The organism is Acidovorax sp. NB1 (genome assembly GCF_005405905.1).
GTDB lineage: Bacteria > Pseudomonadota > Gammaproteobacteria > Burkholderiales > Burkholderiaceae_C > Acidovorax.
Window position 1 is genome coordinate 282,082 of the sequence record NZ_BJHU01000005.1, and the last position, 51,785, is coordinate 333,866.

The 51,785-nt window shown below is 66.7% G+C and carries 43 protein-coding genes and 1 tRNA gene (1 of these 44 running past the window's edge); 26 read left to right on the forward strand and 18 right to left on the reverse strand.

The features are described from left to right. The 3 genes from AvAM_RS02590 to AvAM_RS02600 form a co-directional block, all read left to right on the forward strand. A protein-coding gene (locus AvAM_RS02590) for a GGDEF domain-containing protein (protein ID WP_137745593.1) crosses the window boundary here: on the forward strand, positions 1–66 show its end. The gene continues 708 nt to the left of window position 1, outside the view; only the last 66 of its 774 coding nucleotides appear in the window; its start codon lies beyond the left edge, outside the window; it ends in the stop codon at positions 64–66. Between the two features lie 10 nt (positions 67–76). Next, entirely contained in the window at positions 77–931 is an 855-nt protein-coding gene (locus AvAM_RS02595; RefSeq protein WP_137745594.1) for a MinD/ParA family protein, read from the forward strand. An 84-nt stretch (positions 932–1,015) separates the two neighbouring features. Continuing rightward, on the forward strand, positions 1,016–1,765 hold the full coding sequence (locus AvAM_RS02600; protein ID WP_137745595.1) for a sulfurtransferase: 750 nt from the start codon (positions 1,016–1,018) through the stop codon (positions 1,763–1,765). Positions 1,766–1,841: 76 nt separating this feature from the next. On the opposite strand, the gene AvAM_RS02605 is transcribed toward AvAM_RS02600, so the two are convergent. Further along, positions 1,842–2,630, reverse strand: coding sequence for an ABC transporter substrate-binding protein (locus tag AvAM_RS02605; RefSeq protein ID WP_171012112.1), 789 nt, complete (start codon positions 2,628–2,630; stop codon positions 1,842–1,844). A gap of 177 nt (positions 2,631–2,807) precedes the next feature. Here AvAM_RS02605 and AvAM_RS02610 point away from each other — a divergent pair, with 177 nt between their 5' ends. Beyond that, positions 2,808–5,222, forward strand: coding sequence for a bifunctional diguanylate cyclase/phosphodiesterase (locus AvAM_RS02610; protein ID WP_137745597.1), 2,415 nt, complete (start codon positions 2,808–2,810; stop codon positions 5,220–5,222). Between the two features lie 22 nt (positions 5,223–5,244). Here AvAM_RS02610 and AvAM_RS02615 read toward each other — a convergent pair whose 3' ends face one another. From AvAM_RS02615 to AvAM_RS02635, 5 genes are all read right to left on the reverse strand, one after another. Beyond that, positions 5,245–6,162, reverse strand: coding sequence for a pirin family protein (locus tag AvAM_RS02615; RefSeq protein WP_137745598.1), 918 nt, complete (start codon positions 6,160–6,162; stop codon positions 5,245–5,247). Beyond that, complete coding sequence (locus AvAM_RS02620; RefSeq protein WP_137745599.1) at positions 6,159–6,566, reverse strand: OsmC family protein; 408 nt, start codon at positions 6,564–6,566, stop codon at positions 6,159–6,161. The genes AvAM_RS02615 and AvAM_RS02620 overlap by 4 nt, the downstream gene beginning before the upstream one ends. A 59-nt stretch (positions 6,567–6,625) precedes the next feature. Beyond that, on the reverse strand, positions 6,626–7,180 hold the full coding sequence (locus tag AvAM_RS02625; protein ID WP_099730381.1) for a flavodoxin family protein: 555 nt from the start codon (positions 7,178–7,180) through the stop codon (positions 6,626–6,628). 143 nt (positions 7,181–7,323) lie between these two features. After that, positions 7,324–7,737: a DoxX family protein gene (locus AvAM_RS02630; RefSeq protein ID WP_137745600.1), complete on the reverse strand. Its 414-nt coding sequence runs from the start codon at positions 7,735–7,737 to the stop codon at positions 7,324–7,326. Positions 7,738–7,777: 40 nt separating this feature from the next. Next, on the reverse strand, positions 7,778–8,479 hold the full coding sequence (locus tag AvAM_RS02635) for a pirin family protein (protein ID WP_137745601.1): 702 nt from the start codon (positions 8,477–8,479) through the stop codon (positions 7,778–7,780). A gap of 104 nt (positions 8,480–8,583) precedes the next feature. Between AvAM_RS02635 and AvAM_RS02640 the strand changes: the two genes are divergently transcribed. The 5 genes from AvAM_RS02640 (at position 8,584) to AvAM_RS02660 (ending at position 13,591) form a co-directional block, all read left to right on the forward strand. Continuing rightward, positions 8,584–9,522, forward strand: a complete 939-nt coding sequence (locus tag AvAM_RS02640; RefSeq protein WP_137745602.1) for a LysR family transcriptional regulator — start codon at positions 8,584–8,586, stop codon at positions 9,520–9,522. 235 nt (positions 9,523–9,757) lie between these two features. Further along, positions 9,758–10,762: an NAD(P)/FAD-dependent oxidoreductase gene (locus AvAM_RS02645; RefSeq protein ID WP_375708133.1), complete on the forward strand. Its 1,005-nt coding sequence runs from the start codon at positions 9,758–9,760 to the stop codon at positions 10,760–10,762. Then, positions 10,759–11,736 (forward strand): tRNA glutamyl-Q(34) synthetase GluQRS, encoded by a 978-nt coding sequence (gene gluQRS, locus AvAM_RS02650; RefSeq protein ID WP_137745604.1) that lies wholly within the window; start codon positions 10,759–10,761, stop codon positions 11,734–11,736. Before AvAM_RS02645 ends, gluQRS begins: the two co-directional genes overlap by 4 nt. Beyond that, on the forward strand, positions 11,736–12,491 hold the full coding sequence (gene trmB, locus AvAM_RS02655) for a tRNA (guanosine(46)-N7)-methyltransferase TrmB (RefSeq protein ID WP_375708134.1): 756 nt from the start codon (positions 11,736–11,738) through the stop codon (positions 12,489–12,491). Before gluQRS ends, trmB begins: the two co-directional genes overlap by 1 nt. Positions 12,492–12,535: 44 nt before the next feature. Continuing rightward, on the forward strand, positions 12,536–13,591 hold the full coding sequence (locus AvAM_RS02660; RefSeq protein ID WP_137745606.1) for a GGDEF domain-containing protein: 1,056 nt from the start codon (positions 12,536–12,538) through the stop codon (positions 13,589–13,591). 51 nt (positions 13,592–13,642) lie between these two features. On the opposite strand, the gene AvAM_RS02665 is transcribed toward AvAM_RS02660, so the two are convergent. Both AvAM_RS02665 and alaS read right to left on the reverse strand, forming a co-directional pair. Continuing rightward, the gene (locus AvAM_RS02665; RefSeq protein ID WP_249367895.1) at positions 13,643–16,627 is read right to left on the reverse strand and encodes an HD domain-containing phosphohydrolase; all 2,985 of its coding nucleotides are present in this window, start codon (positions 16,625–16,627) and stop codon (positions 13,643–13,645) included. 92 nt (positions 16,628–16,719) lie between these two features. Continuing rightward, positions 16,720–19,347 (reverse strand): alanine--tRNA ligase, encoded by a 2,628-nt coding sequence (gene alaS / locus AvAM_RS02670; RefSeq protein ID WP_137745607.1) that lies wholly within the window; start codon positions 19,345–19,347, stop codon positions 16,720–16,722. 309 nt (positions 19,348–19,656) lie between these two features. Here alaS and AvAM_RS02675 point away from each other — a divergent pair, with 309 nt between their 5' ends. From AvAM_RS02675 to AvAM_RS02720, 10 genes are all read left to right on the forward strand, one after another. Next, the gene (locus AvAM_RS02675) at positions 19,657–20,574 is read left to right on the forward strand and encodes a dihydrodipicolinate synthase family protein (protein ID WP_137745608.1); all 918 of its coding nucleotides are present in this window, start codon (positions 19,657–19,659) and stop codon (positions 20,572–20,574) included. Positions 20,575–20,649: 75 nt separating this feature from the next. Continuing rightward, positions 20,650–21,801 (forward strand): branched-chain amino acid ABC transporter substrate-binding protein, encoded by a 1,152-nt coding sequence (locus AvAM_RS02680; protein ID WP_137745609.1) that lies wholly within the window; start codon positions 20,650–20,652, stop codon positions 21,799–21,801. Positions 21,802–21,960: 159 nt separating this feature from the next. After that, entirely contained in the window at positions 21,961–22,920 is a 960-nt protein-coding gene (locus AvAM_RS02685; RefSeq protein ID WP_137745610.1) for a 4-hydroxyproline epimerase, read from the forward strand. 27 nt (positions 22,921–22,947) lie between these two features. Beyond that, positions 22,948–24,063: an FAD-binding oxidoreductase gene (locus tag AvAM_RS02690; protein ID WP_137745611.1), complete on the forward strand. Its 1,116-nt coding sequence runs from the start codon at positions 22,948–22,950 to the stop codon at positions 24,061–24,063. Further along, positions 24,060–24,356 (forward strand): 2Fe-2S iron-sulfur cluster-binding protein, encoded by a 297-nt coding sequence (locus AvAM_RS02695; protein WP_137745612.1) that lies wholly within the window; start codon positions 24,060–24,062, stop codon positions 24,354–24,356. The genes AvAM_RS02690 and AvAM_RS02695 overlap by 4 nt, the downstream gene beginning before the upstream one ends. After that, positions 24,347–25,708, forward strand: a complete 1,362-nt coding sequence (locus AvAM_RS02700; RefSeq protein ID WP_137745613.1) for an FAD-dependent oxidoreductase — start codon at positions 24,347–24,349, stop codon at positions 25,706–25,708. The genes AvAM_RS02695 and AvAM_RS02700 overlap by 10 nt, the downstream gene beginning before the upstream one ends. A 144-nt stretch (positions 25,709–25,852) precedes the next feature. Further along, entirely contained in the window at positions 25,853–26,488 is a 636-nt protein-coding gene (locus AvAM_RS02705; RefSeq protein ID WP_137745614.1) for a TRAP transporter small permease, read from the forward strand. 32 nt (positions 26,489–26,520) lie between these two features. Continuing rightward, positions 26,521–27,786 (forward strand): TRAP transporter large permease, encoded by a 1,266-nt coding sequence (locus AvAM_RS02710; RefSeq protein ID WP_060985884.1) that lies wholly within the window; start codon positions 26,521–26,523, stop codon positions 27,784–27,786. A 60-nt stretch (positions 27,787–27,846) separates the two neighbouring features. Further along, positions 27,847–28,869 carry a TRAP transporter substrate-binding protein gene (locus AvAM_RS02715; protein WP_137745615.1) on the forward strand — a complete coding sequence of 341 codons (1,023 nt, stop codon included), beginning with the start codon at positions 27,847–27,849 and terminating at the stop codon, positions 28,867–28,869. 70 nt (positions 28,870–28,939) lie between these two features. Then, positions 28,940–29,614 carry a GntR family transcriptional regulator gene (locus AvAM_RS02720; protein ID WP_137745616.1) on the forward strand — a complete coding sequence of 225 codons (675 nt, stop codon included), beginning with the start codon at positions 28,940–28,942 and terminating at the stop codon, positions 29,612–29,614. A gap of 118 nt (positions 29,615–29,732) precedes the next feature. On the opposite strand, the gene AvAM_RS02725 is transcribed toward AvAM_RS02720, so the two are convergent. Beyond that, complete coding sequence (locus AvAM_RS02725) at positions 29,733–31,151, reverse strand: PLP-dependent aminotransferase family protein (protein WP_137745617.1); 1,419 nt, start codon at positions 31,149–31,151, stop codon at positions 29,733–29,735. A gap of 190 nt (positions 31,152–31,341) precedes the next feature. Between AvAM_RS02725 and gabT the strand changes: the two genes are divergently transcribed. From gabT to AvAM_RS02755, 6 genes are all read left to right on the forward strand, one after another. Next, positions 31,342–32,646 (forward strand): 4-aminobutyrate--2-oxoglutarate transaminase, encoded by a 1,305-nt coding sequence (gene gabT / locus AvAM_RS02730; RefSeq protein ID WP_137745618.1) that lies wholly within the window; start codon positions 31,342–31,344, stop codon positions 32,644–32,646. A gap of 43 nt (positions 32,647–32,689) precedes the next feature. Beyond that, positions 32,690–33,787, forward strand: coding sequence for an ABC transporter ATP-binding protein (locus tag AvAM_RS02735; protein WP_137745652.1), 1,098 nt, complete (start codon positions 32,690–32,692; stop codon positions 33,785–33,787). Positions 33,788–33,893: 106 nt separating this feature from the next. Further along, the gene (locus tag AvAM_RS02740; protein ID WP_137745619.1) at positions 33,894–34,928 is read left to right on the forward strand and encodes an ABC transporter substrate-binding protein; all 1,035 of its coding nucleotides are present in this window, start codon (positions 33,894–33,896) and stop codon (positions 34,926–34,928) included. 59 nt (positions 34,929–34,987) lie between these two features. After that, on the forward strand, positions 34,988–36,250 hold the full coding sequence (locus AvAM_RS02745; protein ID WP_137745620.1) for an ABC transporter permease: 1,263 nt from the start codon (positions 34,988–34,990) through the stop codon (positions 36,248–36,250). Between the two features lie 41 nt (positions 36,251–36,291). Continuing rightward, positions 36,292–37,110, forward strand: a complete 819-nt coding sequence (locus AvAM_RS02750; protein WP_137745621.1) for an ABC transporter permease — start codon at positions 36,292–36,294, stop codon at positions 37,108–37,110. Between the two features lie 177 nt (positions 37,111–37,287). Then, complete coding sequence (locus AvAM_RS02755; RefSeq protein ID WP_137745622.1) at positions 37,288–38,784, forward strand: NAD-dependent succinate-semialdehyde dehydrogenase; 1,497 nt, start codon at positions 37,288–37,290, stop codon at positions 38,782–38,784. A gap of 138 nt (positions 38,785–38,922) precedes the next feature. Here the strand turns inward: AvAM_RS02755 and AvAM_RS02760 are convergent, their stop codons facing one another. From AvAM_RS02760 to AvAM_RS02770, 3 genes are all read right to left on the reverse strand, one after another. Next, positions 38,923–39,159, reverse strand: coding sequence for a hypothetical protein (locus AvAM_RS02760; protein ID WP_137745623.1), 237 nt, complete (start codon positions 39,157–39,159; stop codon positions 38,923–38,925). A 69-nt stretch (positions 39,160–39,228) separates the two neighbouring features. Further along, positions 39,229–40,425 (reverse strand): YeeE/YedE family protein, encoded by a 1,197-nt coding sequence (locus AvAM_RS02765; RefSeq protein ID WP_249367897.1) that lies wholly within the window; start codon positions 40,423–40,425, stop codon positions 39,229–39,231. Between the two features lie 125 nt (positions 40,426–40,550). Next, positions 40,551–41,444, reverse strand: coding sequence for a sulfurtransferase (locus AvAM_RS02770; RefSeq protein ID WP_137745654.1), 894 nt, complete (start codon positions 41,442–41,444; stop codon positions 40,551–40,553). A gap of 244 nt (positions 41,445–41,688) precedes the next feature. On the opposite strand from AvAM_RS02770, the gene AvAM_RS02775 reads away from it, so the two are divergent. Beyond that, a tRNA-Gly gene (locus AvAM_RS02775) sits at positions 41,689–41,762 on the forward strand. A 56-nt stretch (positions 41,763–41,818) separates the two neighbouring features. Here AvAM_RS02775 and AvAM_RS02780 read toward each other — a convergent pair. From AvAM_RS02780 to AvAM_RS26105, 6 genes are all read right to left on the reverse strand, one after another. Beyond that, a complete protein-coding gene (locus AvAM_RS02780) occupies positions 41,819–43,777 on the reverse strand; it encodes a Cache 3/Cache 2 fusion domain-containing protein (protein WP_283202028.1) in 1,959 nt (652 codons plus the stop codon). 212 nt (positions 43,778–43,989) lie between these two features. Next, complete coding sequence (locus AvAM_RS02785) at positions 43,990–44,907, reverse strand: pseudouridine synthase (protein WP_137745625.1); 918 nt, start codon at positions 44,905–44,907, stop codon at positions 43,990–43,992. 77 nt (positions 44,908–44,984) lie between these two features. Continuing rightward, positions 44,985–48,221, reverse strand: coding sequence for an error-prone DNA polymerase (locus AvAM_RS02790; protein WP_137745626.1), 3,237 nt, complete (start codon positions 48,219–48,221; stop codon positions 44,985–44,987). A 166-nt stretch (positions 48,222–48,387) separates the two neighbouring features. Beyond that, complete coding sequence (locus tag AvAM_RS02795) at positions 48,388–49,926, reverse strand: DNA polymerase Y family protein (protein ID WP_137745627.1); 1,539 nt, start codon at positions 49,924–49,926, stop codon at positions 48,388–48,390. Further along, the gene (gene imuA, locus AvAM_RS02800; protein WP_137745628.1) at positions 49,889–50,764 is read right to left on the reverse strand and encodes a translesion DNA synthesis-associated protein ImuA; all 876 of its coding nucleotides are present in this window, start codon (positions 50,762–50,764) and stop codon (positions 49,889–49,891) included. The genes AvAM_RS02795 and imuA overlap by 38 nt, the downstream gene beginning before the upstream one ends. 255 nt (positions 50,765–51,019) lie before the next feature. Continuing rightward, positions 51,020–51,310: an HD domain-containing phosphohydrolase gene (locus tag AvAM_RS26105; protein WP_375708132.1), complete on the reverse strand. Its 291-nt coding sequence runs from the start codon at positions 51,308–51,310 to the stop codon at positions 51,020–51,022. Between the last annotated feature and the right edge of the window lie 475 nt (positions 51,311–51,785).

The window sequence follows — 51,785 nt, forward strand, 5'->3', positions numbered from 1 at the left end:
TACACCCCCTCGGGTTGGGGCGACCTGCCTCCGCTGGACCCCAACCCCACAGGCAGCGCCTACTGAAAGTTAGATGATGAGCGACGCGCTGACCCCTCACCCCACCACGCCCGCAGCCCCTGCGGGCCCCGCCACACCCGCCGCCACCACCCCGGACGGCGCCCGCATCATTGCGGTCACCAGCGGCAAGGGCGGCGTGGGCAAGACCTTTGTTTCCGCCAATCTGGCGGCCGCCCTCACCCGCCGGGGCCAGCGTGTGCTGGTGCTGGACGCCGACCTGGGCCTGGCCAACCTCGATGTGGTGCTGAACCTGCACCCCAAGATCACGCTGCACGATGTGTTCACCGGCAAGGCCGCGCTGGACGACGCCGTTATTACCGCCCCGGGTGGTTTTGACGTGCTGCTGGCAGGCTCCGGCATGGTGGAATATTCGCGCCTTACCCCCGAAGTGCGCAACCAGTTCCTGAGCGTGATCCAGGCGCTCACCCCGCGCTACGACGTGGTGCTTCTCGACACCGGCGCAGGCATCTCGGATGTGGTGCTGTTCTCGGTGTCGCTGGCCTCCGAGGTGCTGATCGTGGCCACGCCCGAGCCCACCTCGCTCACCGACGCCTACGCCGCCATCAAGGTCCTGGCCATGCAGCAAAAGCGCCAGCATGTGCGCATGGTCATCAATCAGGCCGCGCGCCCAGGCGATGGCCGCGCCATCACGAGCCAGCTGCAGCAGGTGCTCGACCGATTCGTCAGCACCGAATCCGGCCGCCCCATGCGCCTGATCCACATGGGTGACATCCCGGCCGACCCTTCGGTGCGCGACGCCGTGATGCGTCGCCAGTTGCTGCTGCTGCAAACCCCCGGCTGCCCTGCGGCGCTGGCGATTGCGCAGCTGGCCAACAAGATAGAGACCACGCTGCTGTCACCTGCAGCCTGACCGGCATATGCCAGGGCGCGCCTTGGCCACTGTGCCAACCTGAACCACAGGCCCGCCAGCGGGCCTTTGTGCATTTTTACTGCCGTGAACACCACCGACACCGTCCTCAACATCTCCTGCTACAAGTTCGTGCCGCTGCCCGATGCCGCCGCGCTGCGTGAGCTGCTGCACGAACGCGCGGTGGCCGCCCAGCTCAAGGGCACCATCCTGCTGGCCGAGGAAGGCATCAACTTCTTTCTGGCAGGCCCCGCTGATGCCGTGCGGGGTTTTGTCGCGCAGCTGCGCACCGATGCCCGCTTTGCCGACCTGGAGCCCAAAGAGAGCTGGTCGGCCACGGTGCCGTTCCGCAAGATGCTGGTCAAGGTCAAGCGCGAAATCATCCGCATGGACCACCCCACCATCCGCCCCGCCGCAGGCCGCGCGCCTTCCGTAGACCCAGCCACACTGCGCCGCTGGCTGGACCAGGGGCATGACGACGAAGGCCGCGAAGTGGTCACGCTCGACACCCGCAACGCCTTCGAGGTGGACGCGGGCACCTTCGACCACGCCATCGACTGGCGCATCGACAAGTTCACCCAGTTTCCACCCGCCCTGCGCGCTCACAAGGCCGAGCTGCAGGACAAGACCGTGGTGAGCTTTTGCACCGGCGGCATCCGCTGTGAAAAAGCCGCCATCCTCATGCGCGAGGAAGGCCTGCCGCATGTCTACCAGCTGGAGGGCGGCATCCTCAAATACTTCGAGCTGACAGACGGCGCGCACTACCACGGCGGCTGTTTTGTGTTCGACGAGCGCGCCGTGCTGGCCACGGACCTGCGCGCGGCAGAAGGCGAATAGCTATCAAATTAATAGCTTAAAAGCCACACACATCGGTCGGTAGCGGCCATTTTGCCTGAATTTCTGACCTATTTCTTCAGCCCCCCTGCTGTGCCTGCGCCAGATCGGCGGCACAGGGCTGCTGCTGCAGGATCTTTCCGTACTCCCCCGACTGGCGCAGCGCCTTCAGCCCCCGGTTGAAGGCCTCCATGCGCTTGGCGCTGGCGGGCAGCTTTTCGCTCATCATCAGGTGGGTCGTGAAATCGGGCACAAACAGCTTGGGGTGCGCCCGCACACGGCGCGCCTGCTCGCCCGTGAACTTGGCGCCCAGCAGGTCGCAGGCCACGTTGCGGTCCAGCGGCACCACATCCACGCGGCCCGCCAGCAACTTGTTGAGGTTGCTCACATCGTCGGGCGCCACGTCTGCGCGCAGGGTGCCATCCTTCGCCATGCGCCAGAACGCGGGGGTGTAGGTGTAGTCGGCCACCACCCCAATGCGCAGCCCCGCCAGATCCTGCAGGCTGCTCCAGGTGAAGTTCCGGTCGCTGCGATAAAGAATCTGCCACTGCTCGGTCAGCACGTTGTCGCTGACCAGAAACCCCTTGTCGCGCTCGGCATTGCGGCCCCAGGCGGCGGTGGCGTCCCACTTGCCGTCGCGTGTCTCCACCAGGGCCCGCGTCCAGGGCAAGAAGACATATTCCACCTGCACCCCCGCCTTGGCAAAGGCCTGGCGCACGATGTGCAGTGAGATCCCCTGGTCGGGCCGTGCCGCGCTGGCATAAGGTGGCAGCTCGCCGGTGGCAATGCGCAGCGTTTCGGCCTGCACAGCAGCGCCCAAAGCACTCGCCAGCAGCAGCCCCCAGAACAGGCAAAGACGGCGTCGCATGGTGTGTTCCCTTTTTCCGGCCACGGAGGAAAACAACGTAACCACCTGTGTGCGTTGTGTCAACTTCCGCACGCCGACATAATGAATGAACCCACCCCGCTGGCAAGATGATTGCTTGCATCCCCTGCAACCCGGCCGTTCAGCCATGGCACCTCTTCTTTCAAGCCCCCACGGCCCATGCGTTTGCTCCACCCCTCGTCGCTGACCTCCAAGACCCTGGCCTGGGTGGTTGTGGCCAGCCTGGTGGCATTTGCCGCCATCACCGGGGTGACTGTGTGGCAAGAAAGGGCCCGGCTGCTGGAACGGGCGCACGAGCAGGCCCAGCGCAGCGTGCAACAAAACCTGCCCGCGCTCAGCGACAGCCTCTGGAACTTCAACAACGCCAGCCTGCGCGCCCTGCTCATCGGCATGGTGGGCGAAGGCGCCATCGTGCGTGCCGACATCCTGGACGGGGACCGCACGCTGATGACGGTGTCGCGCCCCGGCGAGGTCCCGCCCATCGACACCACCTGGACCCACGCCATCGCCGACCCCACCCACACCGGCCCGAACCAGCCCCAGCTGGGTGAGATCCGGGTGTACGAGTCCTACGCCGCCCTGCGTGCGCAGCAGGCCGAGACTGCCTGGCGCATCGCCATCGCCCAGCTGCTGCAGATCGCCAGCATCGCCGCCATGCTGGTCGTCATCGTGCGCTGGCTCATCATGCGCCACCTGTCGGCGCTGGCGCGGGCTGTCACAGGCCTGAACCCTTTGGACAGCCGGGACCGCATCCGCCTGCAGCGCAAAACCAGTGGCACGCAGCCCGACGAACTCGACGCCCTGGTGGACGCCCTCAACCGCTTTCACACCGAACGCGCCACCGAAGCCGGGTTGCGCCTGCAGGCCGAGCGCGCGCTGCGCGCGCGGGTGCAAGAGATCGAGGCCACGCTGGGCGCGCTCAGCGACGGGGTGCTGGCCCTCAACGGCGCAGGCGACGTGGCCTATGCCAACGGTGCGGCAGCGCGCCTGCTGGGCATGGCAGAGCCCACGCTGCAGGGACAGCCCTGGCACAACCTGTTCCGGCTGCTGGACGAGGCCAGCGGCGAGCCACGCGGCGAATGGCTGGAACAGGCCCGGCAATCCCGGCAGCCGCAGCGTGTGCGTGGCGAACTGCGCATTGCCCCGGCACACGCGCGCGCCTTTGTGGCAGAACTCAATGCCGTGCCGCTGCACAACCCGGGGGACGTGGTGCTGCTGCTGGTGCTGCGCGACATCTCCGAAGAAATCGACAAAGAGCGGCAGATCGTCTTCCAGGCCTTCCACGACCCACTCACAGGCCTGGGCAACCGCTCCAAACTGGCGCGCGACCTGCCGCTGGACCTGGCCCGTGCGCGGGCAGCCCAGGGCCAGCTGGCCCTGCTGTTCATCGATCTGGACAACTTCAAGGACATCAACGACACCCTGGGCCACCAGGTAGGCGACCTGCTGCTGCGCCAGCTGGCGCTGCGCCTGCAGGCCACGGTGATGCCCCCGGCCTGGGTCACGCGCCACGGTGGCGACGAGTTCCTGGTGGTGCTGCCACAGCTGAGCGGCGAAGAGCAGGCCATTGCCCTCGCGCAGGAGCTGATGAGCCAGATCCGCCGCCCTTTCACCCTGGAGGGCTACCAGCTGCACGTCACGCCTTCGGTGGGCATCAGCCTCTTCCCCGACCACGGCAGCACACCGGCCGAACTGGTGAGCCGTGCGGACATGGGCATGTATGCCGCCAAGAAGCTGGGGCGCAATACCTACTGCGTTTTTGACGACCGGCAGCTGCAGGAGTCGTCGCGGCGGCTGAGCGTCGAAAACGGGCTGCGCACTGCATTGGCCCAGAGCGAGTTCTGGCTGGCCTACCAGCCCAAGGTAGAACTGGCGAGCGGCCGGATCGTGGGCGTGGAAGCCCTGCTGCGCTGGGAGAGCCAGCAGCTGGGCCGCATTCCGCCCGCCAGCTTCATCCCCGTTGCCGAGGAAAGCGGCCTCATCATCGACATCGGCGACTGGGTACTGCGTGAGGCCATTGCCGCGGCACGGCGCTGGCGCGACATGCTGGGCACCGAAGTGCCCGTGGCGGTCAACGTGGCGGCAGCGCAGTTCCGCAGCCCGCGCCTGCTGCAGACGCTGCGCGCCATCGCAGCCGAAGACCGCGACATCCCGCGCCTGATCCAGCTGGAAGTGACCGAAAGCGCGCTGATCAGCGGGCTGGAGGACGTGACCGGCAAGTTCATCGCGATCAAGGAGCTGGGCTACAGCATCGCCATCGACGATTTCGGCACCGGGTACTCATCGCTGTCGTACCTGAAGAACCTGCCGGTGGATACGCTCAAGATCGACCAGGCCTTCATCCGCGACCTGCACCGCAGCACGCAGGACGTGACCATCGTCTCGGCCGTGGTGCGCATGGGCCAGAGCCTGGGCTTTGCCATCGTGGCCGAGGGGGTGGAGGAAGCACGCCATGTACAGATTCTCCAGGGCCTGGGCTGCGACCAGGGCCAGGGCTACCACTTCAGCCGCCCCGTGCCCGAGGCCGAGCTGATCCCCCTGCTCCGGCAGGGGTGTGGCGCGGTCAAGGCCTGAAAGGCGCTGACCGAAGGCGGTTTCAGTCCGCCTTGAACCGCTGGGGCGGCAACGGGATGAACTCCGTTTCGCCCGGCACCTGGCCCAAACGCTGCGCGTCCCAGTCTTGCGCGGCCTGCACGATGCGCTCCTTGCGACTGGACACAAAGTTCCACCACATGTGGCGCGGGGCATCCAGCGCATCACCGCCAATCACCATGAGCCGGGCGCCTGTATCGGCAGGGGCTGCCAGGTGCATGCCCTGCCCGCTCTCCACCACGCCCAGCAACTGGGCGTCCAGGGTCTGGCCATTGAGCTGCACCGGCTGGTCCACGGTGTAGACCGCCATTTCCTGCGCCAGCGCCGGGATCTCCAGCGTGGCACCGGCGGACAGCTGCACATCCAGGTACAGCGTGGGCGAGAGTGTGGCCACCGGCGAGGTCTGGCCGAAGGCCGTGCCAATGAGCACGCGCACCGTGGCACCTGCGGCACCACCGGCGCTGCCCACATGCACTTCAGGGATGGCTGCAGCGGGCGTGTGCACAAAGGAGGGATCGGCCTCTTCATGCGCCACGGGCAAGGCCGTCCACAGCTGGATGCCATGGTTCACATAGGCCGTGTCGGCCAGGCTTTCGGGGCGGCGCTCGGAGTGCACGATGCCCCGGCCGGCCGTCATCCAGTTGATGGCACCGGGCTCGATCTGCTGCACGCAGCCCAGGCTGTCGCGGTGCATGATGGCGCCAGAGAACAGATAGGTCACCGTCGCCAGGCCAATGTGCGGGTGGGGCCGCACATCGTGGCTGTCGCCCGGCATCACGGTCACAGGGCCGAAGTGGTCAAAAAACAGGAACGGCCCCACGGCCTTGCGCTGCACGGCGGGCAGCAGACGGCGCACGGTGAAGCCGCCACCGAGGTCCTTGGCGTGGCCCTTGAGGGGCAGAAAGCTGGGGGTATCGCTCATGGCGCGCGCTCCACCGAGGTGCTGATCTCAGTCGTCACGGTAGTCATCAGCTTGTGTACGGGGCATTTCTGCGCCACGGTTTCCAGCTCGGCGATCTGGGCATCGGTGAGGTCACCGCTGACCTGCAGCCGCGTTGCGAGGCGGTAGACGCCCGTGCGCTCGGCCGAGGCGTCGCGCTCGACCACGGTCTGCACATCGTCCACCGGCAGGCCCTTGCGGCGTGCGTACCACAGCACCGTGAGGGCCTTGCAGGCCCCCAGGGCAGCGTCATACAGGTCGTGCGGGCTGGGGCCGCTGTCGGTGCCGCCCTCCTCCACACTGCCATCGGCCACGAGGTCGTGCGCACGGATGTGCACGGTCTGGGCCATGGGCGCGCCGGGGACGCGCCGCAATTCAACTGCCATGGGGTGTTCTCCTGGTTGTATTGGGGCGCGCCACTGTAGCGCCAAAAGGGGGCTTCGCCTTAACGGGCGAGGCGGCGGGCCACGTCGGCCACACGCTGGCCGAACTGCTTGCCCGTCTCCAGGTCGCCAGGGAACATCTCGGCGGCCGAGGCGTCGGACGGCGACTGGGACATGGCGCCGCTGAACGAGCCGATCCAGTTCACATCGTTGCGCGTGGCCGCCTTGGAGTTGGCGGGCATCATGCCGTTGCCCACCCAGATGCCGCCGTGCTGCATGGCCAGGTGGAACATGTAGTCCAGCGTGATCTGCTTGTCGCCATTGGTGCTGGCGCTGTTGGTAAAGCCTGCAAACAGCTTGTCCTTCCAGGCCTGGCTGAACCAGGGCTTGGAAGAGGCGTCGGCGAACTTCTTGAACTGCCAGCTGGGGCCGGCCATGTAGGTGGGCGAGCCAAAAATGATGGCGCTGGCAGCGGCCAGCGTTTCCCAGCCACCTTCGGGCAGGTTGCCCTCGGCATCAATGGCGACCAGTTGGGCGCCTGCGCCCTCTGCCACAGACTGCGCCAGGCGCTGCGTGTGACCATAACCCGAGTGGTAAACAACTGCGATGTGTGCCATGAGATAACTCCTGTTGAAACGATGAGGGAACGAGACCAGGGGAAAGAACCAAAAGAACTACCAGCAGAACGACAACCAACGGCGAGATTGAATGCCAGAACCTGCACCCCTGCGGGTTGCAGGCCCTTTCTATGCAAACCGGATCAGCGGTCCGAGCGGCGTGCGTCCAGGCTCCAGGCGCCGGCGCCAAACGCTGCCAAGGCCAGCAGGCCGCCAGTCACGCCCACGTTCTTGAAGAACATGAGCTGCTGCATCATTTGCTTGTCGGCGGGCAGATTCCAGTAGGCATGGAAGAAGAAGCTGGCCACCAGTGTGAAGAAAGCCAGTGCCAGCGCAGCAAACCGGGTGCCCACGCCAAACAGGAGCGCCAGGCTGCCCAGCACTTCGACAGCCGCCGCCAGGGCCGCCGCCACCGTGGGCATGGGCAGGCCCACCGAGGTGATGTAGCCCACGGTGCCGGCAAAGCCGGTGAGTTTGCTGATGCCCGCAGGCAGGAACAGGGCAACCAGCAGCAGGCGTGCGGCCAGGGCCAGGGGGTTTTGCAGGGATGTGAGCATGGTGAAGAACTCCTGAGTGAAAGTGGTTACGAAGTAAAAATCACGCGGCCAGGTCAAACACCAGCACCTCGGCGTCGTGGCCATCGGTCAACGACAAGGTGGTTTCCTTTTCCATCAGCAGCGCATCGCCGCCCGACAGGGCCTGGCCGTTGGCGCTCAGCGCGCCACGCACCAGGTGCACATAGGTCTTGCGGCCGGGGTTCAGCGCCAGCGTGACGGATTCCGCGCCATTCAGCAAACCTGCGTACAGGGCTGCATCGGCATGGATCTTGACCGAGCCCTGGGCGCCGTCGGGCGATGCCACCAGACGCAGGGCGCCGCGCTTTTCCGCCTCGGCAAAGGTCTTTTGCTCGTAGCTCGGCGGGATGCCGCGCACATTGGGCTCGATCCAGATCTGCAGGAAATGCGTGGTCTGGCCCGCAGCGTGGTTGAACTCGCTGTGCTGCACACCGGTGCCTGCGCTCATGCGCTGCACGTCGCCGGGCGGGATGCCCTTGATGTTGCCCATGCTGTCCTTGTGGGCCAGTTCGCCCGACAGCACGTAGCTGATGATTTCCATGTCGCGGTGGCCATGGGTGCCAAACCCGGTGCCGGGTGCAATGCGGTCTTCGTTGATGACGCGCAGGTTGCCAAAGCCCATGTGGGCGGGGTCGTAGTACCCGGCGAAAGAGAAGCTGTGGAAGGAATTGAGCCAGCCATGGTCGGCGTGGCCCCGGTCTTGCGATTTACGAACAGTCAGCATGTGAGTGCTCCTTTCAAGACTCGACTGTAGGACTGCCACACCCGCTGCGGGCACAGACGGATTGATGGCAATGTTCAAATAATCTGAATTAACATGGCACCACCATGCAAAACGCCCGCGATGTCCTCACCCCCGATGCGCTGACAATGCTGCAGGTGATTGCCGAGGCGGGCAGCTTTGCCGCCGCCGCCCGGCAACTGGGCTTGGTGCCCAGCGCCCTCACCTACCGCGTGCGGCAGATTGAAGATGCCCTGGACGTGCTGCTGTTTGACCGCAGCGCGCGCCAGGCCCGTCCCACCGAGGCCGGGGTGGAGCTGCTGCGCGAAGGCGCCCGCCTGCTGCAGGACATCGACGCCGTGGCCCACCGCGTGCGCCGCGTGGCCACGGGCTGGGAGCCGCAGCTCACGCTGTCCATCGACGGCATCATCTCGCCCCACACCATGCTGGAGCTGGTGGACGCGTTCTACGCCATGCAGCCGCCCACGCGCCTGAAGCTGCGCGACGGCATCATGACCGGCACGCTGGAGGCCCTGACCTCGGGCCGCGCCGACCTGGCCATCGGCGTATCGGTGGCCAGCAACAATGTGGCGGGCCTCCAGCAAGGGCTGCTGGGCGATGTGCTGTTCATCTACGTGGTGGCTCCCCACCACCCGCTGGCCTCCGCACCCGAACCGATTTCGGACGCCACGCTGCTCGAACACCGCGCTGTGGCCGTGGCCGATTCGGCCACGCGCGGCGGCGCCACCATGGGGCTGCTCGGCGGGCAGGATGTGCTGACGGTGGACACCATGCAGGCCAAGGTGCAGGTGCAACTGCGCGGCCTGGGCGGCGGCTTTCTGCCCGAACCCATGGTGCGCCCCTACCTGGAGGCAGGTCGCCTGGTAGCCCGCCGCGTGGCCCGGCCCGAGCGCAACGTGCGCGTGCACTACGCCTGGGGCGGCCCCGGCTTCACCGCACCCGGCCGCGCGCTGCAGTGGTGGCTGAACCAGCTGCAAAGCCCCGCCACACGCCGCGCTCTGCTGGAAAACCACCATCATTTCTGATCCCGATCAAGCGCCCATCCCCCGGCTGCGCGTGTAGAGTGGTCACCGTTGGTTCTGTACTGCATTTCATCTGCCGACCGTCACCGAAAGGCCTCCCATGAGCACACCCGATCCTCGCCCCGCCAAACGGCTCCGACGCACCAGCGCCCCGACCACCGCCCCCGTTGCGGCACCCGCAGCCCCCACCACCCTATCGGGCAAACCCCAGCGCCATTTCGCCATCATCGGCGCTGGCATGGCGGGCATTGCCTGCGCCCGCACGCTGGTGCAGGCCGGGCACCGCGTGACGGTGTTTGAAAAATCTACCCAGGCCGGTGGCCGCACCGCCACCATCGACACCCCGTTTGGCAACTTTGACGCCGGGGCCCAGTACTTCACCGTGCGCGACCCGCGCTTTGCCCGTGCCATCGACACCGTGCCCGGCATCTGCAAGCGCTGGAGCGCCAATTCCGTCCAGGTGCTGGACGCCGCAGGCCGCGTGGCCGCTGCGGGCCTGCCCCACCGCGAGGCCCACTGGGTGGCCAGCCCGGGCATGCAGGCCCTGGTGGGCACCTGGGCCGAGCCGCTGCGCCTGGCGGGCCAGTTGCTCACCAACACCCGCGTGACCCGCATTGAGCCTGATCCCTTGAACACCCCCGGCTGGCAACTGCGCACGGAAGGCCCTGGCGGCAGCCAGCATGTCTACGCCGGGTTTGACGCCGTGCTGCTGGCCCAGCCCGCCGTCCCTGCGCAGGCGCTGCTGGCCAGCTCGGCCGTGGACACGCCCCTGACCGACGCCCTCTCCAAGGTGGCCATCGCCCCGTGCTGGACGCTGATGCTGGCCTACCCCCAGGCCGTGCGCCCGGGCCTCACCACGCTGGGCCCGCAGTGGAACGCGGCGCGCAGCACCCACCACCGCATCGCCTGGCTGGCACGCGAATCGTCCAAGCCCGGCCGCAATGTGGTCGAACGCTGGACGGTGCAGGCCAGTCCCGCCTGGTCGGCAGAACACCTCGAAGACGACGAAGCCCGCGTGCAGGCCAAGCTGCTCAAGGCCTTTGCCGAAGTCACCGGCATCCGCGCCACCCCGGCCCATGCCGACACGCGCCGCTGGCGCTATGCACAAACCACCCACCCCCTGGGCAAAAGCCACCTGTGGGACACCGCCATGGGCCTGGGCGCCTGTGGCGACTGGTGCCTGGGGCACCGCGTGGAAGACGCCTTCGTGTCGGGCCTGGAGCTGGCACTCGCGGTGGCATGAGCGCGACCACGGGCGCCGCAGGGCGCTACGTGGGCCGCTTCGCCCCCTCCCCCACGGGCCCGCTGCATGCGGGCTCACTGGTCGCGGCGCTCGCCAGCTGGCTTGATGCACGCGCCCATGGCGGGCAGTGGCTGGTCCGCATCGAGGACGTGGACACCCCCCGCTGCGTGCCGGGCTCCGACCGTTTCATCCTGCAGCAGCTGGCCACCTGTGGCCTGGTGCCCGATGCCGAGCCCCAGTGGCAGTCGGCGCGTTCTGCCCACTACCAGCGGGCGCTGGACCAGCTGGTGACGCATGGCCACGCCTACCCCTGTGCCTGCTCACGCAAGGACATCGAAGACGCCCAGGCCGCGCTGGGCCATGCGCGCGAACGCCACGCCGCACTGCCCTACCCCGGCACCTGCCGCCACGGGCTGCGGGGCCGCACGGGCCGCTCGTGGCGGTTCAATGCCACGGATTTCAGGCAAAAAAAGGCTCTTCCGCCTGATGGACATGCCCCATTAGCTATCAATTCAGTAGCAAACCACATTCTGCACTGGCGTGATCGTCGCCTGGGCCCGCAGCAGCAGGATGTGGCCCGCAGCGTGGGCGACTTTGTGCTGCACCGGGCCGACGGGCTCTGGGCCTACCAGCTGGCCGTGGTGGTGGACGACGCCGACCAGGGCATCACCGACGTGGTGCGCGGCGAAGATCTGGCAGACAACACCCCGCGCCAGATCCTGCTGCAGCAGGCCCTGGGTGTGCCCACGCCCCGGTATCTGCACACCCCGCTGGTGTGTGGCGCCAACGGTGAAAAGCTCTCCAAGCAAAACGGCGCCCGCGCGCTGGACCTGGGCAACCCGCTGCAGGCCCTGTCGCAGGCCGCCCAGGTGCTGGGCCTGCCCGCACTGGAACATCCGCACAACAATAGCCTGGGCGATGCACAAACACAGTGGGTCGCGGCGTGGCGACGAAACTACAATGGCTCACCGTGATTGAACCGACCCTCGTTTCCGCCCCCCTGAGCGCAGCGCCCGCTGCCGCTCCTTCCGCCCCCGGCGCTGCGCCTGCGGGCGTGACCCATCCCAAGACCATCAAGAGCTTTGTGCGCCGAGCAGGCCGCACCACCACCGGCCAGGCCAAGGCGTTTGAAGACTTTGGCCCCCGTTTTGTTCTGCCATATGCCCCCGCCCCGCTGGACGCCACGGCCGCCTTTGGCCGCAGCGCCCCGCTGGTGCTCGAAATCGGCTTTGGCATGGGCGAGGCCACGGCCCACATTGCCGGCGTGCGCCCCGCCGACAACTTCCTGTGCTGCGAAGTGCATGAACCCGGCGTGGGTGCGCTGCTCAAGCGCATCGGCGAGCAGGGCCTGTCCAACATCCGCATCCTGCAGCACGACGCGGTGGAGGTCATCGACCACATGCTGCCCGAAGGCAGTCTGGACGGCGTGCACATCTTCTTCCCCGACCCCTGGCACAAGAAGAAGCACAACAAGCGCCGCCTGATCCAGCCTCCGCTGGTGGCCAAGCTGGCCGCCCGCCTCAAACCCGGTGGCTACCTGCATTGCGCCACCGACTGGCAACCCTACGCAGAGCAGATGCTGCAGGTGCTGAGCGCCGAGCCCCTGCTCCAGAACACCGCCAACGGCTTTGCGCCGCAGCCCGACTACCGCCCCCTCACTAAGTTCGAGAACCGTGGCCTGCGGCTCGGGCATGGGGTGTGGGACGTGGTGTTCGTGCGACGCAACTAGCAGCACCAGCCACCATGCCCCGACCGGCCCGCCAAACACCGCCTATGAAACCCATCCTGCAAAACCTGGTGGAGATGACTGGTCACCGCGACCACCTGCGGTTGGAGGTGTCGGTGTTGTCCACGCTGCAAAAACTCAGCAGCATCACCGAAGTGCGGGCCCTGGAGCTTTTTACCGATGCAGGCGTTCCCTATGTGCGCCCGCGCACCTGGGTGGACAACGGCCAGTTGGTCTCCACCGACTCGGAGGCCGCCGCAGACCCCCGCCGCGAGCCGCTGGACAACTACCCGGCGCTGCGCGGCTGCGTGGACACCCACGGCGAAAGCGCCCTGGCCTCGCCGCGCAAGGGCAGGTATGTGCTGTGGCTGCCGGTGTGGATGCATGACAAGGTCAGCACCTGCCTGGAGATCACACAGTCGCGCCCGTTCTCGGCCCACAAGCTGGATGTGCTCATGGGCGTGTTCCAGGTCTACCAGAACTACCAGAGCCTGCTCGACTACAGCGAGCGCGATGCGCTGACCGGGCTGTTCAACCGCAAGACGTTTGACGAGCAGTTCTCGCGCCACACCATGAGCGGGCTGGCCAGCCGCAACAGCGCCGCCAACGAATCGCTGGTGGCCGAAGAAAGCCCGGTGGCCAATGAACACGAACCCGTGCAGCAATGGCTGGCCGTGGTGGATATCGACCACTTCAAGCAGGTGAATGACCGCTTTGGCCACCTGTATGGCGATGAGGTGCTGATCCTGATTGCCAACATCCTGCGCAGCTCGTTTCGCAGTCACGACCGCATCTTCCGCTTTGGCGGCGAGGAGTTTGTGGTGCTGCTGCGCTCCACCACGCTGAGCACGGCCCACAAGGTGTTCAACCGCTTCCGGCTAGCGGTGCAGGAGTACAACTTTCCGCAGGTGGGCCGGGTCACTGTGAGCCTGGGTTTTGTCTGCACCACCAAGGGCTCGCCAGTCGAGATCCTGGGCCAGGCGGACCAGGCGCTCTATTACGCCAAGGAACACGGCCGCAACCAGGTCTGCTTCTATGACGACCTGGTGGCCAATGGCCACCTCACGGCCAAGGTCGCCAACGACGACGTCGAACTGTTCTGACGCAGGCGGACGCCCCCTCGCCTGCCCGCCACCTGCCCCGCCCTGGCTTGATCAGGCCAGTGACGCCAGGATGGCGTCCACATCCACCACATCGCGCTGCGCAGGCGCAAGAAACTGCTCCGCATAGTCTCGCCACACGCCGCTGGCAAGGAAAAACCGGAACACCTCGGCATCGATGTGCCGGTCGCGCACCATGTGCGCCATGATCTTGAGCGACTCGGACAGCGTCTTGGGCGGCTTGTAGGGCCTGTCGGCGGCCGTCAGTGCCTCGAAGATGTCGGCCAGGGTCATCACCCGGTCGGCCAGGGTCAGCTCGGTGGCCTTGAGGCGGCGCGGGTAGCCCGTGCCATCCAGCTTTTCGTGGTGCGAGCCCGCAATCATCGGCACCCGCGCCAGGTGTGGCGGAAACGGCAGGCTGCTGAGCATGATGATGGTCTGCACGATGTGGTCGTTGATCTTGAAGCGGTCTTCCGCCGTGAGCGTGCCGCGCTGGATCGACAGGTTGTGCAGCTCGCCCAGGTGCGCCTCCTGCGGCGGCAGCACCATGTCAAAGCCCCAGCGGTTGGCGGGGTTGCCGGCCTCCACCGGCGGCTTGCGTGTGCCCCAGGGCACGATGTGCTCGGGACGGTCGGCCAGCAGGGGTTCGTTGGCAGGCAGCGGGCGCGCGGGCACGTTGGCCAGCCGCAGCATCTCGGCAGCCGACAGGCCCAGGCGGTCGTCAAAATGCCGCTGCCACACCTGGCGGCCCATGGCCTTGAGGCGGGCAATGTCGGCCTCGGCCATGAATTCGCCGCCCACGTTGCAGCGAGCCACAAAGGCAAAGTCTTGCTGCAATTGCTCGCGCCGCTGCAGCAGCTCGCGCTGCAGGCGCACCGGGTCCACCCCCGTCACCTGCTGCTTCCAGTAGTCCAGCTCGGCATCGCGCCACAGCACCTCAAAGCGCATGCGCACCTCGTGGATGCGGTTGTACAGAGTCTCCAGCTTGGTGGCCTTGTCGATGATGTGCTCGGGGCTGGTGACCTTGCCGCAGTCGTGCAGCCAGGCCCCCAGGCGGAATTCATAGCGCTCGGCGTCCGTCATGGACACAGGCGCAAAAGGCCCCTCCTTGGCCTCGCACATGCGCTGCATCAGCGATTCGGCCAGCTGTGGCACCCGCTCGCAATGCCCGCCCGTGTAGGGGCTCTTGGCGTCAATCGCATCGGCCAGCAGGCGGATCACGGCGTCCAGCAGCTTCTTTTGCGCTTCAATCAGGTTGCGCGTTTCAATCGCCACCGACAGCGTGCCCGAGAGCTTCTCCACAAAGGCGCGGAAATGCGCGTCGTCCTGCAACGCGTCGGCCACATACCGCAGCACCAGCAGCCCCAGGGGTTGCCCGTCCCGCGTGCGCAGTTGCACACGCAGCACTCGCACTGGCTCCGTGTCGTCATCGTCCTCGTGCTGGTCGCCTGGCTGGGGCTGGGTGTGGTTGATGAAATGCACCATGCCCAGGTGATCAGGAAAGCGGGACTGCTGAGCGGGGTCTTCGCAGTAGCGCGCTGTGCGCAGCAGCCCTGCGCGCTGGGGCTCGACCATGTAGACCGCGCCCCCGGTGCAGCTGGTGGCACGCACCAGCTCGTACAACACGCTGGACAACATCAGATCGGTGCGCGATTCGGCACTGATGTGGTGGGTGATGTGCAGGAACTCCTGGATGGTGTCCGACATGCGGTCCATCACCTGCCCCAGGTCACGCACCTCGCGCACGGGCGACAGCGGGCGATCCGCACGCCGGAAGTCGAACCTCGCCAGCGCCCGCGCCTGCGACGCCAAGCCAAACAGGCTGCGCCCCACGCGGCGCCCGGCCAGCCAGCCCACGGGCAGCATGAGGCCAATGAGCGACACCGACAGCCACACCTGGCGCCGCAGGTTCTCGTTCACATCGGCCAGCAGCGCCTGGGTGGGAATCGCCATCAGGATCTGCAGCCCGCGCCAGCGCATGGATTCAAGCGGCAGGGCGCGGGTCAGCCACTCCTCGCCATCGGCCACCAGACGTTGCGATTGGCCACTTTGCAGCCCCGCCCCCTGCATGGCCTGCAGGCTGCTCACCCCCAGGTCGTCCAGCATGCGCAGGCGCAGGCTGGACGTTGCGCCGTCGCGCATGATCACGCGAGACATATCCGGGTAGGCCAGCACGCGCAGGTCCTTGTCCACCACCGCGATTTCGGTGCGGGGCATCAGGCGCAGCCCGGCAATCTCGCGCCCCAGGTCGGTCAGCGCCACATCGAGGCCAATCACGGCGCGCCCGTCTTCGCTGGGCTGGCTCAGCGTGACACCCACCTCCTGCGTGGTGAAGAACACGTACGGGGCGGTGAGGATCTGGGTGTTTTTCTCTGCCGCCTCGGCATACCAGGGCCGGGTGCGCGGGTCGTAGCGGTACTCGGGCCGCACGGAAGAATCGATCTGGCGCAGTGCAGCGTCGTAATAGCTCCAGCGCCCCACCAGGCCACTCATGCCCCGCTCGCGCGCCATGGACTGCACCAGAAAGGCCGTCTCTCGGGGCGCATCCAGCCGCAGGCGCATGGCCTCATCGCGCACCGGGCGCACCAGCAGAAACTGACCGTCGGGGTAACCAATGAACACCGCCGACAGCAGCGGGTTTTGCCCCAGCAGGCGCGCCAGCACCGGCAGTCGGCGCATGCGCGCGGGCAGAGATGTGGCCGAGGCAATGGGGTCGAACGCCAGCAGGCGAATGGACGCATCGGCCGGGTCCACGATGCGCTGCACCCGCTCAGCCACCAGCTGGCTGATGTGCTGCGCGCTGTCGTCAGATGCGGCAATGATGGCCTGCCGTGCGCTGGTGCTGACCTGGTAGACCAGCAGCGCCGTGAGCAGCAGCATGGCCGAAACCACCACGGTTGCGATCAACACCTCGAACGGCACTGTGATGCGCCGCCACCAGGGCAGGTCTGCCGCCGCCCCCTGGCTGAGCAGGGTCGGCGAATCGCCCGGCACGGTGGGCTTGGGCGCCGGTGGGCTTTCGCGCATGGTGTCGTCCATGCGGCTGAATGTAGGGGGAAAGCCCGCCGCCCGTCATCCCCTTTTTGGCAACACCACCCCGGTGGCCCATGCCGCCCGGGTGGTGCCGGGCATCAGCCCAGCTGCTGTGTGACCCAGCCCGTCACCGAGGCCAGCGCCGCAGGCAGCTTGGCCGCGTCGGTGCCACCGGCCATGGCCATGTCGGGCTTGCCGCCACCCTTGCCGCCCACTTGCTGGGCCACAAAGTTGACCAGTTCACCGGCCTTGAGCTTGCCAATGCTGTCAGCGGTCACGCCTGCAGCTATCTGCACCTTGTCGCCGTCCACAGCGGCCAGCACGATGGCAGCGGTCTTGAGCTTGTCCTTGAGCTTGTCCATGGTGTCGCGCAGGGTCTTGGCGTCGGCACCAGGCAGCACGGCCGCCAGCACCTTCAGGCCCTTGATGTCCACGGCCTGCGTCAGCAGCTCGTCGCCCTGGGCGGAAGCCAGCTTGCCCTTGAGGGCGGTGACTTCTTTCTCAAGTGCCGATCTCTCAGCCCGCTCTTTTTGAAGTCGCTCTTCCAACTTGTCAGCAGTCGTTTGGTAAAAGCCCTCGACAAAACTGACCTGTGTCTCGACTTCCTGCAAATAGGTCAATGCGTTCATGCCAGTGACGGCCTCGATGCGGCGCACGCCTGCGGCCACGCCGCCTTCGCCCACCACCTTGAACAGGCCGATATCGCCCGTGCGCTGCACGTGGGTGCCACCGCAGAGTTCACGGCTGGTGCCGATGTCGAGCACGCGCACGGTTTCGCCGTACTTCTCGCCGAACAGCATCATGGCGCCAGTCTTCTGGGCAGACTCGATGTCCATCACGCGCGCCTGCGTGGGCTGGTTGGCCAGGATTTCTTCATTAACGCGGCGCTCGATCTCGCGGATCTCGGCCGCAGTCACTGCGCCGTTGTGCGTGAAGTCGAAACGCGTGCGGTCAGCATTGACCAGGCTGCCTTTTTGCTGCACGTGGCTGCCCAGCACTTCGCGCAAGGCCTTGTGCATGATGTGCGTGACCGAGTGATTGCGCATGGTGGCGGCGCGCACGGCAGTGTTCACCTGTGCCTGCACCGTGTCGCCCACGTTCAGCGTGCCCTCTTCGAGCGTGCCGTGGTGGCCAAACACATCGGCCTTGATCTTGAGCGTGTCGCCCACCGCAAAACGGGCCGAGCCGCTGGTGATGACGCCCTCGTCCCCCACCTGGCCGCCGCTTTCGGCGTAGAACGGGGTCGTGTCCAGCACCATCACACCGTTTTGACCGGCTTTCAGGGCCGCTGCGCCTGTCCCATCTACATAGATTGCTACGATTTTTGCAGTCTCGGACAGGTGTTCGTAGCCGGTGAACTGGTTGGCCACGCCGGTGTACTCCAGCGCCTTGTCCATCTTGAACTTGCCTGCAGCACGGGCCTGGGCCTTCTGCTTTTCCATGGCGGTCTTGAAGCCGGCTTCGTCCACTTCCACGTCGCGCTCGCGGCACACGTCGTTGGTCAGGTCGAGCGGGAAGCCATAGGTGTCGTGCAGCTTGAACGCAACGTCGCCGGGCAGCACCTTGGCGCCGCCGTCCAGCGCTGCATCCAGAATTTCCATGCCGTTGGCCAGCGTTTCAAAGAAGCGCTCTTCTTCGGTCTTGAGCACGTCGGTGATGCGCTGCTCTTGCTCGCGCAGCGATGGATAGGCGTCGCCCATCAGGCGCACCAGGTCGGCCACCAGCTTGTGGAAGAACGGGGTCTTCTTGCCCAGCTTGTAGCCGTGGCGGATGGCGCGGCGCACGATGCGGCGCTGCACGTAGCCCCGGCCTTCGTTGCTGGGGATCACACCGTCGCTCACCAGGAACGCGGTGGCGCGGATGTGGTCGGCAATCACGCGCAGGCTCTTGTTGTTCAGGTCCGCCACGCCGGTCTCGCGGCCGGCGGCCTTGATCAGTGCGTCAAACAGGTCGATCTCGTAGTTGCTGTGCACGTGTTGCAGGATGGCCGCCAAGCGCTCCAGGCCCATGCCGGTGTCCACACAGGGCGCGGGCAGCGGCGTGACCGAGCCGTCTTCGGCCATGTCGAACTGCATGAACACGTTGTTCCAGATCTCGATGAAGCGGTCGCCGTCTTCATCCGGGCTACCGGGAGGGCCACCTGCAATGTGCGGGCCGTGGTCGTAAAAGATCTCGGAGCAGGGGCCGCAGGGGCCGGTGTCGGCCATCATCCAGAAGTTGTCGGACTTGTAGCGGCCGCCCTTGTTGTCGCCAATGCGGATCACACGCTCAGGCGGCAGGCCGATTTCCTTGGTCCAGATGTCATAGGCCTCGTCGTCTTCCTGGTACACCGTGGCCAGCAGGCGCTCGGGGGGCAGCTTGTAGACCTGCGTCAGCAGCTCCCAGGCCCACTTGAGCGATTCGCGCTTGAAGTAGTCGCCAAACGACCAGTTGCCCAGCATCTCGAAGAAGGTGTGGTGGCGCGCGGTGTAGCCCACGTTTTCCAGGTCGTTGTGCTTGCCACCGGCACGCAGGCAGGCCTGTACGGACACCGCCCGGTTGTAGGGGCGCTTGTCGGTGCCCAGGAACACGTCCTTGAACTGCACCATGCCCGAGTTGGTGAACATCAGCGTGGGGTCGTTGCTCGGCACCAGGGGGCTCGATGCCACAACGGTGTGGCCCTTGGAGACGAAGAAGTCCAGGAAGGACTTGCGGATGTCGGCGACAGAAAAAGTGGGAGTGCTCATGGTGTTGTGGAGTGGTTGCACGGAGCAGGCAGACCGCAGGACCCGCGCCTGTGCGCTGCCTGTCGCTGCCCCTATGGGGACCAACTTTTCATTATAGGTTTGGCGCCTCGGATCCCGTGGCTGGGGAGCGACACCGCCAAGCTACCGGCCAGCGCCTACCTCCACACAACCCTCTCGATCGCACATCCCTGCAGTCAGACCGCATTCCGCACACATTGCAAAAAGATGAAAACGCCCATTGCATTTCAAATATTTCTTTAATATATTTACAACATACTTAAATTCTTCACCCACCCGGAGCACGCTTCCATGAATCCCCAACCCCGCTGGCAAGGCATCTTTCCCGCCATCACCACCAAGTTCCACGCTGACGAGTCCATCGACGCCGAAGGCACGGCCCGCCACATCGACTTTCAGATCCGCAACGGCATCCACGGCCTGGTCACCTGCGGCTCGCTGGGCGAAGCCAGCACCCTCAGCCTGGAAGAAAAGCTCCAGGTCGCCAAGATCGCCCTGGAAGCGGCCGACGGCCGCGTACCTGTGCTGGCCAATGTGTCCGAAACCAGCACCCGCGAGGCCCTGCGCTACATCGACGGCGCCAACAAACTGGGCGTGGCGGGCTACATGGTCATGCCCTCGGTGATCTACGTGGCCGACGCCCGCGAAGCCATGGCCAATGTGCGCGCCATGGCAGCTGCGGCCCAGCGCCCGCTCATGGTCTACAACAATCCCGTGGCCTACCGCGTGGACCTGAAGCCCGAACACATGCTGGAGCTGGCCGACTGCGAGTGGATCGCCGCCATCAAGGAAAGCACGGGCGACATCCGCCGCATCACCGACCTGCGCAACACCGTAGGCACCCGCTACCAGCTCTTCCTGGGCGTGGACGACCTGGCCTACGAAGGCCTGGCCCTGGGCTGCGACGGTCTGCTGGCCGGCGTGGGCTGCGCCTTCCCGCGCGAGACCGTAGCGCTGTACGACCTGATGAAGGCCGGCCAATTTGCCGAGGCGCTGCCGCTGTACCAGTGGATGACGCCCATGCTGCACCTGGATGTGTCCAACAAACTGGTGCAGAACCTCAAGCTCATCGACCTGCTGGTGGGTGTGGGCACCGAACACATGCGCCGCCCCCGCCTGCCACTGGTGGGCGAAGAGCGCACGTTTGTCGAGAGCGTGGTGCGCAAGGCGCTCGAAACCCGCCCGACAAAGTACCAGTCCGTGGCCTGACGAGCCACCACGTCCCTGTCACCGGGCCGGACGAGACACCGGCCTTTTCCATCACGCACACACAAGAGGTTTTCCATGACACGTGCATCTTTCGGATTTCGGACGCTCACGCCCGCTGCCATTGCAGCCCTGCTGCTGGCGGGCACGACCCACCATGCCAGCGCGCAAGAGCAGGTCGTCAAGATCGGCCACAGCGGGCCGCTCTCGGGCCCCAACGCCTTTGCCGGCAAGGACAACGAGAACGGCGTGCGCCTGGCCATCGAGGAACTCAACGCGAAAAAGATCGTGGTCGAGGGCAAGACGCTGAAATTCGAACTCGTGTCGGAAGATGACCAGTGCGATGCGCGCACCGGCGTGAGCGTGGCGCAGAAGCTGGTGGACGGCGGCGTCAAGTTTGTCATGGGCCCCTACTGCTCGGGCGTGGCCATCCCTGCGTCGCGGGTCTACAACGACGGCGGCGCCATGGTGTCCACGGTGGGCACCAACCCCAAGGTGACGGAGGGCGGCTACAAGAACCTGTTCCGTATCATCGCCAGCGATACGCAGATCGGCTCCAACATGGCCATCTATGCCGCGCAGGTGCTCAAAGTGAAACAGGTGGCCGTGATCGACGACCGCACCGCCTTTGGCCAAGGCGTGGCCGACCAGTTCACCAAAGAGGCCAAGAAGCAGGGCCTGACGGTGGTGGGCCAGGAATTCACCACCGACAAGTCCACGGACTTCCTCTCCATCCTCACCAGCCTCAAGGCCAAGCAGCCCCAGGCCATCTTCTTTGGCGGCTACGCGCCCCAAGCGGCGCCCATGGCACGGCAGATGAAGCAACTGGGCCTTACCGCCAAACTGCTGGGTGGCGACACCCTGTGCAGCCCCGAGGTGGGCAAGCTGGGTGGCGAGGCCGTGAACGACACCGTGGTCTGCGCCCAAGGCGGCACCATGCTCGACAAGGTGGCCAACGGCCCAGCCTTCAAGGCCAAGTACAAGGCACGCTTCAAGCTTGATGCCGACGCGTATGCCGCCTCCTACTACGACCAGGTGATGTTCATGGCCGACGCCATGCAAAAGGCCAACTCCACCCAGCCTGCCAAGGTCGGCGCACAGATGCTGCAATCCAGCCACCAGGGCGTGGCGGGCACCTACGCCTACGATGACAAGGGCAACCTGAAGCAGGCGCCCATCACGGTGCTGACCTTCCGCAACGCGGCGCCCGTGCCTTTGGCAAGCTACTAAGCCCCCCGGAGTCGCCTGCGGCGCCTTCCCCCGGAGGGGGACGCCCCCGGCGCGGCGGGGCGGCCCTTGCGCGGGGACACTGGCAGGGGCGGCGCCTCTTCGTGCGCCCGCTACGATTTGATTTCGCCAAGAACCACACAACCCGATCCAAACGTCACCATGAAACGCATCCAGATCCTTGACTCCCACACCGGTGGCGAGCCCACGCGGCTCGTCATCGGCGGCTTCCCTGACCTGGGTACGGGCAGCATGGCCGAGCGGCGCGAGCGCTTGGCGCGCGAGCACGATGCCTGGCGCGCCGCCACGGTGCTGGAGCCGCGCGGCAGCGACGTGGTGGTGGGGGCGCTGCTCTGCACACCGCAAGACCCCGCCAACGCGGCGGGCGTGATCTTCTTCAACAACAGCGGCTACCTGGGAATGTGTGGCCACGGCACGATTGGCCTGGTCGCATCGCTGGCCCACATGGGCCGCATCCAGCCTGGCGATCACCGCATCGAAACACCGGTGGGCACCGTCACCACCACCTTGCACACCGATGGCTCGGTAAGCGTGCGCAATGTGCCCGCCTACCGCCTGCACCACCAGCTGGCGGTGGAGGTGCCCGGCTACGGCCGCGTGGTGGGTGACGTGGCCTGGGGCGGTAACTGGTTCTTTTTGATCTCGGACCATGGCCAGCGCGTGGCCAGCGACAACCTGGAGGCGCTGATGCACTACACCTACGCCGTCCAGCAGGCCCTGAAGGACCAGGGCATTCGCGGCGACAACGGCGGCGAGATCGACCACATCGAACTCTTCGCTGATGACGGCAGCACCGCTGATCCCGCCTATGTGCCTGCGGACAGCCGCAACTACGTGCTGTGCCCCGGCAAGGCCTACGACCGCTCCCCCTGTGGCACCGGCACCAGCGCCAAGATTGCCTGCCTTGCCGCCGATGGCAAGCTGCAGCCGGGCCAAGTGTGGCGCCAGGCCAGCGTCATCGGCAGTCAGTTCGAGGCCAGCTATACGCTGCAGGACGATGGCAAGCTCATCCCCACCTTGCGTGGCCGCGCCTACATGAGCGCGGAGGCGACCCTGCTGATCGACGACGCAGACCCGTTCGGCTGGGGCATCCGGCTGTAAACCGCGCTTTTCCACCGCACAGACCCCATGCAAACCACCGACGTCCTTGTGATCGGCGCTGGCATCGTCGGCGCTGCCTGTGCCCATGCGCTGGCGCGGGCGGGCCTGTCGGTGCGAATCATCGATGCGCGCCTGGGCGGTGCCACGGCGGCAGGCATGGGCCATCTGGTGGTGATGGATGACAACCCGGCTGAGCTGGCGCTGAGCAAATCGTCGCTCGACCTCTGGCACGCCTGGGCGCCCCAGATGGATGCAGGCTGCGCCTTCACCGCCTGCGGCACGCTCTGGCTGGCCGCCAACGAGGAAGAACTGCAGGCCGCACACGCCAAGCGCGCCACCTTGCAAGCACAAGGCGTGGCCTGCGAGATGCTGGATGCCGCAGCCCTCGCCCGCGCAGAACCCGCGCTGCGCCCCGGTCTGGCGGGCGCGCTGAAGGTGAATGGCGACAGCGTGGTTTATGCCCCGCGTGCCGCCCAGTGGTTGGTGGCCCAGGCCGCAGCGCATGGCACCGTGGTGGTCGAACAGGCCGAAGCCACGCAGATCGACGGCCAGACCGTCACCCTGCGCGACGGCAGCCAGCGCAGCGCGGGCGCCATCGTGCTGGCCAGCGGCATTCACGCCCCGCAGCTGTGCCCCGGCCTGCCGCTGCGACCCAAAAAGGGCCACCTCGTCATCACCGACCGCTACCCCGGCACCGTGCACCACCAGTTGGTGGAGCTGGGCTACATCACCAGCGCCCACCACAGCGATGGCACCTCGGTGGCCTTCAACGTGCAGCCCCGGCCCACGGGGCAGTTGCTGATCGGCTCGTCGCGCGAGTTCGACACCACCGACCCGGCCGTCAACAACGCCGTGCTCGCGCGCATGCTGCAGCGCGCGCTCGGCTACCTGCCCGGCCTGGCGGACCTGAACGCGATTCGCACCTGGACGGGTTTTCGCGTCGCGACGCCCGACAGCTTGCCCATCATCGGCCCGCACCCTGAGCGCGCCCACCTGTGGCTGGCCGTGGGCCACGAGGGGCTGGGCGTGACCACGGCCCCCGCCACCGCACAGCTGCTGGCCGCGCAGATCACCGGCAGCGCCCCACCCATCGACCCCATGCCCTACGCCGCGCAGCGTTTTGATTCGTGGGGTGCTGCATGACGCGCCCCGCCTCCCACACTCCGACCGTGCAGATCGTCGTGAACCGAATTCCCCGGCAAGTGCCAGAGGGCACCAGCGTGGCTGCCGCGCTGGCGCAACAACCGCCGGGCACCACCCGCACCTCGGTCACTGGCGAGGCGCGCGCGCCGCTGTGTGGCATGGGCGTGTGCCACGAATGCCGCGTGCGCATCCAGGGCCGCATCCGCCTCGCCTGCCAGACGGTGTGCGTCGAAGGCATGGCCATCGACACCGATGCAGGCACGGCCCCCGGGAGCGCCACGCCATGCCCCTGACCCCCCTGCCTGCGCCAGCCCCCATGCACGAACGCTGCGACGTCCTCATCATCGGCGCGGGCCCGGCCGGCATGGCGGCAGCCCTGGCCGCTGCTCCCAGCGGTGCGGCCATCACGGTGGTGGACGACAACCCCCAGCCCGGCGGCCAGATCTGGCGCGATGGCCCGCAGGTGGCCCTGCCCCCGCTGGCGCAGCAACACCGTACCGACCTTGCCCGACACCCCAACATCCGCGTGCTGACCGGCACCCGGGTGGCGGGTCTGGGGGCCAGCCAGCCCACCGACAAGGCCCCCGCCCTGCTGCTGGAAGACGCGGACCGGGGCTGGACCCAGCACAGCCACCGCATCATCCTGTGCAACGGCGCACGCGAGCTGCTGTTGCCCTTCCCGGGCTGGACCTTGCCCGGCGTGACGGGCGCGGGTGCGCTGCAGGCCCTCATCAAGGCGGGGCTGGACGTGCGCGGCCAGCGCATCGTGATTGCTGGCACCGGCCCGCTACTGCTGGCGGCCGCCGCCACAGCCACACAGGCGGGCGCCACCGTGGTGCGCATTGCCGAGCAGGCCCCCTGGGCATCGCTCGCGCGCTTTGCGGCACAACTGCCACGCTGGCCAGCCAAGGCGCTGCAGGCGCTCACCTTGATCCACCCTGGCTTGCGCGCAAGCACCCATGTGCTGGAGGCGCAAGGCACCACCCAGGTGCAGTCCGTGCGGCTGCGCAAGGGCGTGCATGGAGAAGAAACCATCACCTGCGACCGCATCGCCTGCGGCTTTGGCCTCGTACCCAACACCCAGCTGGGCCAGCTGCTCGGTTGCACGCTGGGCGGACCGCTGAGCAGCGGCCTGGGCCTGGCGGTGGATGCGCAGATGCGCACCACGGTGCAGGGCGTGTTGGCGGCCGGGGAAAACACGGGCTTTGGCGGCAGCGAGCGTGCCCTGGTGCAGGGCGCGATTGCAGGCCATGTCGCTGCAGGTGTCGCAGCGGGCCACGTGCAGCAGGCCCAGGCATTGCGCGCACAGCTTGCGCGCTGGGAAGGTTTTGCCCAGGCGCTGCAGACTTCGTTTGTGCTGAACGAGCAGCTCAAGACCCTGCCCCGGCCCGACACCCTGGTGTGCCGCTGTGAAGACGTGGCCTATGCCGACCTGACAGCACGCCAGGGCTGGATCGATGCCAAGTTGCACACCCGCTGCGGCATGGGTGCCTGCCAGGGGCGCATCTGCGGTGCGGCCACACAGCACCTGTTTGGCTGGGCCCCTGCCGCGCCCCGGCACCTGCTGGCCCCTGCACGCATTGCCACCCTGGCCGCCTGTGGCGGGCCTGCGCCGGAAGACGCCAGCGCAGCGCCGCCTGCCTGAGCGGCTGCGTTTTTACGCCCGAAGCGGCACCCCACCCCACAAGCAACAGGCATTCATCTTGCTTACAAATATATCTACCAGATATTAAAAATCCAGCCTTACCAAGCCGCCTGTCCAAGCCCCTTCCACCCCGAGCACCGCACCATGCCATCCACCCACAGCCCCGCCCCACCACCCGCTGCCACGCCGCGTGCACCTGTTCGCTGGGTGCTGGCGCTGTCTTCGCACATCCTGCGCACCGAGCGGCAGGTGCTCACCGGCCTGATGACGCTGCTGGTGCTGCTCATCCTGCTCAACGTGGTCACGCGCTACACCGGCATGCCCATCTATTGGGTGGACGAGGCGGCGGTCTACACCGTTGTGTGGCTGACCTTTGTGGGCGCCTCGATCATGACGCGGCTGCGCATGGACTTTGCCGTGACCATGCTGACCGACCACCTCGGCGCGCGGGGAGCCCAGGCGTTCAAGGTGGTGGCCACATCCGGCGTGCTGCTGTTTGGCCTGGCCATGCTGGTGATGTGCTGGGTGTGGATGGACCCCATCGGCATTGCACGCTACGGCTTTGACGCCAAAGAGTTTGCGGCCGAGAGCTTCAACTTCCTCTACACCGAGCGCACCCAGACGCTGAACTGGCCCACCTGGGTGCTGCAGCTGATCCTGCCGATCTTCTCGGCCACCTTCAGCGTGCATGCGCTAGCCAACCTGCTCGAAGACATGGGCGCCGCAGAGCGTGTGCAGCACGCAGGCTTTGACGTGGTCAACGCCGACGCCGTGAACTGAACGCTCCCCTGCAAACCCACCGAGCCCCGACCATGATCACCACCCTGTTCTTCCTCGCCGCCTTGATGGTGGGTGTGCCCATCGGCGTGTGCCTGTGCCTGTCGGGCGCGGTGTACATCCTCAGCATCGGCAGCCCGGTGCTGTTCCAGTCCTTCCCCATGCAGATGTTTGGTGGGGTGGACAGCTATGGCCTCATCGCCATTCCGCTGTTCATCCTGATCGGCGAAATCATGAACAGCGGCGGCATCACGCGGCGGCTGGTGGACCTGTCCATGGCCTTCATCGGCTCCGTCAAAGGCGGCCTGGCCTATGTGAACATCCTGGCCAACATGCTGGTGTCTTCCATCATCGGCTCGGCCACCGCGCAGGTGGCCATCATGTCGCAGGTCATGGTGCCCGAGATGGAGAAGCAGGGTTACGACAAGACCTTTGCGGCGGGCCTCACGGTGTATGGCGGGATGCTGGGCCCCATCATCCCGCCCTCAGTGATGTTTGTGGTCTACAGCGTGCTGGCCCAAGTGGCCGTGGGCGACATGCTGATTGCGGGCATCCTGCCCGGCGTGCTGCTCACGCTGCTGTTCTTTGTGGTGATCGCGCTCATGGGTTTTGTCTACAACTACCCGCGCAGCGAAAAGCGCACGCTGGCCCAGCGCGCACGCACCGTGGTGCAGGCCAGCCCCACGCTGCTCATCCCCATCATCATCGTCGGATCCATCCTGAGCGGCGTGGCCAACCCCACCGAATCGGCCGCCGTGGGCGCGCTGGTCTCGGCGCTGGTGGGCCGGTATGTGACCAAGGAGTTCCGGTTCAGCGCCATGCCAGCCATCCTGCTGCGCTCGGCCATCTACTCGGCCATCGTGCTGTTTCTGGTGGCGGCGGCGGCCGTGTTCTCGTGGCTGCTGATCTACGGCAAGGTGCCGCAGATGGTGGCCGCCTGGGTGCAGACGGTGGCGCACGACCCGGTCACCTTCCTGCTGCTCACCAACGTCATCCTGCTGGTCATCGGCACGGTAATCGACGGCATCCCCGGCCTCATCATGACCGCGCCCATCCTGTTGCCGATTGCCACCGAGGTCTATCACATCGACCCGCGCCACTTTGGTGTGGTGATCGTCGTCAACCTGGTGTTGGGGCTGATGACCCCGCCCGTGGGCCTGAGCTTTTTTGTCGCGTCGGCCGTCACCGGGGCCAAGCCCGGAAAGATGTTCATCGTGACCCTGCCGTTTTTCATCATCAGCTGCGTGGCGCTGGTGATGTTGTCGCTGTTCCCCAGCCTGTCGCTCGGCCTGCTCAAGTAGCGGGGCATGCCGTCCGACAGATCCGTCCCCGTCCCAACGTTCTTTCACACGGAGTTCACCATGACGACCCAGCCTGCCCGCCCAGTCTCCCGCCGCCACTTCATCCAGAGCCACGCCGTGGCCGCAGCCGCCGTCACGGGGCTGGGCTTTCCAGCCCTGGTGCGGGCAGCAGATGCCAAGGAATTCCGCCTGGGCCTGATAACGCCCGCAGGCCACTCCTGGAACCGCGCTGCGCTGCAGTTTGGCGAGGCGCTGAAGAAGGAAACCGACGGCCGCCTGAGCGTCACCGTCTTCCACTCGGGCCAGTTGGGCAACGAGGCCGCGATGATGCAGCAGCTGCAGTCCGGCGCGCTCGACATGGGCTGGATCCAGGCGGCCGAGCTGGGCTCGCGGGTGTCGAGCATCGCGGCCATCAACGCACCCTACCTCGTGCGCTCCACGCCCGCCGTGGCCAAGCTGGTCAAACACCCCGCCGCCACCAAGCTGCTGGAGGTGCTGCCGCGCGAGACCGGCACCATCGGCCTGGGCTGGGGCATCACCGGCATGCGCGCCGTTTTCTCCACCAAGGACATCAACCTGCCCACCGACATCAAGGGTATGAAGCTGCGCATCAACCCCACGCCCGTGTACCGCGACTTTTATCAAATGCTGGGCGCCGCCCCCACGCCCATCCCCACACCCCAGGTGTTCGATGCGATGAGCAACGGCCAGGTGGACGGGCTGGAGGCCGACATCGAGTTCTCGTGGAACCAGCGCTTCGACAAGGTGGCCAAGACGCTGCTGCAGATGAATGCGCTGTTCATGCCGTTTGCTCCGCTGGTCTCCGGCCGCATCTGGCAAGGGCTGGACGCCAAGGACAAGGACATCATCCGCAAGCTGGTGGCCCAGTCGCTCGATGCGCAGATCAACGACATCGTGACCACCGAGGCCGGGCTGATCGAGAAGTTCAAGGGCACGTCCATCGCGTTCAAGACAGCATCGGCCTTCAACCCCGACAGCACCATCCAGGAGTTTGACAAATTGTGGCTGCCCAAGGCACCGCAGATTGCCGAGCTGCGCAAGGCGGGCGCCAGCCTGGCCTGATGGCAGCGGGGCCGCTACCGCAAGCCACTAAGATGCGGTCCGCAACCCCGCTCCCCACACCCTGCTCCCCATGACCACCCGCAGTGCCCCCACCCAGCGAGACCCCGCGCCCAAACGGCGCGCGGCCGACGTGGCCTATGACGCCATCGAGGCCATGATCTCCACCCTGCAGCTGCAGCCCGGTTCGCCCGTGGTGGAGGCCGAGATTGTGGAAAGCACGGGCCTCGGCCGCACCCCCGTGCGCGAGGCGCTGCTGCGCATGGTCTCCATCGGGCTGATTGCGCAGCAGCCCCGGCGCGGGCTGCTGGTGTCGCACATCGACCTGGCCGACCACCTGGACGTGATCCAGACCCGCCGCGTGCTGGAGCGCCTGATCGCATCGTGCGCCGCGCGCCGCGCCACGGCACCGCAGCGCCAGGCCATCGTGCAGTGCGCCGAAAAGATGGTGGAAGCCGCCGCACGCGGCCACCTGGACGACTACATGCAGGCCGACCACGCGCTGGACGTGGTGGTGCACCAGGCCAGCCAAAACCACTCGGCCGTCAAATGTGTGCAGCCGCTCATCGTGCAGTGCAGGCGCTTCTGGTATGCCTACCAGCACGAGGGCGAGGTGTCAGAAGGCGCACGCGCCCACATGCAGCTGGCCCAGGGCATTGCCAGCGGCGACGAAGCCCACGCCATGGCCGGGGCGGAGCAACTGATGGAGTACCTGGAACGGTTTGCGCGCCGCATCATCGACCGCTGACGCGGGCTGCGACGGCCCTCTTCAGGCCCTGATTCAGGCTCTATTGCTATCCATTTAATAGCACAAAAGGCATGCCCAGAGCGCGGTAACGGCCTAAAAACCTTCAAAAAATCACCCATCACTCCGCCACCTGCTGCCCCAGCAGGATGCGCTGCTCCAGAAAGCGCCACAGCCGCTCGTCCTGGCTGAACGACACGTTGAACCGCAGCCAGCCTGTGGGGCGAGGCTCCACGAGAAACAGCTGGCCGGGGCCCAGCATGATGCCCGCGCCCGTGGCCTCCTTCGACAGCTCGGCGCTGTCGGGCAGATCAGGGTGGCGCGCCCATAGGTACATGCCTGCCTCGGGCTCATGGAACAGCTCGAAGCCCAGGCTCAGCAAGCGCCGCCCCACCGCACGGTGCGCCTCGGCCAGGCGCTCGCGCAGCGACTTGAGGTGCTTGCGCCAGCGGCCATCGGTCACCACGCCGAAGGTGATGCGCTCGGTAATCTCGGAGGACGTCAGGCCCGAAATCATCTTGAGCTGCACCAGTTCATCCAGCAGATCGCGCCGCGCCGCCACATAACCCGTGCGCAGGTTGGGCGAGATGGTCTTGGAGAAGCTGCCGATGTAGACCACGCGGCTGAGCTGGTCAAGGCTGGCCAGCGAGGGACGCACGGTCGAATCCATGTCGGCGTAGATGTCGTTTTCCACCAGCGCAAAACCATGTTGCTCGGCCAACTGCAGCAGGCGGTGCAGGTGCGCGACCGACGCCATGGAGCAGGTGGGGCTTTGCAGGCGCGGCTGGGTGAAGAACACCGTGGGCCGGTGCGCGGCCAGCAGCGCCTCCAGCGCGGGCAGGTCGTAGCCCGTGGGGGTGCGCGGCACGCCCACCACCTGCGCTCCCGCAAAACGCAGCATGAAGTGCAGGTTGGGGTAGCCGGGGTCGTCCACCAGCACCACGTCGCCAGGCTTGACCAGGCGGCGTGCCACCAGGTCCAGCGCCTGGCTGGAGCCCTGGGTCAGCAGCACCTGCTCGGCATCCACCGCCAGGTGGTGCTCGGCCAGTGATTCGGCCACCACCATGCGCAGGGCCATATGGCCGTGGGGCAGGCCATAGCCGTCCAGCTCCGGGCCATCGGACGACAGCTGGCGCATGCTGCGCTTGACCGCATCGCCAAACAGCCAGTCGTGTGGCAGCCAGCCGCAGCCCGGCTTCATGGGCAGGTTGCGGTTTTCAAAAATTTGTTTGAGGTACCAGCGCGCATCAAAACGGGGCACCGGCCGCGCTGGCGCACCAGCCCCGGGCGCTGCGCCTTCGTCGCCCCGCCGCTTCACAAAAAAGCCCGCGTTGGCGCGCGACACCAGCCAGCCCTGCGCCACCAGGCGGTCGTAGGCCTCGACCACGGTGAACACGCTCACGCCATGCGCAGCGGCAAAAGCGCGGATGGACGGGAGCTTGCTGCCGGGTTTGAGCACCTGCCCAACGATCAGGCCCCGCAGCCCATCAACGATCTGGCTGACCAGCGGTGTCTGCAGGTCCGGGCTGAGAGTGAGCATCAGGAGGGGAAAAAAGGAGGCGAATTGTGCACCGGCTTGGCGCACACCAAATCAGGGATTGCCTGTACAGGATTCTAGACCTGCACAGTGCGCGCCAAACAGCGCTGCGCTGTACATGGACGGTGTGTGGCGCGACTTCCAGAATCCGCCCCATTCCTTCATTTCCTCGTCAACCACCACGCCGACCGCCATGCAGCAAGACCGCCACTTCACCAACGCCGCCCTCCTCACCCGCCGCCACGCCGCCGTGGCCCGGGGCGTGGGCCAGGCCCATGACCTCTTCATCCAGAAGGCCCGCAACGCCGAGCTGTGGGATGTGGAGGGCCGCCGCTTCATCGACTTTGCCGGCGGCATCGCCGTGCTCAACACCGGCCACCTGCACGCTGGTGTGATCGCCGCCGTGAAGGCGCAGCTGGACCTGTACACCCACACCTGCTTTCAGGTGGTGGCGTACGAGCCCTACGTGGAAGTGTGCGAGCGCCTGAACACGCTGGCCCCCGGCGCGTTTGCCAAAAAGAGCCTGCTGCTCACCACGGGCGCTGAGGCCGTGGAAAACGCCATCAAGATCGCCCGCGCCTACACCAAGCGCCCTGGCGTGATCGCCTTCACCGGCGGCTACCACGGCCGCACCAACCTCACGCTGGGCCTCACCGGTAAGGTCGTTCCGTACAAGACGGGGTTTGGCCCATTCCCGGGTGAGACATACCACGCGCTGTTCCCCAATGCGCTGCACGGCGTGAGCGTGGAGCAGGCGCTGCACTCGGTGGAGCTGATCTTCAAGAACGACATCGAGCCCGAGCGCGTGGCGGCCTTCATCGTCGAGCCAGTGCAGGGCGAAGGCGGCTTCTACGTCGCCCCACCCGAATTCATCAGCGGCCTGAAGGCGCTGGCCGACCGCTACGGCATTCTGCTGATTGCCGACGAAGTGCAGACCGGCGCAGGCCGCACCGGCACCTGGTTTGCCAGCGAACAGTGGCCCGTGGCGCCCGACCTGATCACCACGGCCAAGTCGCTGGCGGGCGGCTTCCCGCTGGCAGGCGTGGTGGGCCGGGCCGATGTGATGGATGCCCCCGCCCCCGGTGGCCTGGGTGGCACCTACGCAGGCAGCCCCGTGGCCTGCGCCGCCGCGCTGGCCGTGATCGAGGCCTTTGCGCAAGAAAGCCTGCTGGCCCGCAGCCAGGACATGGGCGCACTGCTGGTGCGCAGCCTCAAAGACACCGCAGCCAAGGTGCCTGCCATTGGCGACGTGCGCGGCCTGGGCGCCATGGTGGCGATTGAGTTGTTCGAGAACGGCGACCTCAGCCGCCCCGACGCCGCCCTGACCAAGCAGGTGGTGGCCGAGGCCGCGCGGCGTGGGCTGATCCTGCTGTCGTGCGGCACGCATGGCAATGTGATCCGCATCCTGGTGCCGCTGACCGCCTCGGACGAGCTGCTGCACGAGGGCCTGGCCATCCTGGCCGACAGCCTGGAGGCCGTGACTGCGGCCACGCACTGACATGCGCCCGGCCCTTCACTCCACCTACCAGGCACCGCCCGCCATGAACCAGCCTGCCGAACCCCTGGTGCGCTTTACCGGCGTGCAAAAGACCTACGACGGCGAGCAGCTCGTGGTGCGCGCGCTGGATCTGGACATCCAGCGCGGCGAGTTCTTGAGCCTGCTGGGCCCGTCGGGCTCGGGCAAGACCACCACGCTGATGATGCTGGCCGGGTTCGAATCGCCCACGGCGGGCGACATCCTGCTCGATGGCAAGCAGATCACGCGCACGCCGCCGCACAAGCGCAACTTTGGCATGGTGTTCCAGAACTACGCGCTGTTCCCCCACCTCACGGTGGGCGAGAACGTGGCCTACCCGCTGACGGTGCGAAAGGTGCCCAGGGCCGAGCAGGCCGAACGCGTGAAGAAGGCACTGGACATGGTGCGCCTCTCTGGCATGGCCGACCGCCTGCCCGCGCGCCTCTCGGGCGGCCAGCAGCAGCGCGTGGCGCTGGCACGCGCGCTGGTGTTCAACCCGCAGCTGGTGCTGATGGACGAGCCCCTGGGTGCGCTGGACAAACAACTGCGCGAGCACATGCAGATCGAGCTGAAAGAGCTGCACCGCCAGCTAGGCGTGACTTTTGTGTATGTGACGCACGACCAGGGCGAGGCCCTGACCATGAGCGACCGCGTGGCCGTGTTCAACGAAGGCGTGATCCAGCAGCTGGCCGACGTGGAGAGCCTGTACGAAACGCCCAGCAACCGCTTTGTGGCGGGTTTTGTGGGCGACAGCACCGTGCTCTCGGGCACGCTGCAGGGTGCGGGGGCCGACGCGGCCATCCAGATGCCCGGCGGCTTTCTGCTGCCCGGCATCAACGTGAACCAAGCCCCCGTGGGCGCGCGGGTGCAGGCCTGCGTGCGGCCCGAGCGCATCGTGCTGCACCCGCAGTCCGAATACCCCCGGCCCAACGCCATCCCGGCCACTGTGGCGCGCACCATTTACTACGGCGACCACCTGCGCCTGGTCTGCGAGCTGGGCCACGGCCAGGAGCCAGCCACGGTCAAGCGGGCCTTGTCACCCCTGGGCACCAGCCATGCGCAGCCGGGCGACCAGGTGCTGCTGGAGTTCCCGCCCGCTGCCACGCGCATCTACGCCGTGTGAGGGCGTTGCACAACCCTGCTGCGCCCTCACCGCCCGCCCCCTTTCCCTGTCAATTCCCAGTCACTTCCCTGTCCCCGTTCCTCCACTACCCAAGGAAATCTGCACCATGAAAAAGAGCCTCATCGCCTGCGCATCGCTGGCTGCCTGCCTGGTCACCCTGCCCAGCTTTGCGCAGCAGCAACTCACTGTCGTGAACTTCGGCGGCGCCAATGCCAACGCGCAGAAAAAGGCGTTCTACGAGCCCTATGAAAAGCAGGGCACCAAGATCGTGGCCGTGGAATACAACGGCGAGCAGGCCAAGGTCAAAGCCATGGTCGAGACCAAGAAGGTGACCTGGGACGTGGTGGAGGTCGAATCGCCCGACGCCGCACGCGGCTGCGACGAGGGACTGTATGAAAAGCTGGACTACAGCAAGATCGTGCCCAAGGCCGACCTGCTGCCCGCCGCCGTGCACGAATGCGCCGTGGGCATCTTCGTGTGGTCCACCGTGATGGCCTACAACGGCGACAAGCTCAAGACCCCGCCCACCAGCTGGGCCGACTTCTGGGACACCAAGAAGATCCCTGGCAAGCGCGGCATGCGCAAGGGCGCGCGCTACAACCTCGAATTCGCCCTGCTGGCCGACGGCGTGAAACCCGCCGACGTGTACAAGGTTCTGGCCACCAAGGACGGCGCCGACCGCGCGTTCAAGAAGCTGACTGAACTCAAGCCCAGCATCCAGTGGTGGGAGGCCGGTGCCCAGGCGCCCCAGTTCCTGGTGGCGGGCGATGTGGCGCTGACGACGGTGTTCAACGGCCGCATCGACGCCGCCAACCGCGAAGGCCGCAACCTCAAGATCTACTGGCCCGGCGGCATCTACGACCTGGACTACTGGGCCATCCCCAAGGGCACACCCAACAAGGATGCGGCCGTGAAGTTCATCGCTTTCACCATGCAAACGCCGCAGCAAGCGGCCTACGCGCAGAACATTGCCTACGGCCCGGCCAACAGCAAGGCGCTGGCGTCGCTCGACAAAAAGGTGCTGGACGACCTGCCCACCTCGGCCAGCAACGCCAAGGAGGCGCTGCAGTTCAGCGTGGGCTTCTGGGCCGACCAGGGCGAGGCGCTGGAGAAGCGCTTTGCCGCCTGGGCCACGCAGTAAGCCTCCTGTATTGCCCCTCTGAAGATGCCCTTGTGAAACGCTGAGAGCAGGACACCCGCATGCAAGCCACCCTGGCCCACCCCCACGCCATTGCCCCTGAAGGCAGCCCCCCCGGTGCGCTGCGCCAGGCCCTGGCACGCGCCGAGTCGCGCCGCAAATGGCGCGCCTTTGCGCTGACCTTGCCCCTGCTGGTGTTCCTGCTGCTCACGCTGCTGGTGCCCATTGCCGCGCTGCTGCAGCGCGCGGTAGAGAACCCCGAAGTCGCCAACGCCCTGCCCGCCACCATGCGCGCGCTGGACGGCTGGGACCGCAAGGAGGCCCCCGGCGCACCCGCCTACGCCGCGCTGGTGCAAGACCTGGCCCGCCTGCCCGACACCTCGGACGCCGGGGCGCTGGCGCGGCGGCTCAACACCGAAGTGCCCGGCGCGCGCTCGCTCATCATGGGCGCGTACCGCGCGTTGCCCATGGAGGGCACGCCCGAGGCCATCCGCGCGCAAATGCTGGACAAGGACCCGCGCTGGGCCGAGGCCCCGCTGTGGCAGGCCATCGCCAAGAACGGCGCCCGCTGGACGCCCGACTACCTGCTCGCCTCGGTAGACCTGCAGCGCGATGCGCTGGGCCACGTGGAACGCATGCCCGAGGAGCAACGCGCGTTTGGCGGCATCTTGCTGCGCACCTTCCATATCAGCCTGGTGGTCACGCTGGTGTGCCTGCTGCTGGGCTACCCGCTGGCCTGGTGGCTGGCCACCCTGCCCGCACGTCCGGCCAATGTGCTGATGATTCTGGTGCTGGTGCCGTTCTGGACTTCCATCCTCGTGCGCGTGGCCGCATGGATCGTGCTGCTGCAATCCGAAGGGCTGGTCAACCGGGGGCTGATGGGGCTGGGCCTGATTGAGCAGCCTCTGGCGCTGCTGTTCAACCGCACGGGCGTGGTGATTGCCATGGTGCACATCCTGCTGCCCTTCATGATCCTGCCGCTGTACAGCGTGATGAAAAGCGTGCCGCCCACCTACCTGCGCGCGGCGGTGTCGCTGGGCAGCTCGCCGGTGGCCGCGTTCTTCCGGGTGTATGTGCCGCAAACCTACCCAGGCATTGGCGCAGGCGCGCTGCTGGTCTTCATCCTGGCCATCGGCTACTACGTCACCCCCGCGCTGCTGGGCGGGGCAGACGACCAGATGCTGAGCTACTACATCGCCCGCTACACCAATGTGGAAGTGAACTGGGGCATGGCCTGCGCGCTGGGCGCCCTGCTGCTGGCGGCCACGCTGGTGCTGTATGGCGTGTACCGGCGCTTTGGCAAGGCCGAGTTGAGCCTGGGCTGACCCCAGGTTGACCCATCTTCTGACGCAGAAAGCAGCTGACCATGTTCCGCCTTCCCTCCTTCCCCCTCTATGCCACGCTGGCCGACAAGCTCGGCTGGTGGGCCGTGCGCGCGCTGTGTGTGGCCGTGCTGGCCTTCTTGCTGGCGCCCATCCTGGTGATGGTGCCGCTGTCGTTTTCCGAGAGTTCTTTCCTCGCCTACCCCATCCACGGCTGGTCGCTCAAGTGGTACCAGAACCTGTTCGAATCCGCCGAATGGGCGCGCGCCACGCGCAACAGCTTCATCGTGGCGCCTGCGGCCACGCTGATCGCCACGGTGCTGGGCACGCTGGCTGCGGTGGGGTTGTCGCGGGCGGACTTCCGCTTCAAGGGGCTACTCATGGGCATCCTGATCGCGCCCATGGTGGTGCCCATCATCGTGGTAGGCGTGGCCACCTACCTGTACTTTGCGCCGCTTGGGCTGGCCGACAGCTACCTGGGCCTCATCGTCGTGCATGCCGCGCTGGGTGCACCGTTTGTGCTGACCACCGTGCTGGCCACGCTGGCGGGCTTCAACCACAACCTGGTGCGCGCTTCGCTGAGCCTGGGCGAGACGCCGCTGAACACCTTCTTCCGCATCACGCTGCCGGTGATCGCGCCGGGCGTGATCTCGGGCGCTCTGTTTGCGTTTGCCACCTCGTTCGACGAGGTCGTGGTCACGCTGTTCCTGGCCGGGGCCGACCAGTCCACCCTGCCGCGCCAGATGTTCAACGGCATCCGCGAAAACATCTCGCCCACCATCGCCGCCGTGGCCACGCTGCTGATCCTGTTCACCACCAGCTTGCTGCTGGCGCTGGAATGGCTGCGGGGGCGGCGCGCCTAGCAGTCCCCCCAAACCCCTGTTGCAAGTGCCACATTGGTGACAAAGGCCCCGTGAACGCGTGCTAGCCTTTGCTGATTTGCCCTTGGCACCTAGCGTTACCGCTTGCGCGGGACCAGGCACCCCGTATCCACACCATTAGCCATTCCATCCCCCTTCACCTCGCCCGGAAGCCATCCCATGGACATGAAGACATCCCCCCTCGCCCTGCTGAACGACCCCACCCTGCTCAAGACCGACGGCCTCATCAACGGCCAGTGGGTCGCAGGCAGCAGCCGCTTTGATGTGAACGACCCGGCCACAGGCCTGAAACTGGCCGACGTGGCCAACCTGGGCCCAGCGGACGCAGAGGCCGCCATTGCCGCTGCCAACGCCGCATGGGGCCCCTGGAAGACCAAGACCGCCAAGGAGCGCAGCATCATCCTGCGCAAGTGGTTTGACCTGCTGATGGCGAACCAGGACGACCTGGGCCGCATCATGACTGCGGAGCAGGGCAAGCCCCTGCCCGAAGCCAAGGGCGAAGTCGCCTACGGCGCGAGTTTTGTGGAGTGGTTTGCCGAAGAGGCCAAGCGCATCAACGGCGAGACCCTGCCGCAGTTCGACAACAACCGCCGCCTGCTGGTGCTCAAGCAGCCGATCGGCGTGTGCGCTGCCATCACGCCGTGGAACTTCCCGCTGGCCATGATCACGCGTAAGGTGGCGCCCGCGCTGGCCGCAGGCTGCCCCGTGGTCATCAAGCCTGCCGAGCTGACGCCGCTCACCGCCCTGGCCGCCGCCGAGCTGGCCTTGCGCGCGGGCATTCCTGCCGGCGTGTTCAACATCCTGCCCGCCGACAGCGACAACTCCATCGCCATCGGCAAGGTGCTGTGCGCGAGCGACGTGGTGCGCCACATCAGCTTCACCGGCAGCACCGAAGTGGGCCGCATCCTGATGGCGCAGTCGGCGCCCACGGTCAAGAAGATGTCGCTGGAGCTGGGCGGCAACGCGCCCTTCATCGTGTTCGACGACGCCGACATCGACAGCGCCGTCGAAGGCGCCTTTGCCAGCAAGTACCGCAACGCCGGCCAGACCTGCGTGTGCACCAACCGCTTTTACGTACAGGAAGGCGTGTACGACGAGTTCGTGGCCAAATTCGCCGCCAAGGTCAAAACGGCCAAGGTGGGCAACGGATTTGAGGCCGGCGTGAACCAGGGCCCGCTGATCGAGGAAGCCGCGCTGACCAAGGTGCAGCGCCATGTGGACGATGCTCTGGCCAAGGGCGGCCAGGTGGTGGCGGGCGGCCAGCGCCTCACCGCCCTGGGCTCGGGCCAGTTCTTTGAACCCACGGTGGTCGCCAACGCCACGGCCGACATGCTCTGTGCGCGCGAAGAAACCTTCGGCCCATTCGCCCCGGTGTTCAAGTTCAAGACCGAGCAAGAAGCCATCGATGCGGCCAACAACACTGAGTTTGGCCTGGCCAGTTACTTCTACAGCCGCGACGTGGGCCGCATTTTCCGCGTGACCGAAGCGCTGGAATACGGCATGGTCGGCGCCAACGTAGGTATCCTGGCCACCGAGCACGTGCCTTTTGGCGGCGTCAAGCAGTCCGGCCTGGGCCGCGAGGGCTCGCACTACGGCATGGACGACTATGTGGAGATCAAGTACCTGTGCCTGGGGGACATCCAGAGCGGCCAGTAGCCCTGCCCTTCTCCGCCCTGCTCACCGCGCGCCGCCACTGCCCCAATAGCTACTATTTTTATAGCTACTTACACAGATGGGGCGCGCGGAAAAGGCTAAAAAAGCTCAAACTTTTGGTCACCCCACACCGCTGCGCACCTACACGCAGCGGTAGGCCGCTTCAAACCGGCTGACCTGCACAGCCAGCTCCGCCTGCAGGCCATACCGCGCACAGTGTTTGTCAGCCGCCTGCTGGGCGCCATCCGGGCCCAGCGTGGAGTTTTCCCAGTTGATGGACACCACCTTGTCGTTGCCCACAACGATGAAAGGCGCGGGCGGCGAATAGGCGCAGCCGCCCAGGCCTGCGGCCATCACCGCCATCCAGAAGCAGGCCATGAGGGGTCTCGTTGTCGTGTGCGTATCCATGCGGGCCGCAGTGTATCGGACGACCCTCTGCCTGCCCCCTCAGCGCCCGGCGGGCCACAGCCGCTTCAGCCGCAGCCCCGCCCACACGGCCGCAAACACTGCCGCTCCAAACACCCAGCCCGACAGTGCCCCCGCCATGCCGCCGGACAGCAGCGTGCCGATGGTGCAGCCCAACCCCGTCATCGCGCCCCAGCCCAGCAGCACGCCGCCTGCCAAGCCCCGCGCGGCATCGCGCCAGGTAGGCCAGCGCAGCACACACTGGCGGCTGGCCAGGGCCGCGACAAACGCCCCCGCCACCAGGCCTGCCAGCAGCAAGGCATTGGGTGTGAACCAGGTGGACTGTGGCGCGGTGGCGCAACCGGCAAAGCCGTCCAAACCTTCCAGCCGATCGGGAATCCAGCCCTGCCCTTGCGCCCACTGGCGCGCGGCGCTGCCCAGCGTGGCCGTCACCCCCAGCGGCCGCATGCGCACAATGGCAAAGGCGCCGATCAGCCCCACGGCCAGGCCCCCTACCCAGTAGGGCCAGCGCCCTGCCCACAGGTCGCGCCACACGCCGCCCAGGCTGGGCACCGCGCCCCCTGGCACCGGTTCAGCAGCCGCCTCGCGTGCAAATCCGCGCCACAGCCAGGCCGCCACCAGCGCCAGCCCGCCCAGTTGCACCAGCAGCGCCCCGCCATACCCCAGGTGTGCGGGCAGCCACACCACGGGGGCATCGGCCACACTCAAGCTGTACAAGGGGTTCCAGGTTTTGAAGCCCAGCACAAAACCCAGGGCCGACCCGACCAGCGCAAACGGCGACACCGCCGAGCCCTCAGCCAGCCGGTACCAGTGCGCGCTGATGCACGAGCCCGACACCACCATGCCCGCACCAAACGACAGCCCCGCCACCACCAACACCCAGCTCACGGGGCCGATGTGCATGTCGGGCGGCAGCTTGCCAGGCTGGGGCACAGGCAGCCAACTGCCCAGCACCACGGTGTAGCCCACTACACCCACGGCCAGCGCCAGCACGATGGCCAGCAGTCCGCGCGGGTTGCCCTCTTCAAACCAGTCGCGCGCGTGGCAATAAAAACAAAAGCGCGAGCGCTGCAGCACCAGCCCCAGCACCGCGCCCGTGGCCAAAGCAAACGCCAGCGTGCGTCCGCCCGGCAGAACCTGCACCGCGTGGGCTGCCCCCCCCAGTGCCACCACCAGCGCCAGGGCTCCCGCATGAGAAAAATTGATCTTGAACGCCATGAATTCCCCAGGCATAAAAAAGCCCGCACGAAGCGGGCTGTAAAAGAGACCCCCTACCAAAAATCAAAAACTCTCTTTGTTTTGCATTGCACCTTCTTCCCAAAAGGTCTGGTCGGCCAACCCCATCATTTGGCGGCCCAGATGGTGCCCGCCGGGTTGGTGATGGGCACGCCCACCGCGTTGCCGTATTCCGTCCACGAGCCGTCGTAGTTCTTCACGCTGTAGCCCAGGATCTTGGACAGCGCAAACCAGGTGTGGCTGGAGCGCTCGCCAATGCGGCAGTACGTAATGACAGGCTTGCTGCCATCCACACCCGCACTGGCGTAGAGCTTCTTCAGGTCTTCGGCCGACTTGAAGGTGCCATCTTCCTTGACCGCCTGGCCCCAGGGCACGTTGGCTGCGCCGGGGATATGGCCAGCACGGATGCTCAGCTCGGGCACCCCGGCAGGCGCAAAAATCTTGCCCGTGTATTCATCGGCCGAGCGGATGTCCACCAGTTTCGCGTTGCTCTTGCCTTCAGCCGCCGCCAGGGCGTCTGACAGGCGGGCCCGCAGTTCGGTGTTCACCTTGGCCACCTTGTAGTTGGTGGCTGCAAACTCGGGCACGCGGTTGTTCAACGGCTGGTTCTCGGCCTCCCACTTCTTGCGGCCGCCGTCCAGCAGCTTCACGTTCTTGATGCCGTAGATGTCAAACACCCACGCGCCCCAGGCGGCAAACCAGTTGTTGGTGTCGCCATACAGCACCACCGTGGTGTCCTGCGACACACCGGCCTTGGACAACAGCGCCTCAAATGCTTCCTTGCCCACGATGTCGCGCCGCACCCGGTCGTTCAGATCCTGGTGCCATGAAAAGTTGACGGCGCCGGGTACGTGGCCCCGCTCATACAGGCCCGGGTTCACGCTTACTTCGACGATGCGGACCTGCTGGTTATCGAGGTTTTGCGCGAGCCATTCGGTGGTGACCAGGGGGCCTGCGGGGATGGGGGTGGCGGCCAGCAGCGAGCCGCTGAACAGCACCATGCCACCCGCGATGCAGGCGCGCAGCCACTGGCGCCAGGGAGCTTGAGTTGAAGAACGGTACTGCGTGGTCATCGGCTTCCTTTCCGTGTGTGTGGAGTGCCTGCACCGCATGGCAGGTGAAAGGAATTTAGGCCCCTAAGACCCTGCGCCCAACCAACAAGATCGGCTATGGATATGCGTTTTGCATGCTTGCAAAAAGCGCTTTCAGGACGGCGGGCAGATGCTGCCTATAATCCGTGGCTTCGCGGGTGTAGTTCAATGGTAGAACGGCAGCTTCCCAAGCTTCATACGAGGGTTCGATTCCCTTCACCCGCTCCAAATGCAAAACCCGCCAAGCTTCACAGCTTGGCGGGTTTTTTCATGGGTGGACGCGCTCAGCCCCGAATGGATGTCGCATCCTGCCCCAGATTGAACCGCGCAATCGCCTCCACCATCTGCTGCGCCTGCGTGCGCAGGCTGCTGGCGGCGGCGGCCATTTCTTCCACCAGGGCGGCGTTCTGCTGCGTGGTCTGATCGAGCTGGGTGACGGCCTCACCGACCTGGCCCACGCCTGCGGTCTGTTCGTTGCTTGCGGCGCTGATTTCGGAAACCATGTCGGCCACGCGCTGGATGGAACTGACCACCTCCTGCATGGTGGTGCCAGCCTGGTCGGCCAGCACCGAGCCTTGCTGCACCATCGCGCTGCTCGCGCCAATCAGCTCCTTGATGGCCTTGGCCTCGGCGGCGGTGCGCTGGGCCAGGTTGCGCACTTCTGCCGCCACCACCGCAAAGCCACGGCCCTGCTCACCCGCACGGGCGGCCTCCACGGCCGCGTTCAGCGCGAGGATGTTGGTCTGGAACGCAATGCCGTCGATCACACCGATGATGTCGGCGATCTTCTGGCTGCTGCTGTTGATGTTCTGCATGGTGCTGACCACCTTGGACACCACCTCCCCACCCTGTTGCGCCACGCGGCTGGCGTCCACTGCCAGCTGGTTAGCCTGGCTGGCGCTGTCGGCGTTGTGGCGGATGGTGGCACCCAGCTGCTCCATGCTTGCGGCCGTCTGCTCCAGCGCGCTCGCCTGGTTCTCGGTGCGGCCCGAGAGGTCCTGGTTGCCTTGGGCGATTTCAGTGCTGGCGGCCGACACACTGTCGGCGCTGGTGCGCACGGTGCCCAGGCTGTCCACCAGGCGGGCACGAAAGCCCTCCATCGCCTGGGCCAGCGTGCCGATTTCGTCGCGGGACCGCACCGACACCGCATGCGTGAGATCGCCCTGCGCCAGGTAGGCAAGCGCGGTGCTCAGCTGCTGCACGGGCGCGCCTACCAGGCGGCGGGTGGCCAGCACCAGCACCACCGTCAGCAGGGCCAGGGCCACCACCACCCCCAGCCACAGCCAGGCCAGCACATTGCGGGCCTCGCTCATCATTTCGGTCAGGGGCGCTTCGGCCACGATGGCCCAGTTCCAGGGCTTGTAGTGCTCCACCGCCAGGTAGCGCGTGGCGCGGTCGCCTTCGCCACTGCGGCGCGGCGACCAGTCCGACTCCAGATCTCCCGCCTGCCCCACTGCCGCCAACGACGCCATCCAGGCCTTGGCCTGCTCGTCCTTTTCGTCCAACTTGAGGGGCTTGCCCGCGCCCGGCAGGCCAAAAATGCTGCCCCGCGCAGGGCCCGCCGAGAGGTTGACCGCATAGACCGCCCCGGTCGCAAACAGCTTCTGCCCCGCCATCACCGTGTCGAGCTTGCCCAGGATGGTGCCCATGTCTGAGCCGATGAACAGAATGCCGATGGTGCGATTGCCCTCGCGGATAGGCTCGTACACGGTCATGTACTCGCGGCCAAACAGGCTGGCGCGGCCAATGTAGGTCTTGCCCTCGTTCATCAGGGCATAGGCGGGGTGCTTACGGTCCAGCAGGGTCTTGTAAGCGCGCTCGCCATCCTGCTTCTTGAGCGAGGTGGTCACGCGGATGAAGTCATCCCCCGTGCGCGCAAAAATGGTCGCCACCGCGCCCATGCTGTCCTTGGAAAAGCGGTCCACCACCTCGAAATCGCCATTGACGGCCGCGCCCTGGAACGACAGCACGGCCTCTGGTTTGCCGTCGGCCCCGGGCGCCTCGGCCACCGAAAACTGGCCGGGGAAATTCGCCTTGAACAGGGTGAAGTCCCGCTTGGCCTGCTCTTGCGCGGTGTCGTCAAAGGTCTGCACCAGCATGCGCACCTGGGCGGCGTACTGCTTGGCATCGTCCCGCGAGAGGCGGCCAAAGTCATTCCAGAGCAGGCCGCTGACGATGCCCATGGTGGCCAGCAAGACCACCAACAGGCTGAACAAGGCGGTTGCCGACAATTTGAATGCCACTGAATGGCGGGTGTTTGACGAAATCATCTGGTGCTTTTCTGTGATTTATGCAACGGCGTGCATATGAGGCAGACAAAGTACCCGATTCATCGACTAATGCAAACGGCGCTGTCGGCAATGGCCTGTCAAAACCTAGGGAAAACCCTTGCAAAAATCACCAATGCCCGGCACACGCGCCCGTGCCGTAGCACCTGCGAATGCGTGAAGAGAACCTAAACACCCACGGGCAAGTGCAGGGACTGCCTGCTCTCAAACACCCGCTGCGCCCCCGTGACCGGGTCCACAAACGCCAGTGACTGCGCCAAAAGCTGCAGGGGCCGCGAATAGTCGCCTTCGGGCGGGTCATTGACGATGGGGTAGAACGGGTCGTTGCGCAGCGGCAGCCCCAGGGCCGCCATGTGCACGCGCAGCTGGTGCCGCTTGCCGGTAATCGGCGACAGGCGATAGCGCGCCCAGCCACCTGCCACCTCCAGCACCTGCATGTGGGTGTGGCTGTTGGGCTCGCCGGGTACTTCCTGCATGCGAAAGAACTGCGGGCTTTCTTCCAGGCGGCTGGCATGGTCGCGAGGAAAAGCCACATCCGCACGCCAGGGCGCAATCGCGTCGTAATGCTTGGTGATCTGCCGGTCGCGGAACAAGGCTTGGTAGGCACCACGCGTGCGCTGCTGCACCGACAACATCACCAGCCCGGCCGTATCGCGGTCAATGCGGTGCAGCGGTGACAGCTCGGGCAAGCCCAGCTGGCGCTTGAGCCGCACCAGCAGCGTGTTGTGCAAATACCGGCCCGAGGGGGTCACCGGCATGAAGTGCGGCTTGTCGGCCACCACCAGGTGCTCATCCTGGTACAGCACCACCTCACTGAAAGGCAGCGCGGGCTCTGCTGGCAGGCTGCGGTAGTAGTACAGGCGCAGGCCACCTTCAAACGGCCGCTCGGGCCCCACCAGCTGGCCGCGCTCGTCCACCACGTCGCCTGCCAGCATGCGCTGGCGCCATTCATCGCGGGCCACCACCGACAGCCGCTGGGCCAGAAAGTCCAGCATGCTGCCCTGCCCGCGCGGGGGCAACACCACACAACTGGGGCTCACGCCATCGCGCACGGGCAGGACATGGGGGTGGTGGGGGTTGTGCATGGCGCGGGGATTTTAGGGTGCGCTGGCTGCATCGATAGGTACATGGCTAGCAGACTCCATCGCCACCGAGGCACCCCTCAATGAAAATCCCGGCTGCCCTGCAGCGCCTGCGCCATGCGGCCCAGCAGTGGGGTCAGGTCCTTGAAGCGCTGGGCCACCAGGTGGCGCACCACGGCCGGGGTGGCCTGGCCGGGCGCGGTGGAATGCGCGCTGCCGCCCTCGGGCACGCTGCACTGCCACAGGCCTTCCACGGCCAGCAGTTGGGATCTGAGCAGGGCATTGCGCCAGCGGTCCACCATGGCGGGCCAGACGATGACGTTGACGGGGCCGGTTTCGTCTTCGAGGGTGACGAACATGGTGCCCTTGGCGGTGCCGGGGCGCTGGCGCACGGTGACGATGCCGCAGGCGCGCACATGGCGGCCGTGGGGCGTGGCCACCAGCTGCAGCGCGGTCTGCAGGCGCCAGCGGGCCAGGCGGGGGCGCAGCAGGGCCAGGGGGTGGCGGCGCAGGGTGAGGCCGGTGGCGGCGTAGTCGAACAGGATCTCTTCGCCCTCGGGGGCGGCTGGCAGCGTCAGCGGGGCCTCCAGCACGGGCACCTCGCGCAGCAGGGCCGGGGCGCTGTGCTGGGCGGCTGCGTCCCACATTTGCTGGCGCCGGTGGCCTGAGAGACTGGCCAGCGCATCGGCGGCGGCCAGGGCCTGCATGTCCTGCTGGCTCAGTGGGGTGCGCAAGGCCAGGTCTTCGGCACTGGCCCAGGCGGGGCCCTGGCTGCGCACCTGCACGAGGCGCTTGGCGGCCTCTTGCGACAGGCTGGCCACCAGGCGCAGCCCCAGGCGCACTGCGGGCTGTGGTTGGGATGGTGCTGGCAGACCTTTGTGGGGCCGCAGCAGCTCGGGGGGGCCTTCGAGGGTGCAATCCACGTCGCTGTGGCTCACATCGATGGGCAACACGCGCACGCCGTGGCGGCGCGCGTCCTGAACCAGCTGGGATGCGGTGTAGAACCCCATGGGCAGCGAGTTGAGCAGCGCGGCCAGAAAACACGCGGGCTCGTGGCACTTGAGCCAGCTGCTGGCGTAGGCCAGCAGGGCAAAGCTGTGGGCGTGGCTTTCAGGAAAGCCGTATTCGCCAAAACCGAGCATCTGCTGGAAGATGGCCTGGGCAAATTCAGTGCGGTAGCCGCGCGCCTCCATGCCGCCAATCAGAGGTCGTTCGAAACGGTGCACGCCGCCTTTGCGCTTCCAGGCGGCCATGGAGCGGCGCAGTTCATCCGCCATGCCGGGCGTGAACCCGGCGGCGATCATGGCGATCTGCATGACCTGTTCCTGGAAGATGGGCACACCCAGCGTGCGTTCGAGGGCATCCTCCAGTTCGGGCTTTTCCAGCTCCAGCGGCAGGCCCTGCTGCCTGCGATCACGCGCTTTGAGGTACGGGTGCACCATGCCGCCCTGGATGGGCCCGGGCCGCACGATGGCAACCTCGACCACCAGGTCGTAGAACGTGCGCGGGCGCAGGCGCGGCAGCATGCTCATCTGGGCGCGGCTTTCGATCTGGAACACGCCCACGGTGTCGGCGGCACAGATCATGTCGTAGGTGGCGGGGTCTTCGTGCGGGATGTCCTTGAGGCCCCAGTGCTCGCCGCGCAGCACGGCACGCAGCTGCAGGCAGCGGCGCAGCGCGCTGAGCATGCCCAGGGCCAGCACGTCCACTTTGAGCAGGCCCATGTCATCGAGGTCGCCCTTGTCCCACTGGATGACGGAGCGGTTGTCCATGCTCGCGGGCTCAACTGGCACCAGCCGCGTGAGCTTGCCCTGGGTGAGCACGAAGCCGCCCACATGCTGGCTGAGGTGGCGCGGAAAACCCTGGAGGTCGGCCGCCAGCTCCAGCCACAGCGTGGCGGTGTGCGGGTGCAGCGCGGCGCCGACGGCCTGCGCCAGCTCCTGCAGGCGGTCGGCAGCGAAGGTTTCGTCAAACCAGTGGTGGTCCTTGGCAAACGCATCGACCAGCGCGGGCGCCACGCCCAGGGCCTTGCCCACGTCGCGCAGGGCGCTGCGCGTGCGGTAGCTGGTGACGACGGCGGCAATGGCGGCGCGGTCGCGGCCGTATTTGTCGTAGATGTACTGGATGACTTCCTCGCGCCGGTCGTGCTCGAAGTCCACGTCGATGTCGGGCGGCTCCTTGCGTTCCTTGCTGATGAAGCGTTCGAACAGCAGGTGGGTGTTCTCGGGCGGCACGGCCGTGATACCCAGCATGTAGCAGACCACCGAGTTGGCGGCAGAGCCGCGCCCCTGGCACAGGATCTTCTGGCTGCGGGCATAGCGCACGATGTCGTGCACGGTGAGGAAGTACATCTCGTACTGGCAGTGCGCGATCAGCTCCAGCTCTTTGCGGATCTGTGCCAGCACTTTGTCGGGCGCGCCCTGCGGGTACTCGCCTTCCACGCCGGTCTGCACCAGCCAGGCCAGCGCCTGGGCGGGGGTCATGCCTTTGGGCACGGTCTCCAGCGGGTACTGGTACTTGATCTCGTCCAACTGAAAAGTGCAGCGCCCGGCCACCGTGAGCGTGGCCGCCAGCAGGTCGGGCGGGTAGATGCCCGCCAGCCGCACGCGCTGGCGCAGGTGGCGCTCGGCATTGGGCTGCAGCGCAAACCCGCACTCGGCAACACTGCAGCCCAGGCGCACAGCGGTGATCACATCCTGCAGCGGCTTGCGCGAACGGGCGTGCATGTGCACGTCGCCCGCCGCCACCAGCGGCAGGCCCAGCTGTGCGCCCACGCGCTGCAGCGTGGCCAGCCACAGGCCGTCGTCGGGGGCCAGGTGCAACTCGACTGCCAGCCAGATGTGGCCATCAAAATCAGAGTCAAAATGGGCCTTTGCGCGCGACAGATAAGCACTTATAGCTACCAAATTAGTAGCATCAAAGCGTTTGCGGCAAGGCGCCAGCAGCAGCTCGCACCCCTGCAGCAGGTGCCAGGGGCTGGCCGGGCCCACGTGGTACTGGCCCTTGGGCGCTGCACGGCGCGCGGCCGAGATGAATTCGCACAGGTTGCCCCAGCCCTCGGCGTTCCGCGCCAGGGCCACCAGCCGCAGGTCGCCCCACAGGAACTCGCTGCCCACGATGAGGTGCAGGCCCGTGGACTGGGCGGCCTTCCAGGCGCGCACCACGCCAGCCACGGAACATTCATCGGTCAGCGCCAGGGCCTGGTAGCCCAGCTTGGCGGCGCGCTCGACCAGCTCGTGCGGATGCGATGCCCCGCGCTGAAAGCTGAAGTTGGACAGGCAGTGCAGCTCGGCATAGCCCGGCAAGGATGCCGTCATCTCCATTATTTATAGCGCTGCGCGCCACCCATCTGGCTTGAAACTGGCGCGCCCCGTGCGCGAGCCGCCACACAAGGGCCGCCCCGCCGTGCTGGCGGCGTCCTCCTGCCCGCAGCGCACTGCATTGCGCGAGCGGGGGGACGCGGCGCAGCCACTGAGCGCATGTTCAAAACACACCGTGCAGAAACCAGCGAGGGGGCCGCGCCAGCCCCTGCGCACCGTCAGGCAGCGGCGCCAGCCGCTCGCGGAACACCCATACCAGGCCCGCCACCGCGTTGTGCGCCACAAAGTAGTCGCGCAAGGCCAGACCGGTGCCGGGGCGTGCGGGGTCGGCTTCGCCATTGCCCGCAGACCACCAGCCCGCCTCGAAGCGGTGCGGCCCGGCCAGCAGGCGCAGCAGACCGTGGTGGCAGGGGCGGTTGCCCTGCACGGCCAGCCGCTGGGGCGGGTTCAGCAGCCAGGGGGGCAGCAGCAAAGCGTCGGGGCTGGCATCCAGCATGACCTCGGCACCACCTGTGCTGGCAGCACCAGAACGCCGGACGGGCGGGCGGCCCAGCACCTCGGCTGCAGGGCGCCACTGCTGCATGTGCTCGGGGCGGTGGTCGGCCCACAGCACCGGGGCCTGCACCTGCTCGGGCCCCAGGCGGGCGGACAGGCGTTCCAGCAGCTGGTGCAGGGCTTCGCCTGGGGGCGCAGGGTCGTCGGCACCGCCAAGGCAACCGCCGCCATGGCTACCGGGCGGCAGCAAGCTGGCACTGCGGTGCGGCAGCGGGGCCGATTCCAGCAGGCGCAGCGAGATCTGGTTGGCCGGTGCGGCCAGGGTGGTGCGGGCCAGATTTTCAGACAGCAGGCGCCGCAGGTGTGCCATGTCCTGCGTGGCCTGGGCGGTGCGCACCTGCAGGGCCTGCGTGGGGGCGATCACCACCCCGTCGATGCGGCGCAGGTCGTGGCGCCATGCCAGCTCCAGCGCCAGCGCCCCCTGCTGGCGCGCCTGCAGCCAGCTCTGCAGGGCCGTCAGGCAGCGGTGGGCGCTCCACAGCAGGGCGTCGGCCGAAATGGCCAGCGCGGGCAATTCGGCGGTCAGCGTGAACTGCTCGGGCAGCTCCAGCCAGGCATGGGCCTCGGGGGCATCACCCAGAGCCTGGTCCAGCACCTGCAGCACCCCGGCGCCCAGACGCCGGGCCAGTCCGGCACGCGGCAACGCGCGCAAGGCTCCCCAGGTGCGGCAACCCATGCGCTCCAGGCTGGCCACATGCGGGCGCAAGGCAGTCAGGGTGTGCAAAGGCAGGGTGTGCACCTCGGGCCCCTGGGGGCCGCGCGGTGCATGCCCTGCCAGTGCCATGCGCAGCCAGGCCTGCGCCACCAGCGCGGTGGGCCCGCAGCCCCAAGGGGGTTGCTGCGGTGTTGCCCCCACTTCCCCGGTGGCTCCGGGTTCTGCCACCTCCCCCGCAGCTGCAGCCCAGGCCTGTAGAACCAAGGCCAGCAAGGCACCACGCCCGCCCCAGAGGCGCTCGGTGGAGGAAACCTCCAGCAGCACGGTATCGCCATCCACCAGCGCCACACGCGGGGTAAAACGCAGGGCCCACCAGCCCACAGCGGGGCCTGGCACGTCAACACCCCTGCCTGCAGCGGCCCCTGCGCCCGTGTTGGCCGGGCTGGCTGCGGGCTCATCCCGCCACGGCAACGGCAATGCGATCCAGTGCATGCCCCCTCCCCTGCAGCCCCGCTGTTGCGGGTTCAGTTTGCACGGGCTGCGCCGTCCGGCCTCCCGGGGCCGCTGGGCTGTAGCGCGCCACCGTGGCGCGGGCCACCATCTGCGCGGCGTGGCGGCGCTCGGCCTGCGCCACCAGGGCCTGCGCCAGCCGGGGGTGGCAACCCGGCAGATGCAACGCCTGCACCAGGGGCGGCCCCCGGCGCTTGAGGATCTGCACCTGCATGCCGGGCGCGACAGGCGTGGACGCCCCGGCAGACGGCACCAGCCCCTGCTGCACCTGCAGCCGCAGCAGGGCTGGCGATGCCTGCGGTGCGGCGCTGGCCGGGCGGAACACCCACAGCAGTTGCTGCTGCTGCGCCGCCGCCAGCTGCAATCTGCGCAAGGCTGCGGCAGGTGCCTGCGGCAGCCAGGCCATGACGGCCAGCACACCGTGGCAGCGCAGCGCCTGTTCAGCCGCCCAGAATGCAGCGCGGGCACTGCCGGCGCGCACCACACACAGCCGCTCGGGCGGCAGCCCCTGCGCCTTCAGCGCCGGGCCAAAGGGCTCGCAGGGGGGTGCCACCGCCACCACGGCCCCTGCGCGACGGGCTGTGGCCTGGGCCAGCGCGGGCAGCACCAGCTGCCATTCATGCAACCCCGCCAGGGGCTGCAGCACCTCGCACAAAGCCCCTACCGGCCAGCCCCCGCCGGGCAGTTGGGCATCCAGCAACGCATACCCCGTGGGCTGGGCCGCCTGCGGGCCCGCACCCAGCGCATCCGCATGCCAGACACCGGGCACGGAAGAAGGCAGATCGGGCGCAATCCGCAAGGACAGGCTGGGCGCAGGCATGGCGGGAAAGAAGCTTCAAAGACCAAGAATACTGTAAATATAACCAGTATTTTGAAGTGTGGCGAGCCATCCGGGGGAAGGCTCCAGGGGTCAAGGGGGTATAAGCTTGGGGGTGTCTGCAGACAAGAACGAGGCGCCCGCAAACTCTCTGGCCTGGGTAGTTTTAGGGCCCGTTCAAGCTCTCAACACCGCCGCAGCACCAATTCGCACTATTCGGCCATTGCGATGGCATCGCCCTGCAACTGCGACAGCAACTTACCCCGGTGCTGGGGTCGTGTGGGGACTTGCATCAATCAAGGCCTTCTGCAAGGCCAGCAAGCAGGAGTCGGCGAATGCAAAGGCGCTGTCTGCCAGGGCCTTGGCGGTACCAGGGGACAAGGTGACCTTGAGCTGGTCCCAATACGCAAAGGCCTCTGCCAGCAGCAGGATGGGGCCCATGGGGGTGATGTCAGCACTGGCCAGTCCACGCGGATAGCCGCTGCCATCCAAGCGCTCATGGTGCTCCAGCACGGCCACCTCGGCAGCCTTGGTGTCACGGATCATCATGGCCGTGGAGGGGTGCGTCACAAGGTGCTTACGCGCCAACCCACCACCTTGTGGTCAGGATCGCTCCAGACTGGGTCAAGGGGCGCAATGGCGTCAGCAGGTGGGCGCAAGCGAAGGCCCCAGCAGCAGACTACCAATAGGATCGTCCCAAATTCACATCAGGGTTTCCATGGAAAACTGACAGCCAAAGGCAGTTTTTTTTCCTCTTTGGGCAGTCAGGTTTGGGTAAACCCTGAAAAGTTCCGCATTCATTGTTTCCAATACTGGAACAGTTAGTTCGCGACCCGGTGGTTTTTCTCTGAACACCATCGGCGTACAGTTCAACCCATCGATGAGCCGAACCCGCAAGGCGACTCACCGAACCCGGTTCAGGAATGGTTTTTTGGCCCGGCTTTTTTGAGACGCTTTTTAACTTCAAGGATTTTCATCATGAACAACACCGCACGTTTCCTCTCCATCGCCGCTGTCGCTGCTT

Bases quoted from the DNA above. Each gene is read 5' to 3' on its own strand.
- AvAM_RS02595 (WP_137745594.1), top strand. From the start codon at position 77: ATGAGCGACGCGCTGACCCCTCACCCCACCACGCCCGCAGCCCCTGCG.
- AvAM_RS02605 (WP_171012112.1), bottom strand. From the start codon at position 2,630: ATGCGACGCCGTCTTTGCCTGTTCTGGGGGCTGCTGCTGGCGAGTGCT.
- AvAM_RS02610 (WP_137745597.1), top strand. From the start codon at position 2,808: ATGCGTTTGCTCCACCCCTCGTCGCTGACCTCCAAGACCCTGGCCTGG.
- AvAM_RS02615 (WP_137745598.1), bottom strand. From the start codon at position 6,162: ATGAGCGATACCCCCAGCTTTCTGCCCCTCAAGGGCCACGCCAAGGAC.
- AvAM_RS02620 (WP_137745599.1), bottom strand. From the start codon at position 6,566: ATGGCAGTTGAATTGCGGCGCGTCCCCGGCGCGCCCATGGCCCAGACC.
- AvAM_RS02625 (WP_099730381.1), bottom strand. From the start codon at position 7,180: ATGGCACACATCGCAGTTGTTTACCACTCGGGTTATGGTCACACGCAG.
- AvAM_RS02630 (WP_137745600.1), bottom strand. From the start codon at position 7,737: ATGCTCACATCCCTGCAAAACCCCCTGGCCCTGGCCGCACGCCTGCTG.
- AvAM_RS02635 (WP_137745601.1), bottom strand. From the start codon at position 8,479: ATGCTGACTGTTCGTAAATCGCAAGACCGGGGCCACGCCGACCATGGC.
- AvAM_RS02640 (WP_137745602.1), top strand. From the start codon at position 8,584: ATGCAAAACGCCCGCGATGTCCTCACCCCCGATGCGCTGACAATGCTG.
- AvAM_RS02645 (WP_375708133.1), top strand. From the start codon at position 9,758: ATGGCGGGCATTGCCTGCGCCCGCACGCTGGTGCAGGCCGGGCACCGC.
- gluQRS (WP_137745604.1), top strand. From the start codon at position 10,759: ATGAGCGCGACCACGGGCGCCGCAGGGCGCTACGTGGGCCGCTTCGCC.
- AvAM_RS02660 (WP_137745606.1), top strand. From the start codon at position 12,536: ATGAAACCCATCCTGCAAAACCTGGTGGAGATGACTGGTCACCGCGAC.
- AvAM_RS02665 (WP_249367895.1), bottom strand. From the start codon at position 16,627: ATGGACGACACCATGCGCGAAAGCCCACCGGCGCCCAAGCCCACCGTG.
- alaS (WP_137745607.1), bottom strand. From the start codon at position 19,347: ATGAGCACTCCCACTTTTTCTGTCGCCGACATCCGCAAGTCCTTCCTG.
- AvAM_RS02675 (WP_137745608.1), top strand. From the start codon at position 19,657: ATGAATCCCCAACCCCGCTGGCAAGGCATCTTTCCCGCCATCACCACC.
- AvAM_RS02680 (WP_137745609.1), top strand. From the start codon at position 20,650: ATGACACGTGCATCTTTCGGATTTCGGACGCTCACGCCCGCTGCCATT.
- AvAM_RS02685 (WP_137745610.1), top strand. From the start codon at position 21,961: ATGAAACGCATCCAGATCCTTGACTCCCACACCGGTGGCGAGCCCACG.
- AvAM_RS02690 (WP_137745611.1), top strand. From the start codon at position 22,948: ATGCAAACCACCGACGTCCTTGTGATCGGCGCTGGCATCGTCGGCGCT.
- AvAM_RS02695 (WP_137745612.1), top strand. From the start codon at position 24,060: ATGACGCGCCCCGCCTCCCACACTCCGACCGTGCAGATCGTCGTGAAC.
- AvAM_RS02700 (WP_137745613.1), top strand. From the start codon at position 24,347: ATGCCCCTGACCCCCCTGCCTGCGCCAGCCCCCATGCACGAACGCTGC.
- AvAM_RS02705 (WP_137745614.1), top strand. From the start codon at position 25,853: ATGCCATCCACCCACAGCCCCGCCCCACCACCCGCTGCCACGCCGCGT.
- AvAM_RS02710 (WP_060985884.1), top strand. From the start codon at position 26,521: ATGATCACCACCCTGTTCTTCCTCGCCGCCTTGATGGTGGGTGTGCCC.
- AvAM_RS02715 (WP_137745615.1), top strand. From the start codon at position 27,847: ATGACGACCCAGCCTGCCCGCCCAGTCTCCCGCCGCCACTTCATCCAG.
- AvAM_RS02720 (WP_137745616.1), top strand. From the start codon at position 28,940: ATGACCACCCGCAGTGCCCCCACCCAGCGAGACCCCGCGCCCAAACGG.
- AvAM_RS02725 (WP_137745617.1), bottom strand. From the start codon at position 31,151: ATGCTCACTCTCAGCCCGGACCTGCAGACACCGCTGGTCAGCCAGATC.
- gabT (WP_137745618.1), top strand. From the start codon at position 31,342: ATGCAGCAAGACCGCCACTTCACCAACGCCGCCCTCCTCACCCGCCGC.
- AvAM_RS02735 (WP_137745652.1), top strand. From the start codon at position 32,690: ATGAACCAGCCTGCCGAACCCCTGGTGCGCTTTACCGGCGTGCAAAAG.
- AvAM_RS02740 (WP_137745619.1), top strand. From the start codon at position 33,894: ATGAAAAAGAGCCTCATCGCCTGCGCATCGCTGGCTGCCTGCCTGGTC.
- AvAM_RS02745 (WP_137745620.1), top strand. From the start codon at position 34,988: ATGCAAGCCACCCTGGCCCACCCCCACGCCATTGCCCCTGAAGGCAGC.
- AvAM_RS02750 (WP_137745621.1), top strand. From the start codon at position 36,292: ATGTTCCGCCTTCCCTCCTTCCCCCTCTATGCCACGCTGGCCGACAAG.
- AvAM_RS02755 (WP_137745622.1), top strand. From the start codon at position 37,288: ATGGACATGAAGACATCCCCCCTCGCCCTGCTGAACGACCCCACCCTG.
- AvAM_RS02760 (WP_137745623.1), bottom strand. From the start codon at position 39,159: ATGGCCTGCTTCTGGATGGCGGTGATGGCCGCAGGCCTGGGCGGCTGC.
- AvAM_RS02765 (WP_249367897.1), bottom strand. From the start codon at position 40,425: ATGGCGTTCAAGATCAATTTTTCTCATGCGGGAGCCCTGGCGCTGGTG.
- AvAM_RS02770 (WP_137745654.1), bottom strand. From the start codon at position 41,444: ATGGTGCTGTTCAGCGGCTCGCTGCTGGCCGCCACCCCCATCCCCGCA.
- AvAM_RS02785 (WP_137745625.1), bottom strand. From the start codon at position 44,907: ATGCACAACCCCCACCACCCCCATGTCCTGCCCGTGCGCGATGGCGTG.
- AvAM_RS02790 (WP_137745626.1), bottom strand. From the start codon at position 48,221: ATGACGGCATCCTTGCCGGGCTATGCCGAGCTGCACTGCCTGTCCAAC.
- AvAM_RS02795 (WP_137745627.1), bottom strand. From the start codon at position 49,926: ATGCACTGGATCGCATTGCCGTTGCCGTGGCGGGATGAGCCCGCAGCC.
- imuA (WP_137745628.1), bottom strand. From the start codon at position 50,764: ATGCCTGCGCCCAGCCTGTCCTTGCGGATTGCGCCCGATCTGCCTTCT.
- AvAM_RS26105 (WP_375708132.1), bottom strand. From the start codon at position 51,310: ATGATGATCCGTGACACCAAGGCTGCCGAGGTGGCCGTGCTGGAGCAC.